Origin of the sequence: Micromonospora inaquosa (assembly GCF_003857055.1) — a bacterium.
Taxonomy (GTDB): Bacteria; Actinomycetota; Actinomycetes; order Mycobacteriales; family Micromonosporaceae; genus Micromonospora; species Micromonospora inaquosa.
Window position 1 is genome coordinate 1 of sequence record NZ_QGSZ01000230.1, and the last position, 57,618, is coordinate 57,618.

Genomic DNA, 57,618 nt, shown 5'->3' on the forward strand with positions numbered 1-57,618 from the left:
ACACACCACCATCGCCCTCACCTGGCCCCCGACCAGCCCTGGCCGGTAGTCGACGCCCCGGGACGATCCAATCGTCCCGCCCGGCTTCGTGCCAGGACGCTTCGAGGCAGCAGGCGAAGGCGGCCGGGCAAGCACCCTCATCCCGCTGTTCCCGTACCCATCCCGCGGACGCGGACAGTCGTCAGCCGATCGGCAGTACGGCCTCCGGCGCACCTACCTCGACAACGACGTGGCGCATCGTCGACCTGCCGCCGTCGATCCCTCTCACAGGTTGGCTGGGCCATCGGTCACGCGGGCGGCCTGGGGAACAGTTGCGCCGAACGTGGCAGCTACAGCGGGACCGGACACGCACGACGGGGCATCCCACAGTGGGGTGAAGCGCCGGCGCGCCCGGAATGCCAATTATTGTGCAATCGCAGGGAGCCACGCGGGGTCGATCTAGCAGCGCGACAGCGGCAACGCGCTGCCGTCGGCCCTGGCCAGGACCGCGACCGTGCCGGCGTCGCCACAGTCAATCGCCAGTCGCGTTTTCCACGACGCCATATTCATAGTCAAACATGAGGATCACGCTCACGTCACCCGGTGGTCACCCACAGGCACGCCTGCGCAGACCGTGGTGCGGGCGGATAGGGTCAGCCTCTACACACGATGAGGCTACGAGCTTCGGGTCCGGACTGACCCTCACAGGACGCGCGAACAGGGACCCGCGGGCGTTTGCGAGTGCGCATCCATTCGTGGGTGAGATCTCAGCTGTGGGCCATTGGGTCCAACAAGGGGCTCGGTGCACCGTGCCACGAGATGGTTAGCACATCCCGTGCACGAGTCGCGGCGACGAAGAGCAGCGACCGGGCCTTGCGTTGCTCAAGCTCGTACCGCTGCGGGTCGGACCGGCGGTAGCGCTCGGTGTAGGGACGTGGGATCGCACCCTTACGCACCCCAATGATTGCCAGCCGCTGATACTCAAGACCCTTGAACCGGTGCATCGTCCCCACGTGAATCTCTCCGTCGCCGCGCGGCCCGTCTTTGGTGAGTTCGGCGCAGGTTAGGCCGCCCTGTGTCTCCAGGTACTCGATGACCTGGGCTAGCTGTTCGTGATCCGCGACAGCGACCGCGACGTGGCCCGCCGGGTCTTGACGGGCACCATCGTTGTCGGCCGAGAGTTCGTCGTGCCATCTCTGTAGCAGTGTGCCAAGGCCGGCCAGTTCATCCGGCCAGTTCTGATATCCGGTGAAGGTCGGTGTGGGGCCATGCAGGACGGACCGGTATCCGGAGAGGTTGTCGACGCCATCATCAAGGTCGTCGTAGACGGTCTTGTTGCCTTCGGCGATCCGGAGGGCGTGTTCCAGGATCTCGCGGGTGGTGCGGTAGCTGAGTGTCAACCGACGTGAGCGGCCCCGGATGTTGATGCCCAGGGCACCCAAAGAGACCTGGTGGTCATAGATCCGCTGGTGGGTGTCGCCGGCGATGAAGAGGTCATTCGAGCCTGGCTCAACCATGGCGCGCAACATCTTCCAGTGAGCGGCGCGCAGGTCCTGGGCTTCGTCGACGACGACGTGCCGGTACCGGTACGCAAAAGGCCGAGAGCCGGAGCTGTCGTCAGCCGTCGCAGGCGAGCTCCGGTACCGCTCCGCTGCGGCGGCGCGTTCGATCTCGAAGCGGGCGGCGCGTTCGGCGGCCTGGCCCCAGGTCTCGGCGCCGAGCTTGTCCAGACGAGCGGCGAACTGCTCGATAAGCTTCCAGATCTGGCTGCGTTCTGGGCGGGTGAGTGCGCGGCCACGCCCGCCCCGTCGGGCGCTGAAGTAGTCCGACCGGCTTGTCAGTGCCTGGCCGAGAATAACCTGCTCCCATTCGTCGAGGAGAAAGTCGGCCTCCCAGCGCTTTTCGTCGAGTTCGAGGAGGAGCTGCCGCATCTCGATCATGGCTGCCTGATCGCTGATGCGCTTGCGCCGGTTGCGCTGGTCGGTGTTCTCACCGATGACGCGGGCGGCAAGCTGGTCGATGTGCATGACGTCAACCCTGGCCAGCAGCTCCGGTTCGCTTATCAGGGAGGTAAGGCGGAGCCGCAGGTCGGCGGCGAGGTTGGCGGTGAAGGTTGTGAGCAGGATCTGCACGCCGTCGTCGGTCAGCTGCTCGACGAGATACTTGACCCGGTGCAGCGCGACGACGGTCTTGCCGGTGCCCGGACCGCCAGAGACGCGGGCCGGGCCGGTGTATTCACGCCGCGCGGTTTTGGCCTGGGTCGGGTGCAGGTAGTGCTTCCAGCTGCGGAAACTGCCCTCGTCTAGGGCAGCCTGCACGTCGTCGTCGATCGACGAGACATTCGTTCGGCTGACCGCGGTGGAGATGTCGGCGAGGTCCGGGGCAGTCGACAGTTTTACCGGGCGGGTCACCTCTTCGAGCACTGAATCGATGCTCATCCCTGCCGCGAGTCCGTAAAGCACGTCCTTGGACAGCAGCGGTGCACCCGAGACGAGCCGGTCGAGTTCCTCATCAGTCGTGACAGCCAACGCCAAGTCGATGAGCTGCTCGGCAACGCCGAGGTCGCGGAGTTGGTCGGCCGTGTAGGCGCCGAGTAGGGGCGGCCGGTCTGGAACCTGATCGGGCTCTCGAATGGGAGCCGGCGTTGGAGCTACATCATCGGGCTCGGCCGGGGTGAGCGTGATCCCGGCACGCTGCAGGGAGCTGTCGCCCATCACGGCGAGGTCGACGAACTCCAGCTCTCCGGTGACGCGGTTGACCGCGACCTGGAGTTCGTCGTAGACGTCCTTGCGATGCCGGACCGCGATGATCAGCCAGTGCTGGCGGCCACGCTCGTCGGTCTCGACCGGAATGAGCAGTGCCCGATACGACTGGTTGATCTTGGCGCGGTGGATGCGGGAGTCGCCCTTGAGCTTCTTCAGATCCAGGCCGGGCTGATCTGGGTTCTTCCGAAACCGGTGGCAGAAGTCGTAGAACAGTCCCTTGACCGTCCGGTCGAGCTTGTAGAGCTCTTCCTCGGCCTTATAGTGCAGGCTGAGTCGCGCGGTCATGACTCGGAGTCTTCCATGTCGGGCAGCAGGTCTTCGAGTTCGTCGAGGTGTTGGAGCCACTCGGCCGCGGTTCGCATCGTCCAGCCTTCCTCGGCGTATGCCTCGTTCCGGTGCCGTGCGTCGGTGTCATCACCGTGCAGGGCCACTACTGCGATCTTGAAGTTTGGCAGGAGCCAGGCGAAGTCGACCTGCCAGCGGCCGGCGCCGAGTTCGTAGCCGAACACGGGTGCGCGTTTGCCCCGGTCGGCCAGCCTGCGGGCGAGAACACCGAGATCACCGCCGTGTTCCGGCTCATCGTCGAGGATCTCCAGGATCTCGTCGTCCCACTGCTGGTCCCGCGGTCCGGACGTCGCCGCAGCGGGTTTGTCGACGCTGACCGTCGGCTTAGGCGGCGGGCCGATCAGCGAGTCGAGTTCACCGACGCCGCCGCAGACGAGGAGGGTGTCAAGGTCGAGTTCGGCGGCGGTGCTGTAGGCGACTTGGACTCCGTCACCGCCGGCGTACGCGAGGAACTGGGTGAGGTTCGTCCAGTAGAGCCACGAGCGCCAGCGCCGCCAGTGGCCATCGCCGGTGAGTGCGTCGTCACGGTCGTCGAGAGCCGCGAGCGCCGTCCAGCGCGGGTAGTCCGGATCCTTAGCGTCGAGGGTGACGATGATCGGCAGCCCGCACAGATCGTGCGCCCGGAAAGCGTGCAGCGTGGCGTCCGGGTCCCCGGCAGACGGGGGTTGTTCGGGTTGACCAGCAGTGAGCCCGTTGAGTTCGGCACGGAGCGTCCGGGCCAGTTCCCGGCGATCGGTCGTCGCCGTTAGTAGAGCGGTTCCTGGCTCGGCCAGCAGTCCGGTCACCATGGCGCCCGCCGCTGACGCCCACCGCTGCTCGTCGGGGTCTCGCAGGTAGGCGATCAGAGAGCTCACCGGGTTGGTGTAGATCATGCCGGTCAGTTGGGCCCGGTTGCCGTCAAACTCCTCGTAAGCGTCTTTGGCCTGTTCCTGCGCCGTTCCTGAGTACGGCGGCCAGACCGGCCGGGTGGAGGTCGGCCGCTGCTCGAACAGCTCGATGTCGGACCAGGTGACCTGGAAGACACGGTGGCCCTCGGCGCGTAGGACGGTCCGCTGCCGGGCGTCCGACGCGATGCGGTTGTGCTCAGCGGTGGCGTGGAACCGGAAGCCCTCTAGGTAGACGGTGACACTCTGGCTGGGACCGTCTACTCGATTGAAGGTGAAGTCGGTCCTGGTCCGGCGCAGCTGCTGCTGGGCAGTCATCCGCCAGTGGACTAGGTCGGTGCCGCGGGCAAAGCGCAGGTGCCCGCTGGCGTGGCCGTCCTCGTCGAGCGATACGTCGTTGGTAACCGACACCCAGCCGCGCAGCAGGTCGAGGAAGCGCTGCTCGAGGTCGGATTCGAGCTGGCCGTCCAGTCCGATCTTCCGGGTGTTGGCGACAGGTTCGGTCTTCCACCCGTCGTCATCGAAGAGCAGCGAGCTGATCATCCGGAGCGCGGTGTTGCGGGAGACAAGGTCCTGCTGCGGTTCGGGGGTATACCGGTGCAGGCAGCGATGGCAGGCCCGGCGCTGCTCGTCCTTGCACTTGCAGTCGAGCAGCGCGGTGTGTGCCTTCAAGAGCACCTTCTGGAAGTCTTCGGCCTTCGTGAGCCGGTCCAGGTAGCCGGTGCCTCCCGGAAGCCGGTCGTAGAGAACCAGGAACCAGCGGCGTTCCCCGCTCGCCGGGTCCGGCATGGAGGCGACGGTGGTGTCCAGGTGCTGCGGGTCGCCGCCGAAGTGCAGGTCTACGCCCATCCGCAGCGCGGCCCGGAAGGAGTGCACCCGGGTGTCGACGTCGGCAGCCGCAGCCGGAAGGAGGATGCGTAGCGCCTCTGTCCGCAACTGGTGGGCGAGCAGGACCTTCTCCTGCGTGATGTTGTCCGGCTTGCCCCGGCGCAGCGGGCACCATGGGCGGTGATTCTTCAGCTGCGGGTCACGTGCCTGGGAGGAGGTGAGAGCGTCCGATTCGAGATTGAAGATCGGCTGGCCGTCCGCGCTCGTTGCCCCACATCCGGTGCAGACGTGGAATGGATTAATCCGTACGGTGTGGCCGGCGAAGTCGTCCCGCGGCGGCGCGTCGTAACGGGCCGGCCCGACGTTGATGCGCCGGATCATCGCGCGCCGGCAGTAGTCGACGCCGAACGTCTGGTGCGCGTGCCGCCACGAACCGGGGGCGATCTCGTCGTCGGGAAAGTCGACCGCGTCAACGACGGTGTAGAAGCGACGGTCGCGCTCGTCCTTGTCGTCCCGGATCCGGGCGTCTTCCCGCAGGTCACGTGAAGTCACGGTCGACGGCTCGACGACCTGGAAGAGGCAGCCGTCGTCAGCGATGTAGGTGCTGTCGCAGCGGGGGCATGCAGACCGGTCGTGCACGGCGTCTTCCGTGCGGATGTACCCGCAGCCCGGGCAGACGCGCCAATGATGCCACTCGGGCCGGCCAGACGTGATGATGTCGATGCCGGTGATTTGGTGACGGTAGCCGTTGACGTAGAAGGTGTTGCCGGGGGCGAACTCTTCCAGGGCGTATCGGCGGGGCCGCTGGTAGCTCACCTGACTCGACCTGTACCGGGGCGTCTTGCCGTCCTTCGGGCTCACACCGTCCGGCCCGTACAGCGTGGCGTTGAGGGTGGTGACCGTGTCGACCAGGGCGTAGTTGGGCAGCAGGCCCAGATCGCACAATGCACCCTGCGCCGTGGTGTTCCCGAGGTCCATCAGCCGTTTGCCGAGCGCACGCCGCTCGGCATCCAGCATCGCCTTCTCATCCGCCTCGTCAGGGTCGGAGTCGTGCAGCTCGTCGTAGGCCTCGCTGATTATCCGGATCCGGGCCCGCAACCCTTCGTCCTGGCGTCGCCACTCCCGCTCGGCTTCCTCCAGCGCCGCCCGCAGGCCATGTGACGCGTACTCGATAAGATCGTTACGTGCATCTTCGGTGACACCGCGTGGCAACAGGTCGGCGCCGTCGTCGCGGGGAAACAGCCGGAGGAAACCCGCCACGAGTTCGGCGGCCTGGGTGATGGCGACCTCGATCAGGTCGACGAGATACCCGGACGGCCCGAACAGCGCGTTCACCCGGTCCGGTAGCGCCCGCAGTACGACGCCGTCAGGGCGGGCAAGGCGTCCGGCCGCGGCCAGGTCGAGAAGGTGGGCGACGTACTGCCGGCGCAGGATTTCCACCGCGGACAGGTAACAGCCCGGCGGCACGATCATCCCGGCGATGAGTTCCTTCGGCTGATCCAGGAAGTACAGGTCACGCCGAGAGCGGTCGGCGATGGTCAGCAGGAACGCGTTGCCGGTACGCCGTCCGGCACGTCCGGTCTGTTGGGCGTAGCCGGCCGGGCGACGGGGCAGCGCGGCGAGTACCACAGCGGAGAGGTCCCCGATGTCGATGCCCATCTCCAGCGTTGGCGTGCAGGACAGGACGTTCGGGTTCTTGAACGCCACTACGCCCGTCTCGTCGGGCTTGCGGCCCTGCTTGAACGCCTGCTCGACCCGTTCCCGCTGTTGGCGGGTGAGCATGCCGGTGTGTTCGGCGGTGTTCACCTGATAGGTGCCCGCCTGCCGGTAGAGCCGGCGGTAGTAGTCCTGGGTGTAGTCACGGTCACGCTGGTGGCGCCCGAGTTCCATCGGCCGATTGCCGGCGATCAGGCGGCCGGTGCGGCACCGATAGGCCGGGCACCGCTGGCCGTGCCACTGGTCGAGCAGCGACGGATGCACCGTCTGCTCCCAGAAACAGACCGGGCAGCGTACGAAAGCCTCCCGCACCTGGCCGTCGTCCAGCAGTAGGGCTTCGATGTTGCCCGGCTGCAGGCCGTAGATGCGGGCGGAGGAATCATTCGGGGTACGAACGGACAACAGCCCAGCCGAGGCCAGCTCAGGCAGCAGCCGGTACCAGAACTCCGGGATGACCTCCCGCGACAGGCCGAGGGTGCGTCCCGCCCACCGCTCGTACCAGGACAGCCGGCCGGAGGCGACGTCGAAGTCACTGCCGTTCTTCGGCGCCGCGAGCAGGAACTTCGGCGCCGCGACCCGGTTCGGGAACGCTCGCATGCCCTGCGGACGCTGTCCCCAGATGAAGTACCGGCTCGTCCCAGCCTCGTCGATGTACTTGCTCAGCCACTTGTGCGAGACAGCGCCGCGGCTGCGAAGCCGTTCCAGAAATACCCGGACGAAACCCAGGTAGGTGGCGTCGTCGGCCTCCATGATCGGCAGGCCGTCCCGGCCCAGATCGAGGTGGATCTCCTTGACCATCGCCGTGACGGCGGCCGGATCGGCGAGGTGGATGTGCGCCGCCGCGGTGCGGGTGAGCTCCAGCGTGCGGCCGTTGCGGGAGCGGAACCCGAACTCCATCAGCGTCTCGAACGCCAGCCGCTGCCCGATCAACTGCCAGGTTGCGATATCGCCACCACGTCCACGGCCGGACAGCAGGCGGTCGACACCGAGCAGGCCATGCAGATCCGGAGGTACGACCGCAGCGAGGGTCTGCGGATCGGTCGTCGCCGACACCACGTCGGCGATCAGGTCGTTCAGAGCGGTGGCGGATTCCTGGCGCAGGTGCGCGGCGAGCAACGCCCGCAGCGAGAAGGTGTACGACCGGTTCGCCACGAAACCGGCCCGGTGCGCCGCGTCCTGGACCGAGTCGTTGAACATGAGGGTCTTGTCCTCGAACGCCTCCTTGTCCAGCTCACCAGCGGTGAACAGCTGCGTGATGGCCGCCGCGGCCAGAGCGGCCGCACCGGTGCCGAGGAAGCGGATGGCGTTGCGCTCACCGCACGCCGGGCACCAGTCCTCCGCCGCGGCCGTGTTGGCCGTCGAGCCAAGGTTGACCAGCAAAAAGGTCGAATCCCGCGCGGTCAGTGCGGGCTGCCCGTCCTCGTTGTAGTCGGAGCCCGGGTCCGGCAGCCGCAGCCGCTGCCGGACGGCGTCCAGCACCATCAGCGTCCCACCAGGGCCCTGTGACGCCAACGGTGCTCCGACACGCTGGCCGGCGTCGCGCATCGTGTTGCGGCCGGCGCCCTCGGCGGCCTCCCGGTCGGTGGCCGCAATCAGGTAGCGGATCCGGACCTTGTCCTGCCCCGTCGAGGCCCGGCGGATCTTGTAGCTGTCGAACTGGACATCCCAGTCGTCGCTCTCCGGCGAGAATACCGCCCAGCCGGAGCGACCACACTCCCGGCAGTAGACCGCCGGCAGGAACAGGTTCGCGGCCTGCCCGGCGGTCGCGGTCGTCACGGGTACCGTCACGACGCCCTGATCGGTGCCGGGATCGCGGGTCCCGGCGACGTCCCACCGGAACTCCGCCTTCGGCCACGGCAACACCCCACGCAACAGCCGGGTCACCGCCCGAGCCCACTGATGCACCTCGACATGCACGAACGGCCGGAGCTCGCCGGGCGGAGACTGAGGATCACGGGCGTACGAGAGCAGCGCCACGAACCTGGCCAGCGCCGCAGCGGCCTTCTCCGGCTGCCGAGTGATCGCCGACGACCAGCTCTGCGCGCCGGCACGCCACATCAGCCGCAGCACGTCCGGGCCACTCTTTACATCGCCCTCGAGAGCGATGAGCAGCGCCTTCGTGAACAGGTGCCGCTTGAGGCGTTTCCCGAGTTCGACTTGATTTAGGTCTTCGACACCGGTCACCGCGTTCGCCAGCAGCAGTAATGCATCATTGCCGGTGGTGGGGTCCGGCAGAGCGAGCAGCTCGTCAGGCGTCGGGGTCGGCAGGGGCTCGATGTCGTGAAGAGGGATGAACTCGTCGATGGCGAGCCGGTCCTCACCGAGGATCGCCTCGGAGGTGAACTCCGTGCCGAACACCGCGGTCGCGACCTTCAAGAGATTCTCAGTACCATGCTCGTCTGAAGCCGAGGCGAGCGTCGCCGAAGTGGCCACCGGGCAGATCCGGCCGAGCGGTTTCCCCTCCTCACCCGCGCCCACAACGGACGCGAGCCGGCGCAGCAGCATCGCGACGTCGGTACCCTGCGCGCCGTCGTAGGTATGAAACTCGTCAACCACCACGTACCGGAGGTCCGCGTCCTGCCACAGTGGCGCATCGTCGACTCGTTGAAGGAGCAGATCGAGCATCTTGTAGTTGGTGATCAGGATGTCCGGCGGGGTCAGCTGGATGTCCTGCCTGCGGGTGTAGACCCGCTCGTACTGGATCGCGGCCCGGTCACCGATGTAGAGACCGGCCGTCAGGGCGCCCAGCTCGTCGCGGTGCCCGAGAAGCAGCTCGTTGATCCGCTGCGCCTGGTCGGTAGCGAGCGCGTTCATCGGGTACAGCAGCAAAGCCTTCATCCCGGACCGCCCGGCCGCCCGCTCCCGGCGACAGTGATCGAGGATCGGGTAGAGGAACGACTCCGTCTTACCGGAGCCTGTGCCCGTAGTGACAAGCGTCGGCTCCGGCACGTGACCATTCGCCGAGCTCAACCGGGCAAAAGCCCGAGCCTGATGGGCGTACGGCGTCCAGCCCTCTCGCCGCCACTCCAGATGCTGCTCCCAACCCGCCGCCGCCGTGGTGAACGGAGTCCTGATCCGCAAGAACGGCCCACGGAACATCCCCGACGTCTCGTTGCCGAGGAATCGGTGCAGCGCCTCCCGGGCACCCTCGTCGGCCAACGCGTAGGTGGTTGACAGGTACTGCAGCAGGCTCTCCTTCAGCCCGCGAGCCTCCAGGGTCGGCCTCACTGCTTCGCCGCCTTCCGCGCGACCGGATCCCACTCGCCGCGAGCGATCGCCGCATCCAATCGAGCCTGGAACACCGCGTGCGCTGCTGTCATCTCAGCCACCCGGTCCGCCTTGTAGAACGGCGGCGTGAAGCCCTCCGGAGGCGCCACGGTCTTTGGCTCGGACTTGTCGTTTCGGTACGCCTCGAACTGCGGCCAGGTCACCTTGGTCTGACGCTGACCGAAAGTTCGAGCATTACTGGCGAGCTTCCACCCATTAGCGTCGAACCAGGTCACCGCCTCGTACTTCTGCATCACGGGAAAACGGCCCCGGTAGGCGGCGACCAGCGCACTAGCGCTCATACCTAGCCATACGGCAATAAGAGCATCTATCTCAACCAATGCAGATCGCCGGGCTCGCTCACTTCGCAGCGGCGTGTCGAGTTGCCATTCGGGTCCTACATCGGCCAACGGCGGCAGGCCCGGCCAAGCGCAGGCCCAAGTTTCAGTCGTGCGCCAGCCCTGCTCGAATAGTTCAGCCCAGAGGCTCGAGTAGGCCGAAGTGAGGCAGTTGAGACGCAGGGTTCGCAGGAGGAGCGCTGAAGTGAGTGGGTGTTCCGCCGACGGAGCCGGGAGCCCGCCTGCGCGGCCAACATCGAGATGGTTCGTGCCTGTAGCGCGCAGGAAGTAGTCGACAGGAATAGAAGACCACATGCCTGCTAGCAACGCTGTGGTCCGATTGTCCGAAACCCAAGCACTGCGCACGGTGTGCGTATGTGCCGCGCCTGGAGGAACGATGGCATTGTATAGACCGCGCTCGGTGTTGGAAAAGATCACCTCACGCCACGCCACTCGGAAGAAGTCGGTATAAGATCGACGAGACTTCTGTGTCAGAATGGCGTCAACCTTAGCCGGATCGACGTCAGATTCAGGAACGCCTTCGACCTCGGCAACCAGTGATCGCGCGTCATCTACCGCCTGTTCATCCATACGGAGTCGCGCAAGTTCGACGTGATCGATCCATCGATCGTGAGCTTTTACGTACTCTTCCTCATAGGCCGGAATTCGCACGTAAGCAGAATCGGGAATGTAATCCGCCTGGAGCTGCACGAGATTAACGCCATAAGGGTCGTTACTGTTTGCATCATGACGCTTGAACGTCGGCGTAGCAAGGCCTAGTTGAACACCTTTGAGGATAACCTCGTTCCACGTTTTCGGTCGGTACTCCCACCCAGTGCTCAAGTCTTTTCGATTGTGGTCGATTAATTTGGCCTTTCTCTCGTCGGAGGTATCGAGGCCGCGCGAGATTTGAGGTTTGAGGGATCCGAGTCGGAGCGGATAGTTGGCGATAGCCTCGATTGCTGCGGCCTCTGCGGTGCTTACAGGGAACAGCAGGCGTGCCTGGCTGAGCGGGAGGTTCTCCTCATCGAGGAATCTTCGCCAGGCCACGAGGACATCTTCATTCACAGTAACGACCCGACTCCGGTGGGGTCGCTCATCGAACTCACGATTCCTAAAGCGGATGCCCGGAACCTCCCCGGAACCGTCGTGGTCGCCGGAGAGCCGCAGGGCGTCGGCCGACACCAACCACGAGAGATGATCGAACTCGATCGGTTTGGTGTGTCCGTAGATGTGGACGCCGAAGTGAGCGGTATGGCCAACCGGCTCAGGAAAGAAGCGCTGACCGGCGTTGACAAAGTCGCCGTGGATGCGGAGCCGGTGATACGCGGCGGCTCGCAGTGGCCCTTCCTTCTCGCCGGCAAAATGGGTGTCCGGGTGCAGCATGCCAGCGGTCCCTCGGCGCGACATGTGCGCCCAGATCTGGCACATGAAGGCACGGTAGAGATCCGGTTGGGTACCAGCCAGCAGCGGATACATCTGGGGTGCCCCGAGAAGCGCCACCGCCGCGCTGTTGTTGGTCAGTTCGTCAAGGACGAATGCCTTGATGTGCGGTTTCGTGAGTAGATCGCGGCGACGGCGTTCCTTGTCGGACTCGGATGGCCGGTCGGCGAGTTCGAACCAGGGCTCGTACTCGGCCATCACAGCGTCGAAGTCCCAGCGGGGCCGAACCCAGGGCGGGTTGCCGACCTGGAGGTCGAAGCCGCCTCGTTCGGCGAAGATGAGTGCGAACTCCAGCTCCCAGTGCAGGAAGCCCTGCCGGTCGGCGATGTCGCGGACGACCCGCAGCCACGGGAACCGGTCTTCCGGCGGCTTGGTGTCCATGTTCAAGAATCCGGACAGGGACTTCTCGAAATCCTTCAGCTTGTCGAGCGTGTCGTACGCGTCGAGGAAACTGTTCTGTGGGACGTCGGCGGTGCCGAGGACTGCTTCGAGGAAGTCGAGCCAGTCGTCGAGGTTCTTCAGGGGGATGACTCGGCGCAGTGCAGGTGCCGAGGCCTTCGGGGCCTTCGCGGGCTTCTTCTGGGGGTGCTGCGTTACGGGTGCTGGCTCGGGCTCCAGACCCCAATCAAGTTCGTCGAGGGTCGTCTGATCGCCGTCCATGGGGAAGAGCGTCATCGGCCGCGAGATCATACGCCGGGCAGCTGGCGCCGAGGGCGCAACCGCAGTGGATGTCGCCTGCTGCGGCAGTTCGGCTGGTGGCTCGGTGCCGGGAACCGTGGTGTCGATCAGGCTGGCCAGGCTGTCGCGGGTGATACTGCCGCTGAACTCGTACTCCTCGTCGGTGCCGTCGAGCAGCCCGGCCTGGTCGGACGGCCAGAACCAGAGGGCACACCAGGCGTCCATGACCAGCTTCAGCCGCCAGTACGGGGTGTCGACTGCCTCGAAAAGGTCCCGGAGCACGTCCTCCTTGGGTGTTGATCGCTCTTGCTGGTGCAGGAAGCCGTACTCGGGTTCGTCCGTCCCGGCTCCCCAGACCGGGATTCGCCGGGCGATGTTCTGCTCGGACATGTCCATCCGCTTGACGACCGCGGCCCAGAGGAACTCGACTCGCCGGGCGGCGTCGCGGAGCCGGGTGAACTGGGATGGCTTCTCCTGCTGTGGCTGCTGGGCGCGGCCGACCAGTTTCGGGGTGCCGTCCGCTTTGAGATGTGAGGTGTTCCGCGTCGGCCGCTGGAGGATGCCCTTCTTCCAGTCCGCGAGCTTCTTGTTCTGGTCGGTAGAAAGCTGTTTTGCCTCGGTGTTGCCGGCGACAGCGGCCCAGCCCGGCGTGGGCAGGAGAAACTGGTGCACAGCGTCGGCCGGCAGCGGCTGAGGGTTGCCGTACTCATCGCGCATCGGAAGCGGAGTCGGGGCCAGGGTTCCCTTGGCTTTGAGCCACTCCTTGGCGGTGGAGCAGACGTCGTCGGCAGCGTAGATCGCGCGCCGGGCGCCGATGAGCGAGTTCCCGCGCCGCAGATGCAGGCCGAACCAAGGCGCGAGCATGCCCGGGTGCATGGTGTTGAGCCACAGCGAGACCTCGGCCAGCTCGACGCCGGTCGGGTTGAGGTCTACGCCGTACGCGTTGTGCAGAGCGATGTAGGCCTTGACCCGCTGTTTTTCGGTGAGCACCTGCCCGGACGGGATGGACCGTCCCAGTTCGTCCTGGCGGCGGCGCAGGTATTCCTCGGCGACCTGGTTAATCGCCTCATTGAGGAACGCGCCGGAGCCGAGCGCTGGTTCGCAGAGCCGGTACGACAGCAGCTCTGCCGCCCGGGTCTTGATCGGGTTGCCGCCAGCATTGCGTTCCTGGTCGAGCCGCTCCTTGAGCGCCAGCTCAACCGTGACCTTGGTCAGTGACTCCGGCGTGTAGTACGAGGCGGAGGTCTCCCGCTCGCGGCCAGATAGCCGGTAGACGAACGAGCCCTTTGCGTACTTCTTGACGCCGCGCAGGCCGTGCCGGGCGTCGGCCTCGTTGTAGCGGACCAGCGTCTCGTCCGGGTAGTCCTGCTGGCGGTGAGCGGGCACCAGCCACGAGCCCTCGTCTGGGTTCCCTTCGCGGGCGACCTCGCAGAGTTCCTCGTCGGCGATGATGCCGGTGTAGGACATCAGGCCCTCGTAGACGGCGCCGAGCTGGTTGATGCCGAGGTTACGGTAGGAGACGAAACCGCCGCGCTCGCCCTTTTTGCCCTGCTTCAAGGTGAGCAGGCGCAGCACCTGGTGCAGGGCGGCGTTCCGGGGCCGTAGGTCGAGCCAGCGCGGATCTTCGTCCTCGTCGCTACGCGGGTCGAGGGTGCGGGTGCCGATCAGCCGGATGGCGCCCGGTTCGAGCAGGGTGCTGCGTAGCGCTTCGAACCGCAGTCCGTGATCCTGGCTGCGGCGTTCGGCCTTCTCCTTGCGGGTCGCCTCGTCATCGCCGGGGAGGTCGTCGTCGGGTTCGGTGCCGTACTGCCGGTGACCGAAGTTGACCTTGTTGAACAACAGATCGAGGGACGCGTACAGATGGAAGCCGTTTCTCGACTCCTCCTCGACGAGCTCTTCGTCGAGGGCGCACAGCTCCCGCAGCCGGGCCATCGAGTAGCCGCTCTCGTAGCTGCCGTCGTCGGTCGGCAGGATGCCTAGCTCGGGCCGGGTCTCGGCGTAGAGCAGGAAGAGGACCCGGTAGAGGTATCGCAGGCACTCGCGGGTCAGCTCCCGGGCGAACGGCAGCTTCGGGCTCTCGATGTCCTCCGGGCGTACGTTGTTGCCCGGCTCCGCCATGCGGAGCAGAACCTCGTTGGCGAGGATCTCGACGGAGCGTTGCAGGCCGTGCCGCAGTTCCTTGGAGACGCCGACGGCGTTGGTGCTGGAGTTCTTCAGCAGTACGTCGATACGGCGGGTCGGATCGTTGTCGCCGGGGCGCAGCATGTCGCGGCTGAACAGGGCGGCGATGGTCGACAGTTCGCCGGTCTGGGTCCGGTCGTAGCGTTCCAACGCCGTGTCGAGGTTCGCGGCGAGATAGCGCCCCTCGGCCCAGGTGCCGCGGTCGGCGAGGATGATCACGCCGCCGTGCAGCAGCAGGACGAAACGCGGGTGGGTGCCGCCGGGACCGCCGATCTCGCTCTGGAACAGCCAGGACGCGAGCGCGGCGCCGCTCTCGTACTTTTCTGATCCGCTGACGTGCAGGGGATGCAGCAGGCGCCCGGCACCGTTCGGGTCGAGGGCCGCGTCGGCGTTGCCTGTCCAGCCGCAGTCGATCGCAATGATCTCGTCAGTGTGCAGCGCGACGGTGACGGTGTGGTCGCGGCCGGCCCGATGCAAGACGAGTTCGAGCGGTGCAGGGTCGAAGCCGAGGGCTCGCAGTACCTCCTGGTGCCACTCGGTCAGGCGTTTGCGCCACTCCGGGTTGTCGTAGGTGGCTAGACGGATCGGGCCGTCGCCGTCGGCCTCAGCCGCAGCGGCGAAGTAGCGCCGGCCGTCCTCGCCGAGGTAGCTGCCGCGCAGACCACGGATCAGCTCGCGCGGCGTACGACGGGGGTCGTTCTCGTCGCCTTCGCGTCCGGTCCATACCGCGAAGATCCCTTTCCGCAGGTCGGTGTCCAGGTCCTCGGCCAGGTAATGCGCGGAGAGGTACTCGCCCCGGTTGGTGAGTGAGTCGTAGTCGCGGCTCATCCCTGTGCTCCCTTCACCCCGTCGGCGAGCGGTTCAAGCACTGCTAAGAGGCGCAACATCGGTGCCCCGACCGATTCCAGCGATGCCACCAGCTGAATCAGGCGGTCGGCGGTGCTGTCGACCTGCCGGTGATCCGGTCGCGGCCCGGCGAACAGCGCCGCCTGCTTCCATTTGCCGACCTTGTCCCGGTAGGGCTCCAGCGTCCGCTTGATGTCGGCACGGTAACCGCCCTCGATCTCGCCGAAGTAGCGGCGCGCCTCCTCGATCGCGTCCGGCACCATCTTCGTCAGCCCGTCCAAGTCCCGCGGGACGGCGCGGGCCGGCATCCGTGGCCCGAGACCGAACTCGGCCAGCAGCTCAGGAGTTATCTCGACGGTCCTGGGGTCATTTGGCAGGCCGGTGGCCGCCATCCACTTGACGATGGTCGGCCGGCCGAGCCGGTTCGAGGCGATGCCCTGCACCAGGAAAACCGGCTCGGTCACGGCTGCAGCCAGGACCGGCGCCTCGTGCCGGCCGACCTCGACGAGCACCTTGTCGGTGAGCCAGTCCAGCACCGGATGTACGTCGGTCACGTAGGAGACCGTCGGCCACTGCGAGTCTGAACTCTCCCGCGCCGCCGTCAGCCGGGCATCGGCGAGATCCTTGGAGAAGGTTATACGCAGACGCCCGGGAGAATCCGGCCCCGGCAGGATCTGCTGCTCCTTCAGGTACGACCTGGGCAGCGACCGCAGCCGGTAGAGCAGATCAGCTGGCGGCTCGAAGGCGATGGTGCCGTTGTCGTCGCGGTACAGCGATAGCTGGTCCTCGGGGTTGGGCCGACAAATCTGCCGGAGACCCTCGTCGAAGTAGTCCGCGGTCGAGGAAAAGAGCGTCAACACCTCCGCTCTGAGGACTTCCTTGCGCTCCGGGACCGCGCCGACCTGCCCGACGAGCTTGGCGAGGAAACCGGTCCGGCCCGCTCGGGACTTCTTGATCGACTGCTCCACGGTCCGGCCAGCGACCAGATCCTTGATTAGGCGATCTTCTTCCTCTTGCGCCCGGTATAGGCCGGTCACTGCCTCTGCCGAGCCCTCGATCTTGTGGGCCTCGGCCTCGCGGGCCAGCAGCTTCTCACCGACCAGGCGGTCGTCCAGGGTGCGTGCGGCGCCGGACTCCGGATCGGTACGCCACGGCAGGTTGCTGGTGAGCACCAAGGCCCGGAATTGCGGCGAGTGCTTCTGCCCGTAGCGGTCGATGCGGCCGTTGCGCTGCTCGATTCGGATCAGTGACCACGGCAGGTCGTAGTGGATCAGGATGTGGCACTGCTGGTGGAGGTTGACGCCCTCGGAGGCGAGGTCTCCAGTGAACAGCATCCGGACTGGGGCGTCACGCAGTCCGAACGCTTCGACGATGCGCTGTTGCTCCTCATCCGAGGTCGACTCGCGGTGCATGACCTGCACAGCGCCATTGAAAGCCGTCCAGGGTTTGCGGTCGGTGACCTCGGCGGTAGCTGGAAACCCGAGCACGGCGGGAACGGTCTGGGCCAGCCAAGTGAGCGTCGGGATGCGTTCTGAGAAGATCACGACGCGGGTATCCGACCCCGGTCCGACGCCGAGTTCACGCAGCTGCGCCACCAGGGCGGTCAACTTTGACGCGTCGTCGTCCTGGATGTGCCCAGTCAGTTCCTGCAGCGTCAGGAGCGCTGTCCGCTCCGCAAGGCGCGCCTGATCGCCCGGCTTCTCGGCCAAGGACGTGGCGAGCGTCTTCAACCGCGTCCGGATTGTCGCCAGCAACGCCCGGTGCGAGGAGAGGAACGACTTGAGCAGCTGATACGGCACCAGCTGATGGGTGCTGACCGAAGGACCGCCCTCGGCCGGGATCCACCGCTCGATCAGTTCCGCGAAGACTGCAGTCTCTGCCGCGCTGGCCTGAACGTGCACTGCCGTCGACGGTCCGCGATCCGGCCAGGAACCGGTCAACGAGTCGCGCACCTCAGGCGAGGTCTTCGTCCGGCGGATGTAGAGATGCTCAAGCTGGTCGACATCGTAGTTGCTCGGATCGGCGATCGCGGCCTCGTCCAGCATGTGAATGAGCTCGGCGAACGACTCCGCTCGGCCGTTGTGCGGTGTGGCTGACGCGAGGATCAGCGCGTCGGTCTTGCGAGCGAGCAACCGGGCCAGTTCGTTGTTCTGGGTGCCCCGGTTGACCAGGTTGTGCGACTCGTCGATGACGACGGCGTCCCAGTCGGTCTGCTCCAGGTGATGGGCGTAGACGGCGCTCTTCAGCGTGTCTACCGAGATGATCGCCCGCTTGAAGTACGCGAACGGGTTACGTCCCGCCGGAATCTCACGCTGCACCCGCTGAATGCCGGTCGAGTCCAATCGGACCAGCGGGATGGCGAACCGCGTCCACATCTCCCGCTGAAACTGCTCCAGGATGTGCTGCGGCGTCACCACGAGGATCCGCTCGCCGCGACCGCGTCGGATCAGTTCGGCCAGCAAGATACCGATCTCCAGGGTCTTGCCCAGGCCCACCACGTCCGCGATCAGGATCCGAGGTTGCGGGTTCTTCATCGACAGCGCCAGCTCAGCCGGCCGCAGTTGGTGCACCTGCGGATGCATCAGGAACCCGTCTGCGAGCGCGAGCCCGTGCTCGGTCTGGGGCAGCGCAGACTTGCGGAATACCGCTTCCAGGAACAGCCGGGCCCGCCGGTGGTTCGCCGAGTCGTCTGCCACCAGCTTGGTCTCGCGCGGATCGAGGATACGGATGTCGTCGAGGCTCTGATAGAAGATCGCTTCCTCGCCGCGGACGAACGGCGACACCCCGGTGACCTCGATCATCCATCTGTCGCGCCTGGTGAACGTGCTCTTGCGTACCAGCCACTGCTCGTCACGTACGAGTACCTGCGACCCCGGCGGAAAGCCGGCCGACACCTGTCCCTCGCCGGTCACGGTCTCGGCCTCGATATTCACCCTTTGCCCCGCTCCTCGTAACGCTGTTCGAACGCCCTACACCCTGCTACAGGGTCGGTTGAGCCGCGTAGGCGGCTCGCAACTCCGCCGCCACCCGGCTGGACGCCGGCCGTCGCGATGGACGTTCCCGAGGCCGAACCGGCGGCTCAGAGGCCTCGGGCTCCGCGATCTCTGGCCCTCCCACTTCCACAGGTTCGGGATTTGCCGGCGGCACATCGAGCGGCCCGTCCGCATCCGAGCCGCCCTCGGCGCTCAGCTCGTCGAGCCTGGCTTCGATCGACGGCGACGGCACTTGGCCCTCCCGCAGACTCGGATTTCGGCCGGCGGTCCTGCCGATGAGAGCCAACCGTGCGTCGGCCGGGCTGATGGAGGCGTCCGCCAGCAGTTCGGCACAGGCGACAGCCACGTCGGAGATCGTCGGACGTTCCTCGGCCTCGAAGGCGAGCATCTTCCGCAGGAGTGGGAGCAGACGGGCGGGGGCCCCAGTGAGATCCGGTTGGATCTCAGGGTTCGTGATCTGCCAGATGATGGCCTGCCACGACGGCCCGTCGTACGGGTAGTGTCCGGCCGCCGCGTACAGAAGAACTGTGCCCAGCGCGTAGACGTCGGCCGCCGCGGTAACCCGCGGGTTCCCGCCGGCCTGCTCGGGCGGCATGCACCGCACAGAGCCGATGATCATCCCGCTGGTCGACAGGGAGTCGTGCGTCGACGACGCACCGACGAATGCCGCCAGACCGAAATCGATGATCACCGGGCCGTCTGCGCCGAGTATCACGTTCTGCGGCTTCAGGTCCCGGTGCAGGAGGCCGGCACCGTGCACCGCCTCCAGGCCCTCCGCGACGAGCGCGCCAAGGCTCGCCACCAGAGCCACGGGCAGCCCCTCGTGCTCGCGTACGTACTCCTGCAGGGTGTAACCCGGGACGTACTCCATCGCCAGCCAGGGCCGGTCCGCGTAGGGGTCCGCTTCCAGGAATCGGGCGATGCGATTCGTGCCGATCACCGTCCGGGCGACGGCGGCCTCTCGTTCGAACCGGGCGCGGGTGACCGGATCCAGCCGATCACTTCGGATGACCTTCACCGCCACAGGCGAACCCGCTGGCGAGTACGCGAGGAACACCTCACCCATACCGCCGCTGCCGAGCTTACGACTGACCGCGTATCGGCCGATGCGGGACGGGAGCTCACTCATTCGACATTCTGCGCTTTTCCGCCCACCGTGCACCCAGATCCACTCTGGCCAGTGTGCCGAAACGGCGCCCCGACCGCGAGCCGCGAGGCGCTCCGTGGCCAATCAGTGAGTTGCTGTAGCTGAAAAGCCGACGTTCACGCCTCTTCAGTCCCTTGACGTCGTCAGAGCCTCGCTCAAAGTTCGAGTGCGGAGTAGCTGAATTCTTTGCCACCGCGCTCGGCCACCCCACGCCGCCGGACGAGGGCTCTCGCCGCAACGAGACGTTTGAGTCTGTTATTTGCGTTTGGGGCGCTGATGCCCATTTTTTCAGCGACCGCCGTCGCCGTGAAAGTTCCCAGCGCCCTAGCGAGCTTGAAGGTGTCCGAGAGGACATCCGACGCCGCCAGTGGCACAAGGTCATCGCCGAGTCGCTCCAGCGCGATAAGTTCGCGGCGTTCGAAGGCGATGACGATCGTTTCGCGGGTGTCGTTGTTGAGTCCGGTCACGAGAACGCAGGCCGGGCCGTCGTCCTGGGTGGCGAGGGTGGAGTAGTACTTGCGGAGGAACTCGTCGGTGAAGCTGACGGTCATTGCCTCCACGTTGGCGAAGTTGATGACGAGGAGGCTGGCGTCAGGCGGGATGCGGTCTTCTAGGTCGTGAAGTACTTTCCTGCCGCGTTCCCTGGTTGACAGGAACGCCCGGGGTTGTCCGACGTCGTAGGTGACGGTCGTAGCGGGATCCGGTTTCACCTGACTGATTGAAACACGTTACGGGCCGTTATGGAACCCGGACGCGCAGCCAGGCCCAGGTACCGTCCACCGGTTCGGCGACCCGGCTGTAGATCGAGATGGGGTCCGAGCGGAGTTTCGCGGTGGCGACGGCGCCTCCGCTGCGAAGCATGAGTTCACCTCCCTTGCAGCCCCGGATGGCCTGCCGCCACAGATTCGGTAGTCCGTGGCCTCGCCCTTCGGCGCGTCTGACGCCGCCATTCAGTGCCAGCTCGAGAGCCGCGGGTCCTTCCAGATCCTGGTTGGTGGCGCTGGAAAGGACCTTTTGGATCCCGTCGCCGCAGTCGCAGACGGCGAACTCGAACCCCGGTGTACGGCTCAGAGTGCCGCTGTAGAGCTGGGCGGCGGTGAAGGCGCCGGTCTTGCTGTAGCCGTGCGTGGTGGCGTTGTTGAGTAGCTCGGCGAGGCTGTCGAATGCCGCTCTGCCCGCTTCCGGTCCAAGCCGCTCCGTGACCAGTAGGCCAAGCCTGTCGCAAACAACCTCGATGTTGGTGGGCGTGACCTCGGCGACCTCGAGGAGTTTGTCGGAGTGGTCCCGGCGCTCCTGGATTGGGACCGCCCCATCGATCTCGGCGAAGGGCTTGAGTAGCTCCACCACGTTCATCCGCACGAGATAAGACGCGATCTTCGGGTCGTGAGGAACGAGCAGGCGGACTTCACGGCCGCGGGCGTCAGCGACGGTCCCCATCGTGACGATGGCGGCGAGCTCAAGCGGGCTGACCCACTGGAGTCCTCGCGCGTCGAGCACCAGGTTCCCCGTGTCGCCATGAAAGTCAGCCCTCAGCTCTCGACGTCGGAGAGGGTTCCGGCCGGCTAGCTCGATACGCACCCACCAAGCATGACAGCTCGAACCGGGCACGCACGCTCTCGGGACGTCGGACTGGACCAAAGGCCGCTCGAGGGTTGCGCCGGACACGATCACCTGTTTCACTGGTCTCAGTGAAACCGAAATTTCGGGGACGACCGGTGCCGAACCATCAGTCTCCGAGACCGCGGAGCCCGTCGACACGGACCCGCTGAAACAGAGGAGCAGACGTGAGGATTCACAAGTTCACGGCCGGTGAGGCCGTTGCCCAGACCCGCGAGGTCGAGCCTGATGCACGGCTCGGTGACCTTCTCGTCCTCGAGAAGGATGAGAAGGCGTTCGTGGTCGACGACGAGGCCGAGCTCGACGTGACCGTGACGGTCGAGGCGGCCCTGGCTGGGCGGTCGGGTCACCTTGCCACCTCGGCCTGCCGCCAGATCGCGGTCACGGTCGGGTACGCCGGAGCCGACAAGGTGGTCAAGGTGCACCCGGCCATCCGGCTGCGTCAGGTCCGCAAGCGGGCGATCGCGGCGTTCGGGATCAGCCAGGCCGATGCGGCCGATCTGGTCCTGCGGCTCCCGGGCGAGACTGAGGACCTGGACCTGAACATGCCGGTCACCACCCTCGTTCCGAGGCAGACCTGCAGCACGACGGTCGACCTGGTCCACACGGTCCGGCCGCAGGGATGAGCACAGCGTCCGAGCCCGGCGTCGACCCGAACCTGCGACGGCTACGCCGGCATCTGTCGGCCGCCGACGTCGAGGCCGGTGTCGACGCCGGGTCCTGGCGCGTCGTCAACCTCACCTGGCCAGTCCTGACGGTGGCCATCGCGGTCGGCGAGAACGCGGAGCTGGGCATGCGGCTCGACGTCCAGGACTACCCGCTCCAGGCGCCCGCGGGTCAGCCCTGGAACATTGTCGCGGACGCGCCGCTGCCTGTGGCCGACTGGCCGATCTCCGGCCGCAGCCCGGAGATCTTCCGCCCGGATTGGTCGCCGTCGAACAACAACGCGCCGTACCTGGCCTGCGATCGAGCCGGTATCACGAGTCACCCGAACTGGGCCACCGAGCGCCCGGAGCGATCCTGGAACGCGAGCCGCACGATCGGCTTCTACCTGCGCGAGCTGCACCGGGAGCTGTCCTGCGCGACGATGCCCCAGAACGGAGTTGCCCGGTGACTGCCCGTCTGACGATCAAACCGGACCTGTTCGACGTCCTGCTCGCCGGGCTCGCCGAGCGGGGGCAGGGACACCGCGAGAGCGGCGCGTTCCTGCTCACCGACCGGACCCACCCGGACAACCAGCTGCCCCAGGCAGTCACCGCGATCGCGTTCTACGACGACCTCGATCCCGACTGCCTCACTGGCAGGATCGACTTCCACGCTGCCGGCTACACCGCTCTGCAGAATCTTTGCCGCCGGAACGGACTGCGCGTGGCCGGCGACATCCACACCCACCCGGCCCACCGTGTACAGCAGAGTCGGCTCGACGCGACCCACCCCATGGTTGCCCGAGATGGCCACGTCGCGCTGATCGCTCCACACTTCGCGGCCGGCGTCACCGACGTGTCCCAGCTCGGAGTCCATGTGCGTGTGAACGGCGACTGGGCCTCCTACTACGGAGAACAAGCCGCTGACCTTCTGCTCGTGTCCGGACGGCGCTTGGCCGCTGTCCGCACACCGTGGTGGCGCCGGATGCTATCCCGCTTCCGCTTCCGCCGGGAACGTCAGGAGACACGATGACCCCCTCAATCACCGACACCTTCAACCGCACCGCCCTGCTGGCCGTACACGAGGGAACGCAAGCCACTGTCGCCGCCGCGCTCGACGCGCAAGTGGCGACAGGGATGGCCATCGTCGCGGACAGCATGGCCGACGTGCGCGGCCAGGCCGCCCTGTGCACGGCCGTCGCGACTGCGGTCCGCGCGTTCGGCCACGTCATAGTGATCACCGACGGCCATCTGCCACTGACTGCCGGACCACACCGAGGGCACACCATCGTGCAGATGATCGAGCAGGAAGGCGGCCGGCTCGCCGATGACCTGACCGACGTACCGGCGGACTGGCCCGTGCTGTACCTCGGCGACGCTGGGCTGCCGGCGTCCGGCGGTGGCGTCCGGCTCCGGGCCAAGTGGAGCGGCTGGACCGCTCACGTTCACCCGGCCGACACGGGGCCCGACCACGGCCTCGAAGGGAACATCCTGGCCGCGATCGCCGCCGCTGCCCTCGGCGTGCACGAGGCCTTCGGTGCGATCCGGAACCGCCCGGGCAGCGACGCCGGCTGGCGCACCATCACGGTGAATCTGTGGCAGCCGGGGAGCAGCGCTGACGGGCCCGAACTGTCCCACGCCCCGGCAGCCTGGTGGATCGTCGGCCTCGGTCACCTTGGCCAGGCCTACGCCTGGGTGATGTCCTGGCTCACCTACGCTGACCCGACCCAGGTTGAGATCGTCCTGCAAGACACCCAGCGCGTCGTGGACGCCAACCACAGCACTGGACTCCTCACCCCGGTGAAGCCGGACCCGGTCCGCAAGACCCGCCTCGCGGCAGCAGTACTCGAGCGGGCCGGTTACGACGTGGTCATCCTCGACCGGCGACTCAATCACACCAGCCGCGTACTGGCCGACGACCACCATGTCGCGTTGCTCGGCGTCGACAGCCTCGACCCTCGCAGGCTCATCTCCGGAGTCGGCTGGAAGCTCGCCATCGACGCCGGACTCGGCGTCGGACCGGCTGACTTCAACGCCGTACTCCTGCGCCGATTCCCCGCTTACATCCTCAGCGACCAGGTCCCGGGGTGGAAGGGTGACGTCCCCCAGCAACGCCGTGCTGCCACCGCCGCCCTCGCCGACCTTCAGCGACGCGATCCATGCGGATCAGTCCAACTCGCCGGAACCGCCGTCGGCGCTGCCTTCGTCGGCGTCATCACGGCGTGCCTCGGAGTAGCCCAGGGCATCCGCGCCGCCCTGTCCGTAGACGGCTTCGACGTGATCAACCTGCACCTGCAGACCGACGACGTCGATCTCGCTCCGGCAACCCGCGAGGTCGACGTAGTTGCGGCCCGCCTCTGCGCCCTGTAGCAATCAACCGGGCTGGCCGCACAGCGTGAATCGGCGGACCGTCAACGCAACCAGGACCTCATGTCCACCAACCTGACACTAGCCGCCGCACATAGCGACCAGGCACAGTGGTCGACCAGACACCACAGACACCGCACCGTGCCCGCACCGTCTATGTCGCTGTATCGATCCTGACTCCGACGCCCCGGACCACCACCGCTTCCAATCGCAGGCCTGCCAGGTACGGCAGCAACGCCGGCATCATCTCTATCCCGGCACCCAACCCGAACTACCGCCGAGCGCGACTCACAAATGAGTGCCAAAGCCAGGGCTGACACGACCAATCGATCCGAGCGAGCGGACGCCGACGGACGCTTGCGAGGGCCGCAGGGGATCCCAGGTAACCAGAGTGCGGGAGCGCCATGCTCCCAATCTGCTTTCAATTTTAGGGGTCACACGGCAGAAGCCCGTTACCGGTGGTTCCGGTGACAGGCTTCTGACCTGCATACATCCACGGTGGGCGATACTGGGATCGAACCAGTGACCTCTTCGGTGTGAACGAAGCGCTCTCAGCAAACCGCTTTGGAACAGCCAGGCGAGCGCGTGTGCCGATTCGTACCTACAGCGGATGGCGCCAGTGTGCAGGCGCGCTCGTCGCGTTCTCCCCGCCACCGCGGAGGTCGACGGGATGCCAGGGCGAGCACACGCCGACAGGCTGATGTGCCGCTACGAGCAGCTCGGCATCAGTACGGTTGCAGACGTCATAGGGGCTGTCCCCCCCACGGATCGTCTTCGTGGCTCAGGTCGGCCGACGGATTCTAGGGTTTTAGAGATCGTCGGGCCACCAGTGCGGATTGAGGCTCTTGCCGTGGCCTTGAGGGCAGGTTCCGTAGCCAGTGCTGGAGACGTTCCAGTGGTGGTAGCAGTACGGGGTGTCGCATTGACCGCAGAATCCGGCATCGTCGTAGAAGCCTGCGCCGGTAATGGCGGCGTACCGGTAGGGCTGGGTGAAGGCGACGGCGATCCGATCCGCATGGGCCAGGTCCACCGGTCGGCCGGATCCGTTGCCGGCCTCGATCCCAGAGAACAGCAGCCACCACTGCTGGGCTCCGTCGCGCTGTCGCGCGGCGTTGTAGGCGTCGCGCTGCGCTGGTGACCAGCGCGGCCAGTCTGCGGGACGGGTACCGGGGGCGACGAGTTCGATGTGTGTTGCCGGTCGTCCGCACACCGCGCACGGTGGCTCTGCTACGAAGGCCTCGGGCATGACTCATCCTCTCCCGCCTATTAGTTGGATACGAGCCGTCTTGGACGACTGGGCGTCGATGCCGGCGGCGGGACGGACGGAACCGTGCCACCGCCGACATCGCCATCTACTTACGATCTTGGGGCTTGGGTTGGTGGCTGCTGAGCACGCGTACGGTGGTGCTCAACTTGATCGGCGCATCGTCGGGACCCCTGAGGAAGGGGTGGATGTAGACGGGGCGGCGCAGCGATCGGCCAGGGCCGTGGGCTTGGTTGCGCCAATGTCCGGAGACCCAGGATCGACTGGCCTGAGGGCCCCCCGGGCTGCCTGGCATTTTGTCGCCGTCCGGCCTTGGACTGGTGCGGCGGCCGCGTATCCGCACGATGCGCACCTCGGGTACGGGTCGGTTGGTGCGGGCGTAGGTCTTGGCGACGGCTTTGTCGACTCGTGCCGCGGTGACGTCTGCAGCTTGCTGGGCGATTAGCAGCCACGCCGCGACCAACGCTGCCGCCGGATGGTCACCGGATGTCAAATGCTGTTCGGGGAGGTGGGTTGCGCGCGTTGGTGCGAGCCAGCCGACCTGTTCGCGTAACCGTTGCAACGGTTTGCCGTGCAGTCCCCCGCCGATGGTGCGGTAAAGGACTATTGTCCGGCCGTGAGTGGTGGTGGTCCAGGATGCGGCAGTGAGTTGCAGGTGTGTCACTGGCCGGGGCCAGATGAGTATTCCGTCGGCGGAGGGGATGAGGTCGCGGCTGATGCGTACGTCGGGCAGCTGTCCTGCGGCGTGTTCAGCCAGGTCGGTGAAGTCGTTGTCGATCCAGTACAGGTGTGATCGTTCGAGGCCGGTGGCTATCTGCTGGCGCGTGTCGGTGATTCCGAGCGCGGCGGGTAGGTTGTCGGTGCCGCGGTAGAAGCGGGTGAGCCGGTCACGGACCTTGGGCAGTGCTGTGGCGGTGATGGTGGTTGCCGGCCACGTGGTCGTCGTGATGAGCGTTCGGCCGGCGAGTTGGGCGTTGAGGAACGCTTGGTGCAGCTCCTCGATTCGGGTTCGTACGTGGGGATGGTTGGCGAGGCTGAGCGCCCGTACCGCACGGTCGATGACTTTGTCGTTGCGGCCGTCGTCGATGTGGGTTTGGCAGGCTGCGCATGCTGCCCAGGTGTCGCCGAAGTCTTGGAGCAGTCCTGCGGTGGGGCCGATGGCGATGGCGGTCACCTCGCCGCCGTGCATCGTCCAGATGGGGTGCGGGTCGCCGCAGAAGTCGCAGCTTCGGCGCACGGTGTCGAGCTGGCTGACCGGGACGGGCGCTGGTTTGTGTCCGTCGGTGGCGAGGTGGGTCGGGTGGACGTAGGTGGGGGGCATGCCGAGGGTGTTCAGCGGGGAGAGGCAGGTCTGGCAGGCCATCTCTTCGTGCGGGCCGGTCATGCCGTGGCCTCGCCGGTCGGCTGGTGCCGGTCACGCAGGCGGGGTCCGCGACGGTGCTGTGCGGGTGGCATGGTCATGCCCGGTTGGTAGATCGCGTGGCGGTTCCGACCGTTTCGCTTGGCGTGGTACATGGCGACGTCGGCGCGGTGCAGGGCCACTTCGGCGAAGGGGTCGTTGGTGTCGACGAGCGCCAGGCCCACGCTGGCGGCGATGGTGACCGGAGCGGGGCTGCTGCCGTTTGCGGGTAGCGCGACGGGCTGGGAGATGATCGTGACGATGGCGTCGGCGATGCGGTCTACGTCGCCGGTGCGGGCCGGCAGTATCGCGGCGTATTCGTCGCCGGCGAGCCGCGCGGCAGCGCCTCCATGTAGAGCGGCGATGTCGGTGATGCGCTGGCCGACGTGGATGAGGAGGTCGTCTCCCTGGTCGTGGCCGTGGGTGTCGTTGATGCGTTTGAAGTCGTCGAGGTCGATCAGGGCGACGAGGATGGGCCGTGCGGGGGCGGTGTCGGCGAGGGTCGCGTGTGCGTCCTGCAGTCCGGCGCGGTTGAGCATGCCGGTGAGCGGGTCGTGGAGCATCGACCAGGTGGCGTCGGCGAGTTGGGTGCGGAGGCTGCGGATCGTCGGCCAGGCGGTGAGCCTGCCGAGAGCGAGCGCCACCACCGCGGTGGCGATCATGATCAGTGGTAGGGACACTGGGTTCCTCCTTCAATGGAGAACCCGGGACGCGATCGTTTCCAGGCGGCGCGTCCCGGGTCCTGATACGACGACGGCCCGCCTATGGCGGGCCGGGTGTGCGGTTCGTGCCGGTCGGGCTCACGGCATCGGGGATGACGACGACCTCCCCGCGGAGGGCGCCATCGGTGCGGTTCAGTCAGCAGTGCTCGTGATGGCGTGCCTGCAACCTGGTTGCCGCCGTTGGCGCGATGCGACGTCCGAGCAACCGGGAGTTGGTGTCAGCGGCGCACCGGGTGGGCGGCCTGGTCGGCGCGGAGTTTGGCGGGTAGGTCGGCTGGTATGTCGGCGTAGGGCGCGACGGCTATAAGCACCTCGGCCGGGTCGAGAATCGTCTCGATCCGGCCGAGGTGGATGGTGTCGGGCTGGTGGTGGGGTTCGGTGACCGGGTCCCAGCTGAAGTCGACGACGGTGGCGACGTACGTGCGGTGGGGGTTCCAGCCGACCTGGATGGTGTACCGCTCGAATCCGGGCTTGGGTGTGAGGGTGTACAGGCTCATCAGTTCCTTTCCTGGGGTTGCTGCCCATGCCACGTGCGCCCTGCGTCCGGGGCGGGTCCTGCGGTGGTGGGCCGTTGGCGTGGCTGGTGGTGCCGGGCGGTGCGTTGCGTCGTCGTGGCTCACTCCCCCGCCGTGGCCGACGCTGTCGGGCGCCCGCGGGGTCTGCTCCGCGGCAGTCGCGGAGGGTGCAGCGTGTGTTGCTGCGCCCCTGGTCGACGGGGCGAATGGGGTGCCGGCGGCAGGCGAGCCGATGCTCATTGCGGCAGGTGGCGGGAGCGTTCCTCCGCCACTTCGATGATCTTGTCGCGTCGCGCGGCGGGCAGGTCGACGAGCAGGTCGACGTAGTGCTGCTCCTGGGCGGTGAGTGGTTCGGCGAAGGCCGCTTTGTAGGCCAGGCGCGCTGCCTCGTGTGCGGCCTCGATCGGGCCGCTGTGGTCGTAGGCGGAGGTGACCTGGCGAAGTTGTGCGGCTGCCGTGAGCGGGTCTCGGGACAGCGTGGTGTCGTAGAGGCGGAAGTTCGCTGGAAGGTTGGCCGCGGTGATCGCGGTGATCAGGCACAGGTTGGCTTGGACGTTGTAGGCGAATGTCTCGTCGCGGGTGGGCGTTTCTCCGCGGGCGCGCAGGGCGGCGCGGTTGGCGTTCCAGCGCAGTCGGGCTTCTTCGGCGGTGCGGGCGAGTGACAGCAGGATGCTGCGAATGGGATCCACCGTGTTACTCCTGTTCGGTAAGGGTGTTCGGGTTCGAAGGGTTGGGCTGGGTGCTGGTGGTCGCCTGCTCGAAGACGGAGGGCGGCAGGCCGGCGTGCAGGGCCTGCAGGAGCAGGCCGGCGAGCTGGTAGTCGGGGTCGATCTGCAGGGCACGTTCGGCGGCCATGAGGGCTAGTACGCCGTCGCCGCAGCGCCATGCGGTGAGCGCGAGGATGGTCGCGGGCGCCGGTACGAGCGCCTCGTCGGCGCGGCGGGTGACCTCGGCCCAGAAGGTGACGTGCTGGTCGTGCGGTTGGGTGCGATCGACGGCGAGGTCTCGGACGGGTCGGTGTGTCAGCAGCACGGTCAGCCAGGCCACCTCGTCGTCGGTAAGACCCGTGCCGTCGTCGTGCTGCCGTAAGGCGCTGCGGATTGCGTGCACGCCGGCCTCGTACACCGCGGCGCTGCCGTTGGTCTCCAAGGCCGTCATGCGGGCGGTCGCCTCGGTCGTGGCGTGTCGGATGCCGTCGCCGGTGCTGTCGTCTCTGGTGAAGCGGCTTGCCACTGCCGCCCGGTCCGGCCTTGCGACGAGCCCGGCGACGGTCGCGTGCACGGCGAAGAGCGAGGTGGTGGGTTCGACGGGGGTTCCCTGTGGCGGGCAGCAGCCGGGGTCGCCGCAGGTGAGGCTGAAGATGCGGCTCTCGGTGACCCGCAGCAGTTCCCGCACGGTCAGGCCGGCGGCGGTGAACGCGTCGCCGACGCCACGCAGTGCCGGGTCGATGTGTCCCTGGGCGCCGTAGCCGACGATTACGAGGTCGGTGATCGGTTGCTGCCGCTGCACGACCGGGACGAGGTGAGCGGTGAGGTCGCGCAGGTGATGTGCGGGGGATCCGGGTGCTGGCAGGTCGCCCCGGGCGGCGAACACGATGCGCCGGTCTCGGCAGGCGATCACGACGATGCTGCCGTCGCCGGGATGAAACCCGATGAGGTACGGCACCGCGGTCGCCAGGTCGGCTGAGGATCGGACCGTCAGTTTGTTGTCGGGGAACGACACGTTGATCTCCCGTCAGAGAGGGCGGTGAAGGAGTGGAAAGCCGGCGGGACGGCGCGGTCGTCGCACATAGCGCCGGTCCGGAAACGGGTGCCAACCGAGGGCGGCCCCGGGAGGCAGTCCGTTGGCGTCTGCTCAGGGACGTAGAGATTCGGCGGCAGACGAGTCAGTCGCTGTCGGGGTCCAGGTAGAAATCGATGCCCTGGCTCTCGACGCTGGCTGTCACCGTCACCAGGCAGTGGTCGGTTCCGGCCAGTGCCCGGGTCAAGTCCGCGCGGACGAGGGCTTCGGCCGCGGTGGTGGCGTCGGCGGAAGTGTCATGTCCGCGTAGCCACATCTCGTACTCGTGCCGCCAATGAATCCGCCAGCCGTCCTGATCGACGGTGGCGTTCTCAGGGATGCTCCAGCCGTACGAGGTCCACGGCCGTGCCTCGTCCGGGTTGATCGTGGTGGCGGCGCGCATCCTGTGTCGTGCGGCGTCGCCGGCATCCTGGGCGGTGCCGTCGCCGACCGGCAGCGTGAGGTCGGCGGTCACCGTGATGTGGTGTGCCTGAGGCAGGGGGCCGAGGCCGAGGTCGACGAGGAACTGGTTGACCCGCTGGGCCGCGTGCTGGTGTACGCCGCCGAACTCGTCGTCGACCAGGGCGCGGATCGCGCGGGCCCGGATGCTACGTCGCAGGCCCACGAGGGCGTGAACGGCGACATCACGCGCCACCGTCGCAGCGGCAATCCCGTCGCCGTCTGTTAGCTGTACCGCGCCGGCAGCGCCTTGCGCATCGATGCCGACTGGGTCCGGCGTGGCATCGTCAGGGCTCTCGGTGCACTGCCAGGTCGGCGTGGACAGGGTGATGCCGGCCTCAGCCAGCGCCCGCAGATGGGTGTCCATCGTCGTGCGAGCGATCTCGCGCGCGTCGGCCTCCCGGACCGCCGTGGCCCAGGTGTGGAGCATGACCTGCACGGTGATCATGTACCGCTGCGGCCCAGGTACGTCGTCGCCGCCGGGTGCGCGTGCCACGTGGATAACGTGCTGCGGGTAGACGGCAATCGCCGGCTGCAGCTGGCGCAGTTCGTTCGGCACACCCCAGCGCGCTTGCTCGCGGGCCTCGTCATGGCTGGTGTGCGACCGCGTGTACGACAGCTGCGCTTCGCCGGAAATAGTCCACCGTTGCGGCAGCGGATCCAGGCCCCATGTCGCGAGAGCGTCCTCGCATCCCGGCCGACAAATCAGCCTGCTGTGCAACGCGGCGATGAGCACGGAGCGGGCCTCGACGGCCAACGCCGTCCGCTGCTCGACGGCGGCCGTCGTTTCGGCATGCAGAGCACGGACCTGGTCCGCCGGGCTCCCGCCGGTCATCACTGCACCGCCTGACTGCCCGTAGTAGCCGAGGGCGTACCTGTGACCAACCCGGCGCAAGCAGCCACTTGAACGTTGGCCCTGTCGTGGTCCGGGTGCACGTCGGTGTGTTCGACGATGGCCGTAAAGGTGCGGTGGAGGAGACCGTGCGGTGTGAGTTGATGGAGGTCTGCTGGGACCTCACCGTCTGTCAGGTGCCGGGTGGGACGAGGCATGTTGTCCTCCGCAAGGCAGCAAAAAGGCGGCCACCGGTTGGTGGCCGCCCGAAGGGATGGTGGAGCCGCACCCTGGTCGCGCGAGGGCGCGAGGTTGGGGTTGGTGCGTGCCAGATCCGATGCTGGCGGCGGCGGCCGACCGTGATTGGTGGGCGCGATGCCGTCGCGCGAGGCGTCAAATCAGAGGCACATGGGAAGTAAGGAGAGCCCTCAAGCTAGCTGGTCCGGGGCGCTGTCTGCGGGGCTGTCAGGTTCGGCCTCCTGGCAGAACCTGACAGCCCGGCAACCCCGATCTCGTGCCGGGTCTGCTGGCTGCGGCGGGACCAGCCAGGACTGAGGCCCGCCTAGCTGACCGGCAGCGGCTTGGTGAGCCCCATCCGGCGCCTGCTTTGGCGGGTCCGATACTCCTGAAGAAGGCAAGGCTCTCAAGGGCGGCGGAGGACCAACACGTCCTCGTGCGCCACCAGGTGCACCGGGATGCCGTCGTCGCGGCTGCGGCGGACCGCCATCATTCCGAACATGCTGGCCCGGTGCACGACCTGCCCGTCGCGGACGGCGGCGAGCATCGCCGCTGTCCGCTCGACCGGGACCAGCCGGGCTGACCGTGCGGCGGCGAGCAGTTCGCCGGGCAGGTCGATCAGGTCATCGCGTTGGCGGCGTACCGGCCGGGAGGTGATCACCACGGTTCCGCCAGGACGCAGCAGCTGGTAGCTGGCGGACAGGATGGAGGCGAACCCGTCGAGCAGGCGGGACCACCCCGCGTAGGCGAGGTTGCCACGCTCCCGGTCCCCATACAGGTGGTCCCGCTTGCGTACCCCGGTCCCCGTCGTCTGTACGAGGCCATGCGTCCCGCGCCCGTACGGCGGCGAGGTAAGCACGAGGCTCACCCTGCCGACCACCGACGCGGGCACCAGGTCGAGCAAATCGGTGGCGTCCCCGGTGAATACCCTGGCAGTGCCGGCGGCACCCTGCGACGCGGCGAGGGCAACGTTGGCCTCGGCGAGGGCGGTATAGGAGGGCTCGATGTCGATCCCGATGCCGCGGCGGCCGAGGTGCATGGCTTCCACCAGCGTGGTGCCGCACCCGCACATCGGGTCGAACACCATGTCGTCCAACGCGGTGTATTTGCTGATCGCGTGCGCGGCCAGGTGAGGCAACATCTTGGCGGGATGGCTGGAGGTCTGCCGGACGTAGCGGCCTCGCCGCTGGTCACGGGCGGGTATCTGGCAGGTCAGCCACACCGAGGTGATCGACAGCTGCTCACCCATCGGCGCGCCCGCCCTCTATCGCGCTGCGGGTCAGGATCAGCACGTCGGTATGGATCGCCAGCTGCGCCTGCTGACCAGGCCGGGGCGGCCGGTCGGCCGCCACGATGTGCTGCAGGTACGCCAGCCCGGCCCGCTTGGCGGCGATGACGACATCGACTGGCAGAGCGATGTCGCCGTGGGCCAGCAGCACCGCCACGCAGCCTCCCGGCACGAGATGGGCACGGCAGCGGAGGAAGAAGTCGATCGGAGAGGCTTCGGCAAGCGGCCAGCCAGTGACGATCAGCGTCGCCGACTCGCGGCCCCAGCCGACCGCGCGGGCCGCCTGCAGATGACTACGGCGGTGTGCCGCGATGATCGCGCGGGCCAACTGCGGTCCTTCGGCCAGGTCGATGATGAGGTCGGACGGGTGGGTGAGGTTGTGGACCAACCGCACCCCCATCGCGTTGGACATGGCCTCGCCCTCGTGCGGGGCGGGGACCGGCCAGACAGTGATCGGCACGGGTGGGTCGCCGGGCACCACGTCCCCCACGGGAACTGGTGCGCGGTGATGATTTCTGTCGGTCATGGGCACGGTGGCCCCCGAACCGGCGGGCGTACTGACGATCCCCAGTGCGCTGCTGACAGGCCGATCGAACCCGCCCCCGATCTGACAGCACCCGTCACCCGCGACAGTCTGACAGCCGGGCCTGCGGGCGCGGGCCGCCCTGACGACGGTGAACCTGTCACGACCGGACACGGTCTGACCCGATCTGTCAACCCAGCTCTGGTGACAGGTCGTGCTGTCCCAATCAAGGGCCTCGGCCTTCGCACCAGGCGACAGGCTCCCTGTCGAAGGGGACATCACCATGGCAACAACCAGTCGCGTCCGGACGACCGACACAGCGCTGACGACCGCGGAGACCGCATTCGCGTTCCTGACCTACGAACCGGCGCCCCTGGCGTTCGACGCGCGCCCAGTCCCGGGCCTACCAGACACGACGATTCCCTTGGACGAGCTGCGCACGCTGCTCAAGTGCGAGCACTACGACAGCGACACCACCGACGAGTTGTGGCGACAGCTCGCCCACCACGCCCGCGAATGGGGACCCGCCTGGGTCGTCGGCGCGATCGGCATCGCACTACCCGCGCTGACACACCTCGCCGCGAAGATCAGCCGCGGCCGTGCCCGGCACGCCGACGACGTCGACTCCGAAGTCCTCGCCGGATTCCTTCACGCCCTGCGCACGGCGGACCTCACCCCGCCCCGGCTGTGGTTGCGGCTGTGCTGGGCAGCCTGGCGTGCAGGCGTCACCGTCATCAAGGCCGACGACGGCGAGGAACTCCCTCTCAACCTGCCCAGCGGCTCACGGTCGCCGAAGATGCCCTACGGACATCCGGACCTGCTGCTCGGTCGCGCAGCCACCGCCGGCCTCATCACCACCGACGCCGCCGAACTGATCAGCGCGACCCGTTTCGGCGACGCTCTGATCGAGCACCTGGCCGCTGAACGGGGCGTGGCCGCCTCGGCCCTACGGATGCGCCGCCGCCGAGCCGAACGGATCGTCGCCGCTGCCGTCACACGAGGTGATCTATCCACCCCCGTTCGCTCGTGCCGCCCACGCAATGCCGCCATCGCAGCCTGACCTCGCACTTCCCTGGCCTCGGCGCCAGGACACACATTGAAGTCGCCTACTTCGCGAGATCCCTTGCGATGCACGGGTCGCACTCAACTGAGTGCCGGCGCCGCGCGGATGTGGCCGGCAATGCGCACGGAGACTGATGGCGAGCATGACGCGGACGCCTGGTCAGTCCGGGTAGCCCACGACGATTCGGTTCGCCTCGTAACCGAGGGGCCCGCCGACCCATCGGCCACCGCAGGTGACCAGCACAATCCGGTGCGGGCCGTGCTGCCCGAACAGATCCGGGGCGCGACGGGGCAGGTCGGCCTTGGCCACGGTGTGTACCTCGATTATTCGGTACCGCCGGTACCTCCCGTGTTCGTCGGCAACCTCGACCCGACCGCCGTGCCCGGCCCGCCAAAGCTCGGCAAAGGGCCCCACCTCGCCTCGCCAATTCACATGCCCAGCGAGTACGGCGGCTCCGGTCCCGGCGCTCAGGGCCGATCCCCACCAGGCCGCGTCCCCGATGCCATCAGGCAGGGGCAGCATGCCGTCTCCGCCGATCTCACGGCGGATCACCCGCGCCGTGCCCCCCAGCGGCAGCCGGACGGATCCCGGCTCCAGCGTGGTCAACCGGAACAGGTCGGTCACAGCCGTAGCGGCAGTGGCCACGGCAGTCGGTCCCGGAACGGCGGACACCGTGGACGTGAAGGGCCGGTTGTGCTTTGTTGAGGGGTTGATGGGGTACGGCTTCGATGGGCTCGTCGCTGTCCGGCCCTCACCAGGGGCCGACAGTCCGGCGGTACGTGGTGGCTCCGATCCGGACACATAGACCGCCAAAGCGGCGACTGCGGCCAAGCTGGCTGCAGCCGCCGTCAGCGGTCCAGCGCGGCGGGCCTTGGATGGGGTACCCATCAGTGGAGTCGACACGGCACCGCACGGTGGCCGTGACCGCGTCGAAGCCGAAGCAGGGCGAGCCCGGAAACCATGGTCACTGTCGCCGCGAGGGCACCGGTCGGGTCGGTTGACGTCGGGGGTTCGGCCGGGCTGGCGGCGGATGCGGCTTCGGCTGGCCGATCGCCGGCTGGAATCTGCGTGGGCACCGTCGGCTGCGGCCAGGGCGGGCACCCCTTGGGGAGCTTGAGTTGGAGCAGCTTGGCCACGCGCAGCCGGCCCTCGGGCGGCGCCCAGAGCAACCGGACGTCGAGAAGTTCGGCGGTGGCCCGGTCAAAGTTGGCGTTGCGCTGCCGGGTCTTCGTTATCGCGCTGAGGAAAGCGTTCAGATCCGGATTCCCTGGTGTTGCGGGGCCGAGGTCGGCGGGGAATATCGACCGGAAGTTGGCCAGGGGCTTCCCGCCGGGGAACACGTTGCCCCGATTCGCCGTCAAGCTCTGCCGACCCTTCGCGTCCCGGGTGTTCACCAGGGCCAGAAGCTGAGTGTTGGTCCGCCGGGTCAGCTCGGTGCCGCTGGTGGCCAGCTTCGGTTGCTCAAGGAGTAACTGCCCGTAGTAGCCGCTGTGTAAGGCGTAGGCGATGTACTCCTCCATCCCACCGACCGCAGGATCCTGGTGCAGGGTCTCATGCGCCATCGCCACGCCGAGCAGGCTGAAGTTCTCAAAGCGGTACCGCTCATTGAACAGGATCTGCGGGTCACCCTGCGTGTCGGGCGAAACTTGCGCAATGGTGGAGGCAGGCAGCGCCGCGAAGATGACCTTGGCGTAGAAGCCGGACCTGATGGTCTCGACGCTGACCTCCGACGGTCCACCCACCAGCGACGCCAACGCGGCCCGCAGGTTCGGATCCGGAATGATCTTTTTGATCTTCGGATCGTCGAAGACCGCCAGCCCTTGCTTCACCACCCCCGGATGCCGCGCCGCCCGCGGCAGCAACGCCTTCGCCAACTGCACGCGCAACTGCGTCTCGGTGATCCGCCGCGGCGGCGCCGGCACCATCGGCGACGCCTGCGAGTACGTCTCCGGCGTAAACAAATTCACGTTCGTTGGTGGAAACGGCGGCTGGGCTAACACCCGCTCGGCAGCGCACTTCTTCCCGCCGTCACCCGACTTTCCGTCAGCGGCGACCACGGGTGCAGGCATGCCCGCGACTGCCACCAGCACGAACCCGGCAGCGATCAACATCGTTCCAGCTCGGCGCATGCTCGAGTCACTCCTTCACACCCTGCACGAATCGGCACCGGACTGTCCGGCGGTGACGACGGGCCGCCGGCTCAGTCCGAGCAGTGGTCCGAAGCCGATGGTGGCCTAGGCCTGACCCACAGCTCTGCGGTATCCGCGAATTATGTACTTGATTCGCCTAATTGGGTGGTGGATGCCACGCTCGCGACCTCGGCCACCAACACGACTCACTGTTCCGCGCCGCTCGTCCACCGTCTTCGCGGTCACGGTGGTGGCGTTGACATCAAGTCGGCCCGACGGGAGCCGGCCCAGACGGCTCGTTAGTAGCTGGGATTCCAGGTGTCAGTGCGCCGCCATCGGCAGATTGGCAAGCGGCATCGCCCAGCGCTCCGTGCCGAAATCGGATCGGTTGCCAGCACGGTGGCAGGCCGCGCGGGGACGAGTCGGTCGGACTTGCTGTCGGCTCCGCCTGAAAACTGACCCCCTGGTTCCGGGCGGAACAGAGGGGTCCAGGTTGAGCCGGCGTCGACACTTGCCTGCCTTGCCGCTCACCGCCGCCCCCTTGGTTGTCCTGTCTCAGCGGAACTGCCCGACGATTGCGTTCTGCCCGCCAGTTCAAGTGGGACGGGACACGTGACCTCAACCATGGCCCGCCTGGGGCGACTGCGCCGAGAAACACGCCTGGTCGAGGCAACAACATTGAGAACCGGCGCAGGTCAACTGAGAAAGGAGACCAGGGGATTACGTAAGGCACTGACCGGTCTTGTCGGGTCGTGACAGGCGCGTGGTGAGTTCGATCGGTCTGACAGCCAAGTTCTGGGCGGTGCATGTCATCCATGGCATGCCCGCCCGGTAGGGATCTCCTATCCGGTGAGGCTGTGGTCCGGCACGGCTGGCGCGGCGTACTGACACCGCAACCCTTCGCTTAACGCAAGGGAGGAGCGCCCCCACCGGCCCAATCGAAGCTTCGCCTTGGTCCCCACCGCGGCGGCCCGCATATTTTTGTGGAGCGTCGCTATGCACATGACTCTGTCAGTCCTGTCCGACCTCGCCGCCACCGCGCCGCAGCCGCTGGCGGCCCCGAAATCAATCAACGAGGTCATTTCCTCGATCACCGCGTGGATCATGGGCATCATCGCGCTGGTCGCGACAATGTTCCTGGTCATCGGTGGCCTCCGCTACATGGCCGCCGGCGGTGACCCGGCCCAGGTCGAGCAGGCGAAGGGAAACTTCAAGTCCGCCTTGATCGGCTACGCGTTGGCGGTCCTGTCCCCCGTGATCCTGCAGGTGCTGCAGGGCATCATCGGCGGCTGAGGGCAGCGGCCATGATCGACTGGATGATGAATGGCCTGGTGGAATGGCTCACCGATCGGCTGCAAGACCTCCTCGGCGGACTCCTATCCTATCTGATGTCGTCGATGTTCCTGTCGCCGGACGTCACCGTCTTGCCGCAGGTGCAGACCATCGCCGCGAAGAGCGCGCTGGTCGTCAACGCCTGCTACCTCCTCGCGCTGCTGACCGCCGGCATCGTGACGATGACCAGCAGTTCGTTCGAGATGCGATACGGCGTCAAGGAATTCCTGCCACGCCTCGTTATCGGGTTCATCCTGTCGAACTTCGCGGTCCCACTCTGCGCCGTGCTCATCTCTGTCGCCAACGCGTTGACGGTGGCCATGGTCGGCACCGCAGCGCCGACCACGCAAGCGGTCACGATGGCCCGCACCCACGTGGCCGCCGCCCTCATCGACCCCGCCAACGCCCTCGTCGCCCTGATCATCGGGCTGCTGATCGTCGGGCTGATGTTCACCCTAGTCACCGGTTGGGTCGTACGCGTTGCGGTGCTGGTCATTCTGGCCGGGCTCGCCCCGGTCGCGCTGGCCTGCTATGGCCTGCCCTGGACACAACCCACCGCCGACCTGTGGTGGCGCAGCCTGCTGGGCTGCCTCGGCACGGCCGTGCTGCAGGCCGTCGCGTTCTCCAACGGCATCCAACTGCTCACCGACCCGGACGCGAGCATTCCGGTCCTGATCGGCCTGCCGAGCTCAGACGTGCTGAACCTGCTGCTGGTTGCGGCGGTTCTGTGGATGACGGTCAAGATCCCCGGGATGATGCGCCGCTACACGATGGGCAGGGGCTCGCCGAACATCGGCGGGGTTCTGCTGCGGGCAGTGGTTATCCAGCGCATCACCCGTCGTCTCCCGTTCGGCGGGCCGGGACGTGCCGCCTTGCGAGGTGGGCGATGACAATCGAGGACAACGTCCCGCGCGCCGTCGTCCCGGCCAACGTCAACGAGCCCGACCGCATCGCATTCGGGTTGACGTTCAGACAACTGGGCATCGTCGGCGGCGCCGGCCTCGTCGGATTCGGTGTCTACCGCGCCTTCGGGGATCTGTTGCCGCCGGTGGCCTGGATTGGTGCCGGGGCGATCGTGTTCGCCGCGTCGGTCGCGGTGGCACTCGGCCGCCGTGACGGCCTGCCGCTGGACGTATGGCTGCGGCACGGGTTGGCGCTCAGCCTCAACCCCCGCACACTCACTCCCGGTAGGGCTCGGGCCAGCTCCGTCGCGGTCGTAGCAGGCCAGCCGGCCCTGCCGGCGCCGCTGCGTTCTCCGATCACGGCGGTCAGTCCGACCGGAGTCCTGACCAGTGAGGGCAGCGGCAAGGTCCTGATCGCCTGCGGCACGACAAACATCCACCTGCGCACCGGCGGTGAACAGGGCGCGCTGTTGGAGGGGTTTGGCCGGTTCCTCAACAGCCTGACCGGCCCGGCGCAGATCGTCGTGGCTGCGCAGCGGCACGACCTGACCGTCTATGCGCAGGCGACTGTCGACCACGCGCCGCGACTGTCGCACCCGGCGTTGCAAGCCGCCGCCGGCGACTACGCCGAGTTCCTGCTCGACCTCGACAGCCAGCGCGATCCGCTGCGCCGCCAGGTACTCACCGTCGTCAGCGGAGAGCTTGGGGCCGACGCGGCAGTGCGCGCGCTGTGCGGGCTCGGTGTCGAAGCCACAGTTCTGGACGGGCCGGCTGTCGCCTCCGCGCTGGCCGGCGCGGTCGATCCGTTCTCCCCGCCGGTGCCTGGCCCGCGTGCGGTACCCGGCGCCCCGATCACCCTACGGAGCACATCATGAACCTGTTGAAAAGACCCAAGACGAGTGTCGCGGGCGGGGAGGCGATGCCCTCCCCCGCAGCGCTGTTGGTCACGCCGTGGCACGTGCAGGTCGGCGACGGGTATGCCGCCACCTATGCGGTGTGCGGTTATCCGGCCGAGGTGGGCCCAGCCTGGTTGGACCCGTTGCTGTCCTACCCGGCACGGGTCGACGTCTCAGTGCACCTGGACCCGGTGGTGCCGCAACTGGCCGCGCCGATGCTCAAGCGCCAGCGCGCCCGCCTGGAATCCTCGCGCCGCCTCGATGCCGATCAGGGACGCGTGGGTGATCCCATGGTCGAGGCGGCCGCAGCCGACGCCGCCGAACTCGCGGAACGCGTCGCTCGCGGCGCGGCGAAGCTCTTCGACACCGGCATCTACGTCACCATCCACGCCCGCACCCTCGACGAGCTTCGCACCGTCACCGCGGGCGTGAAGTCCGCCGCCGCCAGCGTGCTACTGGACCTACAACCAGCCACGTTCCGGCACCACCAGGGCTGGATCTCCACTCTACCGATCGGTGTGGACCCGCTGCGGATGCGCCGCATCCTCGACACCACCGCACTCGCAGCGGCGTTTCCCCTCGCCTCGGCGGACCTCGCAGCCCCGGCCCCCGGCACCATCGCTGCGCCCGAGGGGCTGCTGTACGGCGTCAACACGACCAGCAACGGGGTCGTGATGTGGAACAGGTGGGCACAGGACAACCACAATTCTGTCGTCCTGGCCCGCTCCGGCGCGGGTAAGTCGTACTTCGTCAAGTTGGAGGTCCTACGGAACCTCTATCAGGGCACCGTCGTGTCCGTCATCGACCCCGACGACGAGTACGCGCCCCTGGCCGAGCACGTCGGTGGCACAGTCGTGCAGCTGGGCCAACCGGGCGTACGGGTCAACCCCCTCGATCTGCCCGCCGACCACCGGCCCGACACCCTCACCCGACGCGGCCTGCACCTGCACACCCTGATCGCGGTCATGCTCGGGGCAGCCCCGCCGGCGGGCGAGCGCTCCGCGCTGGACAGGGCGATCACCGCCACCTACGCCCGCGCCGGGATCAACGGCGACCCGGCTACCTGGACCAAACCCGCGCCGCTGCTGCGGGACCTCGCCGACATGCTCGCCGCCGACAACGACCCGGCCGCCGAGCGACTCGCCGCCCGGCTCGCCCCCTGGACAGTCGGGAACTTCGCCACCCTGTTCGACGGGCCGACCACGACCGTCCCGCGAGGTCACATGGTGGTGTGGTCGCTGCGGCACCTGCCCGACGAGCTGCGCACGGTGGGCATGCTGCTGGCGCTCGACTCGATCTGGTCGGGCATCGACACCCCCGCCACGACCGCTCGCCGGCGACGACACCTCGTCGTGGTGGACGAAGCCTGGCTGCTGATGCGCGACGGCGAAGGCAGCCGATTTCTATTCCGGATGGCCAAAGCAGCCCGGAAACGTTCCGCCGGACTGTGCGTCATCACCCAAGACGCCGCCGACGTGCTGTCGACCGACCTCGGCCTCGCCGTCGTGTCCAACGCCGCAACCCAGGTCCTGATGCGCCAGAGCACGCAGTCCATCGACGCGGTGTCCGAGGCGTTCGGCCTGACCGCCGGGGAATCACGGCTGCTGCTGTCGACGGCACGCGGCGAGGGACTCCTCGTCGCCGGTCGTAGCCGGATCCCGTTCCGCGCAGTGGGGTCGGCGGCCGAGCACAGGCTCGCCGTAACCGGGATCGGGGAGGCCGACTGATGATCACCCCGACCTGGCCTACCGACCTCGGGCACTGGGTCATCGCCCGGCCATGGCTCGGCTTCCTCGCCGCCGCCGCAATCGTCGCAGCGGTGTTCAGCCATGACCGGCTACTGACCTGGCGGCACCAGCGGTTCGCGGCGGGCGCGCGGTGGCTGACCATCGCCGCACCGCCGGAGGTTACCGCCGAGGCCGCCGCAGCGTTCTGGACAACGCTGGTCGCCGTGCTGACACCATCGGTGTGGCGACGCAGGGTGTACGGGTACCCACACGTCGGGTGGGAATACACCTGGACCGGCCGTGCCCTGACCATCCGGGTCTGGGTGCCGGGCACGGTGCCGCCCGGCGCGGTCGAAGCCGCCATCCGGGCGGCCTGGCCCGCCGCGACCCTCACGTCCGCGGATGCCGCCGCGCCGATCCCCGCCCAGGTGAGCGAGCAGGTGGGCGGGGCGCACTGGCCGCAGCACACCGACGGGCTGCCGCTGCGCAGCGAGCACGACACCGACCCGCTTCGGGCGTTGCTTGCCGCCGGGGCCGAGGTCCGGCACCGCGAACACGCCTGCGTGCAGATCCTCGCCCGCCCGGCACCCGCCCGCCGCGTGCGGGTGGCCCGCAGGGCGGCGGCCACCACCCACAATCACCCCCACGGGCGGCCCGACATCGCGGCCCACGCTGTCTCGGGTGCGGCGCGATTGGCGATCGAGCCTCTGCTGTGGCTCCTAGAGGTCTTCCTGCCCGGCCCGTCCCGGCCGCACAGCCCGACGCGCACCGCAGCGGCGCGGGCAGCCGAACGGGATCCGGTAGCCACCGCCAACGCCCGCAGCGTCGTGGACAAGGCGGTGCGGGTGCCGCACTTCGAGATCGCGGTTCGCTTCGCCGTCGCCGCCGACCGCGCACCAGTCAACAAGGAGCAGGCCAACCACGTCCGCGAACGCCTCCGCGGGCTCGGCCATACCATCGCCTCGGCCGCAGCGGCGTACACCGGCCCGAACCGGCTACGCCGGATGAAGATGCCCCACCCGGTGGCCACGATCGCCGGACGGCGACTGCGGCGCGGGTTCCTGGCCACCGTCCCGGAACTCGCGGCCCTCGCCGCGCTGCCGCAAGACCTCGCCGTCCCGGGCCTGGACCGGGCCCGGGCCAAGGCCGTGCCGGCGCCCGTGCAGGTCCCCTCCGGCGGCCGGGGCGTGAAGGTGCTGGGCCGCTCACAGATCGGCCACCACAGCATCGGCATGCATGTCGCCGACGCCCGCCAGCACGTACACGTCGTCGGCAAGACCGGCGTCGGCAAGTCCACGCTGCTGCTGAACATGATCCTCGGCGACATCAAGTCCGGACGCGGGACCGTCGTCATCGACCCGCGTGGAGACCTCATCACCGACATCCTCGACCGCTTACCCGCCTCCTACGCCAAGAAGATCGTGATCATCGACCCGGACCAGGAGAACCCCGGCTGCTTCAACCCCCTCGATGACGGCGGCGATCCGCACCTGGCCGTGGACAACCTCGTCGGCATCTTCGCCAAGATCTTCCAAGGCCAGTGGGGCCCCCGCATGGACGACACCATGCGCGTCGCCTGCCTCACCCTGATGCGCCATGCGAAACCAACCCTGAGCCTGGTCCCGTCGCTGTTGCAGGACCGGGACTTCCGGGCCCGGTTCACCCACGGCCTGGACGACCCGGACGGCCTCGGCGGGTTCTGGCTCTGGTACGACGGCATCAACGAACAGTTCCGGGGCCAGGTCATCGCACCCGTCCTCGCCCGACTCCGGGCCTTCCTGCTGCGCGACTTCGTGAAATCCGTGATCGGTAACGCCCACTCATCATTCGACATGGGCCGGGTACTCGACGGCGGAGTGCTGCTCTGCCGGCTACCCAAGGGCATCCTCGGCGAGGAGACCAGCCGCATCCTCGGCTCGATGATCGTCGCCCGGGTCTGGCAGGCCGCCAGCGCCCGCGCCAGCATCCCCGAAGCCCAGCGACGAGACGCCAACCTCTACGTGGATGAGTGCCACAACTTCCTCACGCTCCCCGGCAGCGTCGGGGACATGCTGGCCGAAGCGCGCGGTTTTCGGCTCGGGCTCGTCCTGGCGCACCAGGACCTGGCGCAACTGCCCAATGACATCGCCGCAGCGGTGTCGGCCAACGCGCGGACGAAGCTGTTCTTCAACGTGGACCCCGCTGACGCGCGGGACCTGTCCCGACACACCAAACCCGAACTGGACGAACACGACCTCGCCCACCTCGACGTCTACACCGCCGCGGCCCGGCTGCTGGTCGGCAACCGGGAGCTACCCGCGTTCACCTTCGTGACCAACCCGCCGGCGCCGCCGGTGGGTGAAGCAACCGCGATCCGGTGGGAGTGCGCTGCCGCGCATGGCCGGGCCGGTGGTGAACCGCCGATGCAGCAGCTCGCCCGTACCACAATGAAGCGGCGTATGACCGACCGCGAACGCTGAGTACTCCGGCTCGCACAGTGGCTCGGCTGGGTGCGGCACCGGGGACTCGTCTGGGGGTGTCCACGACACGAGACCCCACACGAGTCCCACGCCTTTGCTCTGTCAGGTGCCTGACCTGCCCCAACCTGCCCGATGCCAGCATCGGAATCGAGATCAACTCATCCAGACTCCCTACGGGACTCTCTCTGCAGGGGTGTATCCACATGCCGCAATCGCGATCGGTCAGCCTCCTGAGCATCTATCCCCACATCACCAGCCGTGACCGTCAGCTTCTCCAACTGCTCGACGACCACCAGGTCCTCACCACCGATCAGGTCCACCGCATGCTGTTCCTCGCCCGACGGACCTGCCAGATCCGCCTCGGTGAGCTGACCGCACTGGGCCTGCTGGACCGGTTCCGGTTCGCCCGCGCCGGGGGTGGTAGCCAGCCGTGGCACTGGACACTCGGCCACCAGGGGCACCGCTTCCAGGCCGCCGCTCACCGCCGGCCCGAACCCACCGTGCGCACCAGCCGTCAGAGCGTCGACCGGCGCTCGGCCAACCCGAACCTGACCCACCTGCTCATGGCCAACGAGTTCTTCGTCCGGCTCACCGTGCACGCCCGCCAGCACCCGCAAGCACGGTTGGACCGGTGGTGGTCCGAGACGATGACCACGAAGCAGTTCCGCACCATCACCGCTGACGGGCACGGCCTGTGGAGCGTCGCCGACGCCACGGTGGGGTTCTTCCTGGAGGCCGACACCGGCACCGAGCCCCTCGGCCGGGTGGTGGCCAAACTCGACCGGTACGAGCAGCTGATCCGCCGCGGCGGCCCCCGCTATCCGGTGCTGTTCTGGCTGAGCAGCGACCAACGTGAAGGGCACCTTCACCAACTCCTGCGCGGCCAGCGCGGCGATGTGCCGGTCGCGACCGCCACCCACGACGCCGAACCGGCCGAAGCCGTCTGGCTCCCGGTGGGCGACACCGGTCGGGTCCGGCTAGCCGGGCTGCCCAGCGACCACGGGCAGCCCGTGGCAGACAACCCCAACTACGACGACGGTGTCTTCGTACCGTGACAGACCCTCGCACTCCCACGGCGGATCCTGTCAGCGCAGCTCACCGGCATGGTCGAGGTTCCTGACAACGCTGGCGCTGTCAGGTCACGCAGCTACGGTGCAGCTTCCTCTTTCTTCGCTCGCACCGCCGCCCCTCTGGTCCTCCTCGGATCTGCCCGCGCCAGCGGATCACCCACAGCCCACCCTCGGTCGGCTCGTGATTCACGCCCAGCGCCGTGCACGGCAGCTTCCCGGTCCAGACGCCGCGCGTCGATGGCACCACCGCGCATCCCCACTCCACGCCCTCTGCTTCGCGAAGGGAGCACCCCGTCATGCCCACGCCCAGCCCGCTCACCGCTTCGGTGATCACCGTCTGCTTCGCCCCCGGTGAGGCCGCCGACTGGTTCGCCGCCTCAGAGAAAGTCAACGATCTTCTGCACGCCAACGGCACACCCGCCCGCCGCTACCACGTCCGCCACCGCCGCCTCATCGGCTGGCTGACCCGCTTCCTCGGCTACTACCTCCTCGACGCCGCCCGTCGCTTCGGCGCAGTCACCATGGCCGCCGGAGGCCGCAAGGGTCGCCTCGACCTGACCAGCACCGCCGCCAAAGCCTCCCACTACGCCGCCCTGCGCTGGCGTGCCTGGAACACCCACATCGCCGCGACAACCCGTCCGGCCCGCCCCTTCGAGGACTACCTCGCCCAGCACCACGCCGACCCGACCAAGGTCAGCGTGGCCGAGGCCCGCCGCCGCTTCGAGCAACAACCCCGCGTCCTGGCGATGCTCGCCCTCTCCTTCGACCCGTACGAGCTGTCCGTCTACCAGGCCGGCGAAGCCACCTACGTCGGGCTGCACTGGCGCATCGCGCTGATCGGAGACGCGCTGATCACCACCGACGGCCGCCTACTCACCCCAGCCACTGACTCCGTCGCCGACCGGTTCCGCTTCCTCAACGAAGCCTGCGCCTACGTGCGGGGCCTGCGCTCCAGCGCACGACTGTGCGCCGTCGCCATCGCCTAACCACCTACCGCCTGGAGCACCCCGCACCGGTCGCAGCGGAGCTGCGACCGGTCCTCGGCATGCCTACAACCCGACCGTCTGCGAAGGAGAACTCTCGTGTTCCTGACCGATCCCGCGCTGCGGCGCATCGCCGCCGACACCAACGACGTCCTTCCCGAGCACCTGTGGCGCCACGACACCGCCACCCCCGACCCACTCGGCGACCTTGCCCGCATCCTGCACAAGACTGCCCGCGACTTCACCGACAGCACCACCGGCCTCGATGAGGCCCTCGCCCGAGTGGGTGTGCTCGCCGAGACGGCCCGGCAAGGGTTGGCCGCCCGCGCCGATCTACACATCGCCGCCTACCACCAGACGCTCACCGAAGCACTCATCGCCCGCGAACGGCACAACGTCCTCGGGGCCGCGCTCATCACCTGCTACCACGCCTGGCGCAACCACCGACCGATCGGCGACGGCGACGAGCGGTACCTCCTCCTGCGGCGCTGCGACCCGTCGCGCGGCGTGGCGACGCTACGGCGCAGCGACCCGCGCACCTGGTTGGTGGTGCCCGACGCCGAGGCCGCGGGCGCATTCAACATCCCCTACCCGGATCGCGTCATCGGCGAGGTCACCGAGACCGAGCACGGATGGACGCCGACCGCCTACATCACCCGGCCCCATCACCAAGCCCCGCTCGCCACGGTGTATCCGCTACCCGCGTGCGGTGACCTCGCCTCAGCCTGCCGGTCGCTGCTGCGCTGGTGGCACCTGCGCCACTCCGACACCTGGCGCAACCGCACCCCGAACCAACTCGACCCCGCTGAGCTCGCCCACCTCACCAGTTGAAGCGGGGGACCTCATGCCGCACCTCGGCACGATCGGCCGCTGGATCACCGCGGCGACCGAACGCACTCTCGAGCAACACGCCACCGATCCCGTCCCCGCCGCCGCGCACCTGCCCGAAGCCGCCGCCAACCTGCGGCACCTGCGCACCGAGCTACTGCTCGCGGTGGACCGGCTACGCACCCTACTGATCACGGAAGCTGACCTGAACGGTTCCACCAGCACGCTCGCCGCACTGGTGCAGACCATCAGGGAGCTGGCCCGGGAGTACCGGTACGCCCGCAACTGGGTCGACACCCCTCATCGGCGACGAGGCGCGGGCCGCATACGCGTAGCCGTCGGCGAGGCCTTCCCCGGCCCCTGACCTGCCGACGCGGCACCACCCACCCCACGACCACCGGGTCGTGCCTGGGCAGCACCCCTCGGCAGCGCACGACGTCACGCGCCTGCCGCATTGACCGCTGCCCGCGACCTGGCGCACCACCGCCCGGCACGCCACTGTGTCCGGCGCCTACCAGTTCCCACGGAAGGAAATCCTGATGCAACAGCTGTCGCTGACGCCTGCCACGCAGGCCGTCCTCGACGCCCTGACCGACCTCGGTCAAGGCGACGTCCACGAGTTGGCCGACAAATCCGGCAAGGCCCGGTCGACCACCGACAAGGCGATCAAAACCCTGGCCGACGCCGGTGTCATCGTCGCGGTGAATCCCGACGCCGACCCGGCCGAGGGCACCCCCGCGCGGTGGACCCTCGCCACGCCGAGCGACGCCGATGCGCTCTTGCCCGTTGACGCGGCCGGCGAGACCGACATCGGCGACCCGGACCCCGACAATACGGCCGGCCGACCGCACACGGAGGTAGGGCACGAGCCCACCGATGCGGTCCACGATGCCGCCGAGAACGACCGACCCGACGACGGCAGCGATGACACCGTCGACACGCCGGACACCGAGACGGCCGACCAGGTGGGCAGCCAACTCGACAGTGACAACGCGACCGAGTCCGACGGCGCAGCCGTGGACGGCACCGACCCTGGCGAGGACGAGCAGGCACCGACGGTCGCGGTCGTGCAGCCCGCTCGACCTGGAGACCGCAAGGTCATGGCCATCAAGGGTGTCTTGGCCGACCACGGCGATGGCGGCGCGACTCTCGACGTGATCGTGGCCGAGAGCGGTATCAGTCACCCGACCGCCTCGCGGCTGCTGACCGCGATGGAGCAGGCCGACGCCGCCCGCCGGCTGCCCGGCCTGCCGCAGCGGTGGATCCCTGGTCCGACCAAGGCCAGCGAGGTCGACCCGAATCCGGAGCCGCCCCGCTGCCCGCTGTGCTACCAGGTCATCCGCGGCCTGGCGACCGCGCCGAGCGCTACGGCGGCGGTGCTACCCCTGATCCGGGCGGACGGCACGCTGCACGTCGTCGCAGCGGACGGCGAAGCCCACATCATCACCCTGCCCCAGAGAATGCCGCCGCGCGCGACAGGCAGCACCGCGAACGTGGGCCGCCGCGGCGACGGGAGCGCCAACGCCGACGGCAGCCAGCCGTTCGGCCGGGGCGAGTTGGAGAAGCTGACCCTCGACGTCCTGACCGCGAACCCGGGCCGGGCGATGAGTCCGCAGGACATCGCCACCGCCATCAGCGGACAGCTCGGCCGCGCGGTCAGCTCCGGGGCGGTGCGCAACAACTGCACCAAGGCCGCCGCCGGCGGCCGGATCCTCCTGGCCTCCGAGACACCGCTGACCTTCACCTACCCGGTCCAGGCCGACCAGAGCCCCACCGCGAGCACCAGCGCAGAGCAACCCGGCCAGGACGACAACGACGCCGAGCAGTCCTAACCCACACCATCCCCAACCCATCGCGGGGGCCGATCGGATCCGCTCGGCCCCCGCGGGCGTAGCGAGAAGGAGAACCCCGTGCCCCACGAACTCGAAACGTTCGCCGACGGAACGACCGCCTTCGCCAGCGCCCGCCTGTCGGCCTGGCACCAGCTGGGCACCGTCACCCAGGACACGATGAAGGCAGAGGAGATCATGGCCGCCGCCCGGCTCGGCGACTGGGGCGTGCGGACCATCCGCACCGTCGGCATCGACATCGTCGACGGAGTCGAGGTGCAGATCCCCGCCGACGACAAGCGCATGACCGTGCGCCGCAACCCGGTCACGGCCGAAACCGAGTACCTCGGCATCGTCGGCACCGACTACACCGTGGTCCAGAACGAGCAGTGCGCCGAGATGCTCGACCGCCTGGTCGATCAGGTGGGCGGCGCCCACTTCGAGACCGCCGGAAGCCTCCGCCGCGGCAAGAGTGTGTTCGTCACGATGAAACTACCGACGGCGATGGAGATCGCCGGGGTGGACCGGTTGGACCTCTACCTGATCGGCACGACCTCGCACGACGGCACCGCCGCCCTGCGGGTGGACGCCAGCCCGATCCGGGTCGTCTGCGCCAACACCCAACGCGCCGCCTTCGCCCACTCCGCCGGGCACTACACGTTCCGGCACACCTCCAACGTCAACTCCCAGATCAGCCAGGCCCGCGAGGCGCTGGGCCTGATGTGGACGTACATGGAGACCTTCGAGAAGGCCGCCGAGCGGATGCTCCAAACCGAGCTGACCATGCGCGAGTTCGAGAAGGTCGTCGCCGAGGTGTGGCCGGTCAAGGACAACGCGTCCGAGCAGACCCACAACAACGCCAAGCAGCGTCTCGGCACCCTCAAGTACCTGATCCGCGAGGCCGACACCCAGAAGGCCATCGCCGGCACCCGGTGGGCCGGCTACCAGGCCGTGACCGAGTACCTCGACCACTACCAGCCCGCCAAGAACGAAGTTGCCCGCGCCAACCGGGTGCTCACCGGCAACGTCGGCGAGCTGAAGGTGGCCGCCTTCGACCTGCTGAAGGTCTGACCGCGCCACTGCCCCTCGGGGCGGCGACCGCTGCCCCGGCCCGCACAGAACGGACACACCCATGGCAGCACCGAGCACCAGGCGGCGCGGATCAGACGAGACGGCCCGCCGATGATCCGCCACATCCGCCACCCCCGCGACCTTCGACAGTCCGTGTGCGGCCTGCCCGCCGCCGATGTCCAGCGATGGGAGACCGACGACCCGCCGCGCGTCGAGTCCACCTGCGAGGACTGCTACACCCTGCTCCCCGAAGCCGCCCGACCCGACGACGCCAACCACCCACCCGGCGACCCCACGCTCATCGACACGCTGCGGCGCGTCATCGCCAACCGGCAGCACGCCAAGATCGACGGTGTCCTCGTCGACCTGTGGTCGGCCAGCGTCACCGTCCTCATCTGGGACCACCTCCGCGACGACAAGCGGCAACAGCTGCTGGCCCTGCCGTCACACGAGCTGATCCTGCGCTGCGTCGCGATCTACACCCGCGTCACCGCGAAGAAGGACCACCAGTGACCGCCCCCCGCCTGCCGCAATGGTTCCGCTTCGGGCCGTGGGTGTTCTCGATCGACGCCGCGCGGGCGTTGATCGCGGCGTCTCCCCGCGACACCCGGCCCCTGGACGTCTCGGCGTGGGCCGCCGCGTACGGCCTTGCCCATCTTGACAACCCCAACCCGTCGGCAATCAGCCTCATCGGCCCGACCAGCACCGCCCTCAACCGGACCTACGCCATGACCACCGATCTGACCCAGCCGCTGATCGTGGGCCAGCTCAGCATCAGCGGACACCCGGCCGGCCCGCTGCTCATCGACGGGACCCACCGTCTCTACCGCGCCTGGCGCGAGCACACACCGCGGCTGCCGGCCTACGTGCTCACCGTGCAGGAGACCCGCCAGATCCAGGACGACCTGCTCCTCGGACCACACGCAATCTCCAGCACCCCCGCCGTCGACCGATGACGGCCTGACACCACCCGCACCCACCGCGTACGCCTCGGAAGCCGCCCCAACGCCGGCGGCGACCGAGGCGTACACGCATTCACCCCTTGCGGAGGAACCCGTGACGTACACGCCACCGTGGCGCAGGGTCTGCGACTGCCGCTGCATCATTCACCACCGCCTGCCGCGCACCACCTACAACGAGCCCGGCTGCGCCTGCACCATCACCTGCGCCACCCAACCCCTCACGCTGCTGGCCCACCAGTGGGACCGCGCATTCTTCCTCGACCAGGACGGCGACCTCTGGCACGCCCCGGCCATGGCCAACGGCACCTGGGACTGGGACAACGCCACAAGGGTCGACACCCGCGCCGACGTCGACGACGCCAGCCTCGTCATCGAGCACCTGCTCCGCCAAGCCGCCACCGTCCTCGACACGTCCACCGACTGACCCGCCCGCCCAAGGTGGGCCGCCCGCAAGGGCGGCCCACAACCTTTTCGTGCTTCACGACCAAGGAAGACATCTATGCACCGCACCAACCGCAACGCCCGCGAGCGCGCCTGCGACTGCCGCTGCCCGATCCACCACGGCCAGGCGCGCTCGACCTACAACAACCCCGACTGCCACTGCCTGGCCACCTGCGCCAGTCAACCCATGACCCTGCTCGCCCCACAGATCAACGGCGCCGTGTTCCTCGACGTCACCAACGCCCTCTGGTACGTGCCCAGCCTGGAGCCCGGCCACTGGGACTGGCGCTACGCCACCCCCGTCGACGTGGGCCACCCGCTGTTCCCGGCCAGCACCCTGATCACCGGCCTCCTCCGCGAGACCCACGCCGAACTGCTCCCCCTTCTCTACCGCCTCTAGAACGCACATCGCGGCAACCGCCGCGCACCGGCACGCAGACCGACCCTTCCTCGCTATCCCGAGAGGTCATCGCCATGACAAAGGTCATCATCGGCGTCGTTACCGTCGTCGTCATCGCCTGTTTCGGCCTGCCCCTCCTGCTGCTGTCCTCCGTCACCGGCGGCGGCCCCGGCGGCTGCGCCGTCGCCGCCCCGCCCGGCCTACGCCCCTCCGGGCAGCCGCCCGGCCCCGGCCGATGGGACACCGAGCAACTCGACATCGCCGCCACGATCATCGACGTCGGGGTCACCAAAGGCGTACCCCGCTGGGGCTGGATCGTCGCCGTCGCCACCGCCATGCAGGAATCCGGCCTCCGCAACCTGCCCCACCTTGGCGACCGCAACGACCACGACTCCATCGGCGTCTTCCAGCAACGCCCCAGCCAAGGCTGGGGCACCACCGCGCAACTGTCCGAGCCCGCCTACCAGGCCGGCACGTTCTTCGACAAACTCCAGACCGTGCCCGGCTGGCAGACGATGCCACTCACCCAGGCCGCGCAAGCCGTCCAGGTCTCCGCGTTCCCCGACGCCTACGCCACCTGGACCGACGACGCCCTGCACCTCGTCGAGCAGATGACCAGCACCCTCGTCGACTGCGCCACCGACACCCTCGAGGCGCTCCCCGCCGGGTTCGCGTTACCCGCCAACACCCCACCCGCCGTAGCAACCGCCCTCTTCTGGGCCGTCGGCCAACTCGGCACGCCGTATCACTTCGGTGGCACCTGCACCGACCCGCACTCCGGCGACCCCGACAAACAATGCGACTGCTCCTCGCTGATGCAATCGGCGTACCGGGCCGCCGGCATCTCCATCCCCCGCGTCACCACCGACCAGGTCGTCGCTGGCAAGCCGGTGGCCGACCCGACGCTTCTGCTACCCGGCGACCTCGTGTTCATCCCCGGCAGCCAAGGCACCATGACCAACCCACGCCACGTCGCCATGTATATCGGGCAGGAATTGATCATTCAGGCGCCAAGAACCGGCGACGTGGTCAAGATCTCGCGGCTGAGCAACTGGTTAGGCCAGATCGCCGCCATCAGGCGGGTTGCGCTGTAACAGCGGCGTCGTCGGGTCCCACCTCGATCCCGCTCGATGCCCCATCACGGCCGACCTTGGCGAGCGGACCACGGCAGATCCGAGTTAGGAGACCTTGGCAGATCCGCAGCGACGGCGACGACCGCGACGGCACGTCCGGTCGTGGATCAGACAGCTCACGCGGCCGGTTTGCTACCTGGCGACAGGTGGCCTCCGTGGCCTGCCACCAACCGCGTATGCCACGATTTCAGCGTCAGCCCCTGCGACGGCCGCTGGGTGTTCCGGTAGCCGGCCGTCCCAGACAACCAGCCACGACCCGTACAACTGGGCCCGTCCTTCGAGTCGAGCTAAGAACCAGATGTGCAGGTGGGCGCCACCGCCTCCGATGCGACAGAACTAGGCCCGCGAGATGCGCGCCAGGGCCTGCAAATGGCGAACGATGCGCTACTCAACAACCCCGATCTCACCATCGATACCGAGGCCCGACAACGGCACAACACCAGCCACCCGGCCCGGGCCGGCGCGGTCACGCCGTCGGGGTGACCGCGTCGGCCATGCCTCACTCCTCGGCCCACATCCCGGGGAAGCGGGCCCGCACCAGCTCGATCAGACCCGGATCGACCTGCCGGATGACCCGGACGACGGGCGGACCGTCCAAGCCGTCCAGCACATACATACCAAGCACGTAGGAAACCTGGTTCCCGTCCGGACCGGAGTAGCCCAAGAGGTCACGGCAGAACAGGCAGAAGCGCCGGACCAGGTCACGGTCCAGGTCGACCAGGCCGAGGTCGCGGATCAGCGGACGGACGGCTTGCAGCGCGTATTCGAACTGGTCCACCGGTTCCGGCATCTGGTCGGCGTCGATCGCGCGTCGCATCTGAGTGCAGACCAGGTCCGTGATCTGCTCCCGGGCCTCCGGGAAGTGTTGCCATGCGCGGTCTCCCACCGGGCCAAAGGCCCAAGGCTGAGTCGACATCCACTATCTCCAGGCGAGTCTTTATACGTCACAAGAGGAACCTCCGGCCAAAACGCCGAAAGCCTGCCGCGCTGATCATGGACGGGACGCTGGTGAAGCCGATCCCCCGCATGAATATGCGGCTCGCCCTGGCTGGCTGTCTGGCCCAGCACGTAATGGCCCAGCGGAGGATCGGCACGAGCGCCAGCAGGTGTAGCGAACGTGCGTGGGGCGGCCTGGCGGGGACGGTCAATTCTCGTCCAGGCTGTTACGCAGCTGTGTGGCGAGTGCGATGGTGTCGTCCTGTGGTTCGGCGTCGAGGTCGGCGAGGGCTTTGGTCAGGGCGCGTAGCAGGGTGCGGATGCCGTCGGTGTCGCCGAGGGCATGTCGGGCGTGCATCGCCTTGGTGTAGAGGGCCTCGTTATAGCGGTCAAGTCCAATGGCCTTGGTGAGCAGGTCGGATGCGGCCTGCGGGTTGGTGTCGAGCAGGTCGTCAGCCAGGAGTAGGTGGGCTTCGGTGCCCCACCGGCGGACCGTCTCGCGGTGGGGTTGCAGCCACTCGTAGTCCTGGCCGTCCGCGAGGGGTGCGGTGTAGAGGTCGCAGGCGGCGGTGAGGAGTTCACGGCGGCGCGGCTCGGTGGCGATGGTGGCGCTGCGCATCAGGTCGCGCAGTGTCCACACATCGACGTCCACGGTCGCCGGGTCGAGCAGGTACCGTCCGGCGGATTTGATGACGTAGGCGTTCTTCGTCTCTGCGGTGCCGGCGCGGCCGAGGACGTGCCGCAGGTTCGAGGCGTTGGTGTGTACGCGTTGGTCGGCTTGGCTGATGCGGGCGTCGGGTTCGAGGTATTCGCCGATGTCACGGGTGGCGGCTCCGTCGGGGTGCACGGCGAGGTATACCGCGAGTTCCAGAGCTTTGGCTCGCAGCGGCCGACCTTCGGCGGTGATGCCTTCGATGCGCGGGTGGCCGAGCACGCGCAGCCGCGCCCGTCCCGACAGGGCGTCGGCGGCGGGTTCGACGGCGGTCGGGGTAGCCGGGTTCGTGGCGGTTAGCCTGATCTCGGTGCGGCTGGCGTGCAGGGGCACGATCGTGACCGGTGCGGCTGGTGCGGTGTTCGCGGGCGGTTCGCCGGTCTGTGCCTCGTGGAGCGTGGTCAGGATCTGGAGGGCGGCGGCCGGTTCGAGCACCGGGAGCCGCGGCGGCACTGGTTCGGCGGACTGCCCGGAGAGAAGCGTGGTCTGTCCGTCCGGGGTGACCTCGACGGTGGCGCCGTGGGCCCATTCGCCGAGCAGCAGCCCGGACACGTGCAGTCCCTCGCCCAAGGCGAGCGCGACCTTGGCGCGCATGCGGGCACTGGCGGGCGGGGTATCGGTGACGAGCATGACCGGAGGTAGTGCTTCCTCGTCGGGCACTGTCCGCCGCAGCTCGTCCAAGTCGGCTAGAGCGTGCTCATCGAGGATGCGGCTGCGGTGCAGCAGCCGGGACTCGATGACGGTAAGCGCGTCGTTGATGCTATCGGTCACGTGCAGGCGCGACCAGGGGTTAAGGGTCACCGCGTCCGGGCCGAGCAGCGCGGTCATGGTGGCGGCGTCGATGACGACCTCGCCGCGGGCGTCGGGGTGGTGCGGGCCGCCGGAGGCCAGCACCGCGACGAGGGCGGCGCGGGCGGCCGCGAACGCGCCGTCGCCCACGACTCCGCATCCGCCGGCCGGCAGTGCCCCGAGGTCGGGTACGAGAGCAGGCGGCGGGCCGTCGTCGTTGCTCGCATCCGATGGCTCGGGGTTGCGGGCGGCCACGGCGCGGCGGACCTGGAGCACGGTCGGGGGCAGCTCGGTCGGCGGATCATCGTCAGGCTCGCCGCTGTATCGACGGCGGCGTTGGAGCCAGACCATTGCGGCGGCGGCGCTGATGGCGGCGGCGAGCGACCAGGGCAGCCAACCGGAGTCCGACAGACCCACACCCCGGTCCTCTGAGGCCACCGTCGGGCTATGCGTGACGGGCGGCGGCGCGGCAGGGTTGGAGACCTCGGACGGCGGTGCTGGCGACGAAACGGACCCGGTTGGGGCCGCCGACCGAGTGGTGGTGGGAGTGTCGGCCGGTTGCTCGGGCGCGGGTGGCGGCACGGCAGGATCGGACGGGTCCGGTGCGGCACTCGGCGATGGGGGCGGTGTCGCAGGCCGGCCCGACCGGGGCGTGGAGGGCGTTGCTGGTGTGGCGGCTTGTGGTGGGCGGGCGTCGGCAGGTAGGCGAAGCTCCCAGCCGGGGTAGATGAGGTCGCAGTCACGCAGGACACCGCCGACAGGAAAGTGGCGGTGCTTGTTCAGACCGCAGACCTCCGGCCACCGTCCCGCGTCGCCGAGCCACTCCTTCGCGACCTTGGACAAGGTGTCGTGTCGCTCGACTGTGTAGAGGTAGCGCTGGTCGGCCACGTGGATGATGGCGGGTCCGCGGGCTGCGGCTTGCCGGGGAACATCGGCGCGCTCGGTCGCGGCGACGGGCGTAGACGGCCGATCCGAATGAACCGCCGCGTTGAGGGATCCTGCAGGGGCGACGGCGAGCGCGGCGGTGCCCGCCAGACCGAACACGAGCCGGTGCAACGGGGCCGGCAGCCTGAGTATGGGGATGCGCCACCGGGTCACCGCCGCGAGGATCTCGGCGAGCAGGAGCAGGGTGAACACACCCCACAGCAGCCACATCGCCCAGAACGCCGCACCGATGAGGAAGTCGGGGGTGAACCGTCCGCTGGAGCGCCCGAACCAGTCGGGGATCTGCGACCAGGCCGGCAGCCGGCGCAGCGGGTTCCCACCCGCAGCCCACAGCAGTACCGGAACGGCGACCAAGAAGAGACCGGCACCGATGACGCCGCGCACAACCCCGCTCAGGGACGGCCGCGCGCGGCGCGGCCGCGAATCTGATGGGATGCGAACGGTGGCTCGTGCACCGTACTCGGCGAGTTTGTCGTCTCTGCCCCGGCGCGTCTGCGGCACCTGTCCCCCTGCCGTTGATCCCCGATCTCCTCCAAATACACGAGGGTAAGTGTCTTCGACTATCCCATCGGGAGAGATTCTCACCATCCGCGTACAACGAGTCACGTTCTGCGGATCATGGTTGACACCCGGTCGCCCTCACGAGCGAGACTGCCCCTCATGCCAAGCGGGGGCACTGTGCTGTCGATCGACTTAAGTTCGTCGGCCATCGCGGCCACTGTCAGTCGGCAAGGCCTGAGGATCCCCATCCTCATCGACGGTCGCCTCGTCATGCCGCCTGGCGTCGTCATCGGGCCCGCAGGGGAGATCTACGTCGGTCTCGACACCATGGCCGCGATGTCTCTGCCGGCCGACCACCGGTTCGTCGATAACCCGACTGACCTCCGCGGCCGACCGATCAACACCGCCGATGCGACACAACCCGACCCGGTGGAGCTACTCGCCACCGTGCTGCGGCACATCACCCATCATGCTGCCGTCCACGTCAACGGGCCGATCACCGCGCTCACCGTGACCGTTCCGCCGAGCTGGGGACCACGCCGCTGCGGACACGTCAGCGAGGCAGCAACCCGCGCGGGGTTTCCACCTCCCGCCCTGGTCACCGCACCCGCCGCCCTCGCCGCCTACGCCACAATCCTCGGCGTCACCGCGCCGGAAGGCGCCTGCGTGCTCGTATGCCAGGCAGACCGCGAACCGGCGACCCTCACCGTCCTGCAGACCGCCGCCGACGGCTACCGCGAACTGGCGACGCAGCAGATCATTCTTGCCCATGGCCTCGACCACCTCATCGCCCACCAACTCGTCCGGACGGCCACCGCCGACTCCGACCCGCTCCGATCGGCGATGACGGCGCCCGATTACGACGGAGCAGACGGCGGACGCGCCCTCCTTGAATCCGTCCGGGCCGCCAGGGGTCTACTCGCGACCCAAGACCACGCGCCGATCCTGCTGCCCGCGCCCCGCCAACCGGCCGTCATCACCCGTGACGACGTCACGGTCGCCGCACAGCCCCTCCTCGACCAGATCCCCGGCGCAGTCGACGGACTCCTCGACGCGGCCGACGTCGACAAAACGCACCTCGCTGGCGTCGTCCTCAGACCAGCCCCCGGCGTACCCGCGCTGACCGAAGCGCTCACCGCAGCCACCGACATCACCCCTACGCTCATCGACCACCCCCACGCCCTCGCCGACGGGGCCCTCTCCCTCACCACCACGCACCAATCAGGCTCGGCAGCCGCAGCACGCCTACCCCGCGTGCGCCTCCGTATCGGCGACCTCACCGGCGCCCTACTCCTCGGCGCCTGTTCCCTGGCCCTGCTCCTGCAAGCCGTACTCACCGCCTACATCTCCACCTACAGCACCTGGGTCGTCGGCGTCCGCACCTCGCTACCGCAACTCGGCGCCGCCGGCGCACTCGTCATGCTCACCGCCTTCGCCGTTGCGCACCTCGCACC

42 protein-coding genes and 1 tRNA gene are annotated in these 57,618 nt (G+C 68.1%); 22 read left to right on the top strand and 21 right to left on the bottom strand.

The window, feature by feature from the left end; genetic code table 11:
• Positions 1–746: 746 nt before the first annotated feature.
• From DLJ59_RS19120 to DLJ59_RS19150, 7 genes are all read right to left on the bottom strand, one after another.
• Entirely contained in the window at positions 747–3,029 is a 2,283-nt protein-coding gene (locus tag DLJ59_RS19120; RefSeq protein WP_124774010.1) for a UvrD-helicase domain-containing protein, read from the bottom strand.
• The gene (locus DLJ59_RS19125; RefSeq protein WP_124774011.1) at positions 3,026–9,745 is read right to left on the bottom strand and encodes a DEAD/DEAH box helicase; all 6,720 of its coding nucleotides are present in this window, start codon (positions 9,743–9,745) and stop codon (positions 3,026–3,028) included. The genes DLJ59_RS19120 and DLJ59_RS19125 overlap by 4 nt, the downstream gene beginning before the upstream one ends.
• The gene (locus tag DLJ59_RS19130; protein WP_124774012.1) at positions 9,742–15,252 is read right to left on the bottom strand and encodes a hypothetical protein; all 5,511 of its coding nucleotides are present in this window, start codon (positions 15,250–15,252) and stop codon (positions 9,742–9,744) included. Before DLJ59_RS19130 ends, DLJ59_RS19125 begins: the two co-directional genes overlap by 4 nt.
• Complete coding sequence (locus DLJ59_RS19135) at positions 15,249–18,203, bottom strand: DEAD/DEAH box helicase (RefSeq protein WP_244236118.1); 2,955 nt, start codon at positions 18,201–18,203, stop codon at positions 15,249–15,251. Before DLJ59_RS19135 ends, DLJ59_RS19130 begins: the two co-directional genes overlap by 4 nt.
• A gap of 46 nt (positions 18,204–18,249) precedes the next feature.
• Entirely contained in the window at positions 18,250–19,392 is a 1,143-nt protein-coding gene (locus DLJ59_RS19140) for a serine/threonine-protein kinase (RefSeq protein ID WP_124774013.1), read from the bottom strand.
• A 173-nt stretch (positions 19,393–19,565) separates the two neighbouring features.
• Positions 19,566–20,120 (bottom strand): MarR family transcriptional regulator, encoded by a 555-nt coding sequence (locus tag DLJ59_RS19145; protein WP_124774014.1) that lies wholly within the window; start codon positions 20,118–20,120, stop codon positions 19,566–19,568.
• Positions 20,121–20,148: 28 nt separating this feature from the next.
• On the bottom strand, positions 20,149–20,988 hold the full coding sequence (locus DLJ59_RS19150) for a hypothetical protein (protein WP_124774015.1): 840 nt from the start codon (positions 20,986–20,988) through the stop codon (positions 20,149–20,151).
• Positions 20,989–21,194: 206 nt separating this feature from the next.
• Here DLJ59_RS19150 and DLJ59_RS19155 point away from each other — a divergent pair, with 206 nt between their 5' ends.
• From DLJ59_RS19155 to DLJ59_RS19170, 4 genes are read left to right on the top strand one after another with little or no spacing between them, the layout of a single operon-like run.
• Positions 21,195–21,653, top strand: coding sequence for a ubiquitin family protein (locus tag DLJ59_RS19155; RefSeq protein WP_124774016.1), 459 nt, complete (start codon positions 21,195–21,197; stop codon positions 21,651–21,653).
• Entirely contained in the window at positions 21,650–22,141 is a 492-nt protein-coding gene (locus DLJ59_RS19160; protein WP_124774017.1) for a DUF7665 family protein, read from the top strand. Before DLJ59_RS19155 ends, DLJ59_RS19160 begins: the two co-directional genes overlap by 4 nt.
• Positions 22,138–22,704, top strand: a complete 567-nt coding sequence (locus DLJ59_RS19165) for a hypothetical protein (protein WP_124774018.1) — start codon at positions 22,138–22,140, stop codon at positions 22,702–22,704. The genes DLJ59_RS19160 and DLJ59_RS19165 overlap by 4 nt, the downstream gene beginning before the upstream one ends.
• Positions 22,701–24,041, top strand: coding sequence for a hypothetical protein (locus tag DLJ59_RS19170; RefSeq protein ID WP_124774019.1), 1,341 nt, complete (start codon positions 22,701–22,703; stop codon positions 24,039–24,041). Before DLJ59_RS19165 ends, DLJ59_RS19170 begins: the two co-directional genes overlap by 4 nt.
• Before the next feature lie 496 nt (positions 24,042–24,537).
• On the opposite strand, the gene DLJ59_RS19180 is transcribed toward DLJ59_RS19170, so the two are convergent.
• The 10 genes from DLJ59_RS19180 to DLJ59_RS19225 all read right to left on the bottom strand — a co-directional run bounded on the left by DLJ59_RS19180 (position 24,538) and on the right by DLJ59_RS19225 (position 32,945).
• Positions 24,538–24,603, bottom strand: a tRNA-Val gene (locus DLJ59_RS19180).
• 243 nt (positions 24,604–24,846) lie between these two features.
• Positions 24,847–25,284: a hypothetical protein gene (locus tag DLJ59_RS19185; RefSeq protein WP_124774020.1), complete on the bottom strand. Its 438-nt coding sequence runs from the start codon at positions 25,282–25,284 to the stop codon at positions 24,847–24,849.
• Between the two features lie 106 nt (positions 25,285–25,390).
• Positions 25,391–26,686: a hypothetical protein gene (locus tag DLJ59_RS19190; protein ID WP_124774021.1), complete on the bottom strand. Its 1,296-nt coding sequence runs from the start codon at positions 26,684–26,686 to the stop codon at positions 25,391–25,393.
• Complete coding sequence (locus DLJ59_RS19195) at positions 26,683–27,381, bottom strand: GGDEF domain-containing protein (protein ID WP_124774022.1); 699 nt, start codon at positions 27,379–27,381, stop codon at positions 26,683–26,685. The genes DLJ59_RS19190 and DLJ59_RS19195 overlap by 4 nt, the downstream gene beginning before the upstream one ends.
• Before the next feature lie 260 nt (positions 27,382–27,641).
• On the bottom strand, positions 27,642–27,920 hold the full coding sequence (locus DLJ59_RS19200; RefSeq protein WP_124774023.1) for a hypothetical protein: 279 nt from the start codon (positions 27,918–27,920) through the stop codon (positions 27,642–27,644).
• Positions 27,921–28,174: 254 nt separating this feature from the next.
• A complete protein-coding gene (locus tag DLJ59_RS19205; RefSeq protein WP_124774024.1) occupies positions 28,175–28,627 on the bottom strand; it encodes a hypothetical protein in 453 nt (150 codons plus the stop codon).
• A gap of 4 nt (positions 28,628–28,631) precedes the next feature.
• On the bottom strand, positions 28,632–29,660 hold the full coding sequence (locus DLJ59_RS19210; RefSeq protein ID WP_124774025.1) for a DUF4192 domain-containing protein: 1,029 nt from the start codon (positions 29,658–29,660) through the stop codon (positions 28,632–28,634).
• 163 nt (positions 29,661–29,823) lie between these two features.
• Complete coding sequence (locus DLJ59_RS19215) at positions 29,824–30,912, bottom strand: hypothetical protein (protein WP_124774026.1); 1,089 nt, start codon at positions 30,910–30,912, stop codon at positions 29,824–29,826.
• Positions 30,913–31,651: 739 nt separating this feature from the next.
• A complete protein-coding gene (locus DLJ59_RS19220; RefSeq protein ID WP_030334794.1) occupies positions 31,652–32,494 on the bottom strand; it encodes a TRM11 family SAM-dependent methyltransferase in 843 nt (280 codons plus the stop codon).
• Positions 32,487–32,945, bottom strand: coding sequence for a hypothetical protein (locus tag DLJ59_RS19225; RefSeq protein WP_244236119.1), 459 nt, complete (start codon positions 32,943–32,945; stop codon positions 32,487–32,489). Before DLJ59_RS19225 ends, DLJ59_RS19220 begins: the two co-directional genes overlap by 8 nt.
• A gap of 394 nt (positions 32,946–33,339) precedes the next feature.
• On the opposite strand from DLJ59_RS19225, the gene DLJ59_RS19230 reads away from it, so the two are divergent.
• A complete protein-coding gene (locus DLJ59_RS19230; protein WP_124774027.1) occupies positions 33,340–34,116 on the top strand; it encodes a hypothetical protein in 777 nt (258 codons plus the stop codon).
• A 162-nt stretch (positions 34,117–34,278) separates the two neighbouring features.
• On the opposite strand, the gene DLJ59_RS36985 is transcribed toward DLJ59_RS19230, so the two are convergent.
• Together DLJ59_RS36985 and DLJ59_RS19240 are read right to left on the bottom strand one after the other, a co-directional pair.
• Positions 34,279–34,743 (bottom strand): class F sortase, encoded by a 465-nt coding sequence (locus tag DLJ59_RS36985; protein WP_208648763.1) that lies wholly within the window; start codon positions 34,741–34,743, stop codon positions 34,279–34,281.
• Between the two features lie 263 nt (positions 34,744–35,006).
• Positions 35,007–36,248 (bottom strand): hypothetical protein, encoded by a 1,242-nt coding sequence (locus DLJ59_RS19240; RefSeq protein WP_124774029.1) that lies wholly within the window; start codon positions 36,246–36,248, stop codon positions 35,007–35,009.
• A 1,002-nt stretch (positions 36,249–37,250) separates the two neighbouring features.
• Between DLJ59_RS19240 and DLJ59_RS19245 the strand changes: the two genes are divergently transcribed.
• The 16 genes from DLJ59_RS19245 to DLJ59_RS19320 all read left to right on the top strand — a co-directional run bounded on the left by DLJ59_RS19245 (position 37,251) and on the right by DLJ59_RS19320 (position 52,242).
• Positions 37,251–37,541: a pilin gene (locus DLJ59_RS19245; protein WP_244236120.1), complete on the top strand. Its 291-nt coding sequence runs from the start codon at positions 37,251–37,253 to the stop codon at positions 37,539–37,541.
• A gap of 23 nt (positions 37,542–37,564) precedes the next feature.
• The gene (locus DLJ59_RS19250; protein WP_244236121.1) at positions 37,565–38,470 is read left to right on the top strand and encodes a TrbL/VirB6 family protein; all 906 of its coding nucleotides are present in this window, start codon (positions 37,565–37,567) and stop codon (positions 38,468–38,470) included.
• On the top strand, positions 38,467–39,357 hold the full coding sequence (locus tag DLJ59_RS19255; protein WP_124774031.1) for a PrgI family protein: 891 nt from the start codon (positions 38,467–38,469) through the stop codon (positions 39,355–39,357). Before DLJ59_RS19250 ends, DLJ59_RS19255 begins: the two co-directional genes overlap by 4 nt.
• Positions 39,354–41,105, top strand: coding sequence for a VirB4 family type IV secretion system protein (locus DLJ59_RS19260; RefSeq protein WP_167493873.1), 1,752 nt, complete (start codon positions 39,354–39,356; stop codon positions 41,103–41,105). The genes DLJ59_RS19255 and DLJ59_RS19260 overlap by 4 nt, the downstream gene beginning before the upstream one ends.
• Positions 41,105–43,564, top strand: a complete 2,460-nt coding sequence (locus DLJ59_RS19265; protein WP_244236122.1) for a type IV secretory system conjugative DNA transfer family protein — start codon at positions 41,105–41,107, stop codon at positions 43,562–43,564. Before DLJ59_RS19260 ends, DLJ59_RS19265 begins: the two co-directional genes overlap by 1 nt.
• Positions 43,565–43,767: 203 nt before the next feature.
• A complete protein-coding gene (locus tag DLJ59_RS19270; RefSeq protein ID WP_124774033.1) occupies positions 43,768–44,619 on the top strand; it encodes a replication-relaxation family protein in 852 nt (283 codons plus the stop codon).
• Positions 44,620–44,930: 311 nt separating this feature from the next.
• A complete protein-coding gene (locus tag DLJ59_RS19275) occupies positions 44,931–45,620 on the top strand; it encodes a hypothetical protein (protein ID WP_124774034.1) in 690 nt (229 codons plus the stop codon).
• Between the two features lie 96 nt (positions 45,621–45,716).
• Complete coding sequence (locus tag DLJ59_RS19280) at positions 45,717–46,448, top strand: hypothetical protein (protein ID WP_124774035.1); 732 nt, start codon at positions 45,717–45,719, stop codon at positions 46,446–46,448.
• Positions 46,449–46,461: 13 nt separating this feature from the next.
• Positions 46,462–46,809 (top strand): hypothetical protein, encoded by a 348-nt coding sequence (locus DLJ59_RS19285; protein ID WP_208648764.1) that lies wholly within the window; start codon positions 46,462–46,464, stop codon positions 46,807–46,809.
• 175 nt (positions 46,810–46,984) lie between these two features.
• Positions 46,985–48,277 carry a MarR family transcriptional regulator gene (locus tag DLJ59_RS19290; protein WP_208648765.1) on the top strand — a complete coding sequence of 431 codons (1,293 nt, stop codon included), beginning with the start codon at positions 46,985–46,987 and terminating at the stop codon, positions 48,275–48,277.
• Positions 48,278–48,355: 78 nt separating this feature from the next.
• Positions 48,356–49,345 (top strand): DUF932 domain-containing protein, encoded by a 990-nt coding sequence (locus DLJ59_RS19295; RefSeq protein WP_124774036.1) that lies wholly within the window; start codon positions 48,356–48,358, stop codon positions 49,343–49,345.
• Positions 49,346–49,456: 111 nt separating this feature from the next.
• Positions 49,457–49,858 (top strand): hypothetical protein, encoded by a 402-nt coding sequence (locus tag DLJ59_RS19300; RefSeq protein ID WP_124774037.1) that lies wholly within the window; start codon positions 49,457–49,459, stop codon positions 49,856–49,858.
• On the top strand, positions 49,855–50,301 hold the full coding sequence (locus tag DLJ59_RS19305; protein ID WP_124774038.1) for a hypothetical protein: 447 nt from the start codon (positions 49,855–49,857) through the stop codon (positions 50,299–50,301). Before DLJ59_RS19300 ends, DLJ59_RS19305 begins: the two co-directional genes overlap by 4 nt.
• Positions 50,302–50,401: 100 nt before the next feature.
• Positions 50,402–50,731 (top strand): hypothetical protein, encoded by a 330-nt coding sequence (locus DLJ59_RS19310; protein WP_124774039.1) that lies wholly within the window; start codon positions 50,402–50,404, stop codon positions 50,729–50,731.
• 75 nt (positions 50,732–50,806) lie between these two features.
• A complete protein-coding gene (locus DLJ59_RS19315) occupies positions 50,807–51,148 on the top strand; it encodes a hypothetical protein (RefSeq protein WP_124774040.1) in 342 nt (113 codons plus the stop codon).
• Between the two features lie 74 nt (positions 51,149–51,222).
• Positions 51,223–52,242 (top strand): C40 family peptidase, encoded by a 1,020-nt coding sequence (locus DLJ59_RS19320; protein WP_124774041.1) that lies wholly within the window; start codon positions 51,223–51,225, stop codon positions 52,240–52,242.
• Between the two features lie 538 nt (positions 52,243–52,780).
• Here DLJ59_RS19320 and DLJ59_RS19325 read toward each other — a convergent pair.
• Complete coding sequence (locus DLJ59_RS19325; protein WP_124774042.1) at positions 52,781–53,197, bottom strand: hypothetical protein; 417 nt, start codon at positions 53,195–53,197, stop codon at positions 52,781–52,783.
• Positions 53,198–53,425: 228 nt separating this feature from the next.
• Positions 53,426–56,017: an AfsR/SARP family transcriptional regulator gene (locus tag DLJ59_RS19330; protein WP_244236123.1), complete on the bottom strand. Its 2,592-nt coding sequence runs from the start codon at positions 56,015–56,017 to the stop codon at positions 53,426–53,428.
• Between the two features lie 306 nt (positions 56,018–56,323).
• Here DLJ59_RS19330 and DLJ59_RS19335 point away from each other — a divergent pair.
• A partial coding sequence (locus DLJ59_RS19335) for an Hsp70 family protein (RefSeq protein WP_148096958.1) occupies positions 56,324–57,618 on the top strand: 1,295 nt, incomplete at its 3' end.

What these genes read in the sequence shown, in the direction of transcription:
- DLJ59_RS19130 (WP_124774012.1), bottom strand. Translation starts at nt 15,252, where the DNA reads ATGAGCCGCGACTACGACTCACTCACCAACCGGGGCGAGTACCTCTCC.
- DLJ59_RS19325 (WP_124774042.1), bottom strand. Translation starts at nt 53,197, where the DNA reads ATGTCGACTCAGCCTTGGGCCTTTGGCCCGGTGGGAGACCGCGCATGG.
- DLJ59_RS19245 (WP_244236120.1), top strand. Translation starts at nt 37,251, where the DNA reads ATGACTCTGTCAGTCCTGTCCGACCTCGCCGCCACCGCGCCGCAGCCG.
- DLJ59_RS19230 (WP_124774027.1), top strand. Translation starts at nt 33,340, where the DNA reads ATGGCAACAACCAGTCGCGTCCGGACGACCGACACAGCGCTGACGACC.
- DLJ59_RS19255 (WP_124774031.1), top strand. Translation starts at nt 38,467, where the DNA reads ATGACAATCGAGGACAACGTCCCGCGCGCCGTCGTCCCGGCCAACGTC.
- DLJ59_RS19265 (WP_244236122.1), top strand. Translation starts at nt 41,105, where the DNA reads ATGATCACCCCGACCTGGCCTACCGACCTCGGGCACTGGGTCATCGCC.
- DLJ59_RS19315 (WP_124774040.1), top strand. Translation starts at nt 50,807, where the DNA reads ATGCACCGCACCAACCGCAACGCCCGCGAGCGCGCCTGCGACTGCCGC.
- DLJ59_RS19160 (WP_124774017.1), top strand. Translation starts at nt 21,650, where the DNA reads ATGAGCACAGCGTCCGAGCCCGGCGTCGACCCGAACCTGCGACGGCTA.
- DLJ59_RS19220 (WP_030334794.1), bottom strand. Translation starts at nt 32,494, where the DNA reads ATGGGTGAGCAGCTGTCGATCACCTCGGTGTGGCTGACCTGCCAGATA.
- DLJ59_RS19275 (WP_124774034.1), top strand. Translation starts at nt 44,931, where the DNA reads ATGCCCACGCCCAGCCCGCTCACCGCTTCGGTGATCACCGTCTGCTTC.
- DLJ59_RS19300 (WP_124774037.1), top strand. Translation starts at nt 49,457, where the DNA reads ATGATCCGCCACATCCGCCACCCCCGCGACCTTCGACAGTCCGTGTGC.
- DLJ59_RS19185 (WP_124774020.1), bottom strand. Translation starts at nt 25,284, where the DNA reads ATGCCCGAGGCCTTCGTAGCAGAGCCACCGTGCGCGGTGTGCGGACGA.
- DLJ59_RS19285 (WP_208648764.1), top strand. Translation starts at nt 46,462, where the DNA reads ATGCCGCACCTCGGCACGATCGGCCGCTGGATCACCGCGGCGACCGAA.
- DLJ59_RS19225 (WP_244236119.1), bottom strand. Translation starts at nt 32,945, where the DNA reads ATGTCCAACGCGATGGGGGTGCGGTTGGTCCACAACCTCACCCACCCG.
- DLJ59_RS19250 (WP_244236121.1), top strand. Translation starts at nt 37,565, where the DNA reads ATGATGAATGGCCTGGTGGAATGGCTCACCGATCGGCTGCAAGACCTC.
- DLJ59_RS19140 (WP_124774013.1), bottom strand. Translation starts at nt 19,392, where the DNA reads ATGAGTGAGCTCCCGTCCCGCATCGGCCGATACGCGGTCAGTCGTAAG.
- DLJ59_RS19270 (WP_124774033.1), top strand. Translation starts at nt 43,768, where the DNA reads ATGCCGCAATCGCGATCGGTCAGCCTCCTGAGCATCTATCCCCACATC.
- DLJ59_RS19200 (WP_124774023.1), bottom strand. Translation starts at nt 27,920, where the DNA reads ATGAGCCTGTACACCCTCACACCCAAGCCCGGATTCGAGCGGTACACC.
- DLJ59_RS19120 (WP_124774010.1), bottom strand. Translation starts at nt 3,029, where the DNA reads ATGACCGCGCGACTCAGCCTGCACTATAAGGCCGAGGAAGAGCTCTAC.
- DLJ59_RS19170 (WP_124774019.1), top strand. Translation starts at nt 22,701, where the DNA reads ATGACCCCCTCAATCACCGACACCTTCAACCGCACCGCCCTGCTGGCC.
- DLJ59_RS19240 (WP_124774029.1), bottom strand. Translation starts at nt 36,248, where the DNA reads ATGCGCCGAGCTGGAACGATGTTGATCGCTGCCGGGTTCGTGCTGGTG.
- DLJ59_RS19290 (WP_208648765.1), top strand. Translation starts at nt 46,985, where the DNA reads ATGCAACAGCTGTCGCTGACGCCTGCCACGCAGGCCGTCCTCGACGCC.
- DLJ59_RS19190 (WP_124774021.1), bottom strand. Translation starts at nt 26,686, where the DNA reads ATGACCGGCCCGCACGAAGAGATGGCCTGCCAGACCTGCCTCTCCCCG.
- DLJ59_RS19320 (WP_124774041.1), top strand. Translation starts at nt 51,223, where the DNA reads ATGACAAAGGTCATCATCGGCGTCGTTACCGTCGTCGTCATCGCCTGT.
- DLJ59_RS19260 (WP_167493873.1), top strand. Translation starts at nt 39,354, where the DNA reads ATGAACCTGTTGAAAAGACCCAAGACGAGTGTCGCGGGCGGGGAGGCG.